Here is a 54032-nt window from a genome sequence, read left to right as displayed (position 1 = left end):
TTGCGGTCGAGGCCGATCCCATTGGTCGTCATCGACACCGGCAGGCCGGGCACGGCTGTCGTCGTCTGGCGCACGATCTCGACCAGATCAGGTCGCGTAAGCGGCTCGCCGCCGGTAAAGCGCACCTCACGGACTCCGAGATCGTGGACGGCTATGGTGACCAGACGCGCGATCTCTTCCGGAGTCAGCAACTCCCCGCGAGGGACGATGGGCAGGCCTTCCGCCGGCATGCAGTATGTGCAACGCAGCGAGCAGGCGCTTGTGATCGATACGCGCAGGTCTCGCGCGGTGCGCCCGAACCTGTCCACGAGAAACGGTGTCTCGGGTCGGCCGACCGTCGAGCGCGCGCGATGGCGAACGGTCGGCATGCCGAGCGCAACAGGGCACATGGTCACAGACTTCTTCTCGATGCTTGCGGGGGGGCGAGGTCGCCCGGTGGGGCGTCCTGTTCCACAGTGTGGTCGGCACAGTGGCCCGTTTTCACCCCGGGGACTCATCACCTGCAGTCATGGGCAAGTTCCGCGCAGGACCAGGCGATCAGCGAGAGAGCTCCCGCAATATCGTCGGTGGTGTACAGCCAGAGAAGACGGAAGGGGCGATGTATGTCGTTCACTACTCGCGGATTCGCGGGACGCCGGCGTGGACCCGATGATCAGCTCCCTCCGGGACAGACGCTGTTCGACAACTGGCCGGTGCTCACCGCCGGTCCCACCCCCTATGTCGATACCGAGACGTGGGATTTCGCCATCCTCGATGAGACCGGTACCGAGCATCACTGGAACTGGGAGCAGTTCCTGGCGCTCGGTGCCGAGGACATCACGGTCGACATCCACTGCGTCACGCACTGGTCCAAGCTCGACATGGCCTGGCGCGGGGTGAGCCTGGACAAGCTGTTCGAGAACGTCGAGACATCCCATGACTACGTCATGGCGCACTCCTACGGCGGCTACACCACGAATGTGCCGCTTGAGGATCTCCTGGATGGCAAGGCCTGGATCGCGACCGAGGCCGAAGGCGCACCGCTCGACGCAGAACACGGCGGGCCGGCACGTCTCCTGATCCCGCATCTGTACTTCTGGAAGAGCGCGAAGTGGGTCCGGGCATTGACGATGATGCCGACGAACGACCCTGGGTTCTGGGAGCAGAGCGGCTATCACATCTACGGTGATCCGTGGAAGGAAGAACGCTACTGGTGATGGAGCAGACCCGGCTCGCTCCGCTTCGCCCCCGCGTGAGGCCGTCGTGGTTCGTCGCCACGGTTTCGGAGGTGCGTCCAGAGACGCCGACTGCGGTTCGGCTGGTGCTCGATGTCCCGGGGTGGCCGGGGAGCGAGGCGGGCAGCCATCTCGATCTGCGACTGACCGCTCCGGACGGCTATCAGGCGACACGTTCGTATTCGATCGCATCCTCCGAGACGGGCGGAACGATCGTCCTCGCGGTCGATGAGCTGCCCGATGGCGAGGTGTCTCCGTTCCTCGTCCGTGAACTGCGCGTCGGTGACCAGCTCGAGGTCCACGGACCGCTGGGATCGTTCTTCCTCTGGCGCCCGGGACAGAGCCAGCGCCCCGTGCAGCTCATCGCCGGCGGGTCAGGTGTCGTGCCCCTCTACGCGATGGCGGCGTCTCATGCGGCCGCATCCGATCCCGTTCCGTTCCGGCTGCTGTACTCGGTGCGCACCCCGGAGGACGTCTACTTCCACCAGGAGCTCCTCGAGCTGTCGGACGGGTCGTTCGCCATCGACCTCGTGTACACGCGACGAGCGCCAGCCGGATGGCGGGAGCCGGTCGGACGGCTCACAGAATCGGCTGTCGCGGCGCGGACGCTCCCTCCGGAAGACCGCCCACGCATTTTCGTGTGCGGTTCGACAGGCTTCGTCGAAGCCGTCGCGCCCTGGCTCGTGAAGCTCGGCCATGCGCCGCAAGACATCCTCACCGAACGATTCGGAGGCCTATGATGACCAGCCACCTCGACGGGAACATCCTCGCCGGACCTCTCGCCCAGTTCCTCGTGCCCGATGCAACGATGATCGAAGGACGGTGCGGAGGTTGCGGGCGTATCGCGCCCCTTGGCGAGGCAGTCGTGTATCCGGACGCCCCGGGGCTGGTCGTGCGCTGCAAGACGTGCAGCCACGTGCTGGCGACGATCATCGACGCCGGTGAACGCCTCTTCCTCAGCTTCGCGGGGATGACTGCGTTCGCGATGAGGCGGGATCAGGCTGAGGAGTCGGTCTCAGTCGCGTAGGCCCCGAGTTGTGCGATAGCCATGTCGAGAGCGGCACGCATCGGATAAACATCTCGACTCGCCTTCGCCAGAAGATAACCTCCCTGCAGTGCCGATAGCAGCCCACTGGCAAGCGCTCGCGAGTCCGCATCGCTGCGCAACACGCCGCGTGTCTTCAGCCTCTCCACGGCATCGATCAGCATCTCCAGCCACTCATCGAAGTGGGCAGCGATCGCCCGGCGGGCATCCTCGTTGTGGTCTGCGATCTCGTTCGCCAGAGACCCGAGCGGGCACCCGTACGCGCCGTTGCGTAGCGCGTTGCGTTCGACGAGCTCATCCCGCCACAGCTCGAACCCACGTAGGGATTCCACCCGTCGAAGGCGCCGGCGCTGCTGCGTCAGGACGTCCTCCGCCCGGGTCTCGATGACTTCCTTCACGAGTGCGTCCTTGTCGGCGAAGTGCTGATAAACCTGAGACTTCGATGTCGCGCTGGCGGCTCGGACGTCGGCAAGGGTCGTCGCCGCAACGCCTCGCTCATACATCAGCTGGTTCGCTGCGTCGACGATACGCGCCCTCGTTGCCGCCCCTTTCGGCGTCAACCGGCGCGCACTCGTTCCGTCGGCAGTCACGCCTCCAGGGTAGTCTCCTCCGTCCGCAGGACTCGAAGTCGTCCGTCACGCGATGCCAGCCCGGCCGGCCCAGTGAAGTCCAGCGGAGCGGGACGCTCGCATCTCACACCTTCACAATAATGGATCTCGAAGTCCTTATCCAAGTCGACCCGAAACACCTAAGGCGATCCGAGCGCCCTGCTTTTCAGACCTATGACACCTCTCATCGATCGACGTCCGGCTCATACTTTGGTCTGGCGAGTCCTTTTCTGTCGTCGTAGGCTAGTGGTCATGATGTGCGGGAAGCCACGCGGCTCACGGATCTTCCGTGTGCGCGAGAACGTCCGAGCCGAGGGCTCGGTGCGGCTGCCCACGCGCGCCCGTCGAGAACGTTGCGCGCTCCGCAGGAGAGGGGCGTTCGGTGGACCTGCCTGTCAAGCTCGGTGACGCGCAAGAGTTTCTGATGCTCGTTCCCTCGCCTCTTGCGGAGCGGGTGGCTGAGGACGAGCGCCTGGTCGTGGCGGCCTATCGGTTTCGTAGGGGCCTGGGCATCCGGGCTCGACGGGCGTTGGCCTCACGCATCGAGCATGAGGTGACCGCCGCGCTGCACATCGTTCGGCCCGGAACGGTGGTGGTGGCGTTCGACGGTGCCGGCACGATGTCTCGAGCCCGAGTACACAGGTTGGCGACGGGCGTAGTCGGTGAGGTGAGCAGGAGCGCCACCAATCTCGTCGGCGCGGACACGACCGTGATTGGAGTCGTGGTGATGTCACCGGCCGAGCGAGATCTCGCCGCCGCGTGCGTGCGGCATGTCGCAGAGCAGCCACCGCACCGGGGCGACGGGCTCGTCTTTCACGCCAGCGACCTCCGCCGGGCGAACATCTATGAGCTGATCGAGGAAGCAGTCCTGTGATGACGGTCAGCTCTCCCCGTGGTCGCAGCGAGGACCACCTGTTAGTCATCTACCAGCGTCGGAACGCCTCGGTCCTGTCGCTGCAGGGGCGGGACGCTGAGCTGACCCCCGGGAGCATCGTCGTTGTCCCCCGCTCGACGGTGGAGAGCGCGATGCCCACCGAGGATGCCGATCGCATGATCGTCGAGGTGCCGTTGGGTGTGGTGGGGTTGACGGCGGATCAGGTCGCTGAGGTCTCGGGTGTCGACCTGCAGGAGCGGACCTCGCTGGCGGCGCTGCTGCGGTCCGTGCTCGGGGGCGTGATGGACTCCGAACTCAGCCTTCGCGACGAGGTCGACGTGTTCGCACCCGTCGCCGACCTGCTGAAAGTCACCCTGCTCAGCGCCCTCACTCCCGACCGCGCCACGACCCGGTATCCGCTGGCCGAGCAGATCGTCACCTACGTGCTCGACAACCTCACCGACCCCGGCCTCGGAGCCGCCAGGATCGCGAAGGACCTGCACGTGTCCGAGCGTCTGCTCTACGCAGAGATGTCCCGCGCGGACATCAGGCTCGCGCAGCTGATCCAATCCCAGCGCCTGCGCCGCGTCCGCGACGCCCTGACCGCACCGGCCACCATCGACGTCCCCATCGGCGTCCTCGCCCAACAGCACGGATTCGTCTCCGCCAGCCACTTCAGCCGCATCTTCCGCGAAGAATTCGGCACCACACCCCGCCAATGGCGCAACAACACCACGCCACCGGCACCGTGAGATCACCGCTCGCGTGTCAGGCCTCCGTTGCGACCTTCCCGCGCGATCAGGTCACGGGACGCGCTGTCGTCGGCGCGGATCTGATGGGCGGTCTCGAGCACTTCGTCGATGTCGCTGTCGGGGATGACGACGGCTCCCGATGAGTCGCAGAAGATGTACTGGCCCGGATAGATGCCCACTCCTTCGATGACGACGGGGATATTTGCCTGAAACGGCGTGACCACTGCTCCACCCCAGGCGACGGCCTCTCCCGAGCACCATGCGGCGAACGGTTCCGCGGCCAGTTCGTCGAAGTCGCGAAGGCGTCCGTCAGTTAGGACGCCGGCGAGGCCGACGTTGGTCGCACGGGAGAGCTTCGTTCCACCGGCGAGAGACGTCGAGCTGTGGCCGTTGCTGGCCATCACGAGGACCGTATTGCCGGGATTAGCTGCTGATCCGTCGACGGCCTGGTGGAACAGCCGTCCGAAGGTGTATTCCTCCGGGTCAAGTATGGCGTGGCAGGTCGGGAAGAAGGAGATCGTCGCGACGCGCCCGAACAGGATGCGTTCGGGTGTCGGGCTGACGAGCCCGGTGATATGGGCGCGGTGACGGTGCTTCCGGCCGAGCGCATCGGTCAGGTCTGCGCATGTGAGGACTGCGGCTGACGCTGCGCGACGTCGCTCCACCGCGTTGTCTTCATCTTCGTTCACGGTCGTTCCGCATCATTCCTCCGTCACTGATGACGTGGGGGCGCGCCACCGGCTCAGCGGTGGCACGCCCCCACGTGGACATGGTCAGACGGAAGCCTCGGTCGCCTGGATGCGGCGGGGCAGGACCCAGCCGGCACGAGGGTAGTGGCAGTTGTAGCCGTTCGGATACCGCTGGAGGTAGTCCTGGTGCTCAGGCTCGGCCTCCCAGAACGGGCCGGCGGGCTCGATCGTGGTGACAGCCGATCCTGGCCACAGGCCGGAGGCATCGACGTCGGCGATCGTCTCCTTGGCGACCTGCTCCTGCTCGGGGGTGAGCGGGAAGATCGCCGACCGGTAGCTGGTGCCGATGTCGTTGCCCTGACGGTTCAGGGTCGACGGGTCGTGGATCTGGAAGAAGAACGCCAGGATGTCCCGGTACGTCGTCTTCGATGGGTCGAAGACGATCTCCACGGCCTCGGCGTGGCCGGGGTGGTTGCGGTAGGTGGCGTGATCGTTCTGCCCGCCGGTGTATCCGGCGCGGGTGCTGATCACGCCCGGCTGCTTGCGGATGAGCTCGTCCACGCCCCAGAAGCAGCCGCCGGCCAGGACGGCCGTCTCGGTGCCGGGTGTGCGGGTGACCTCTCCGGTGTCGTGAATTCCACTGGTCATGATGCGTGCTCCTTCGTGGTCGTGGTGGTGGTCTCGAACAGTGAGCGGAACTCTCCATACCCCTCGGCCTCCAGGTCGGAGACGGGGATGAACCGCAGCGCGGCGGAGTTCATGCAGTAGCGCAGGCCGCCGGCGTTCGCGGGGCCGTCGTCGAAGACGTGCCCGAGGTGGCTGTCCGCCCCGGTAGAGCGGACCTCGGTGCGGGGCATCCAGAGGGATCGGTCCGTCTTCGTGTGGACGGCGTCAGCGACGACCGGCTTGGTGAAGCTGGGCCATCCGGTTCCGCTGTCGTACTTGTCGGTGGATGAGAACAGGGGCTGTCCGGAGACGACGTCCACGTACAGGCCGTCCTCGTGGTTGTCCCAGTACTCGTTGCGGAAGGCCGGCTCGGTGCCGTCCTTCTGGGTGACGCGGTACTGCTGGTCGTTGAGGCGGCTCAGGGCCTCAGAAGTCTTGCTGTAGTCGTGCGACACGATGTCCTCCTTGTTCGGCGCCGCTGGCTGCGGCGTCACTGTTGATAACGCCGGGGTGACGCGGTTTGGTCCCGTGAGCCTGGGAGTGGGCTGTGACTTCGAGAATCCTCCTGTTGTTGTTCCGGGCTATGAGGTACGGCCTTCGGTGAAGCCCCATGTCGTACCTGACTCGCTGTCGTTGAGCACGATCCCGGCGGCGTCGAGTTCGTCACGGATACGGTCTGCGGTGCGGAAGTCTCCGGCCGCACGTGCCTGGGCTCGCTGGTTGAGCGCCTGTGCGACCAGGGCCTCCACTGCGCGCTCGGCGTGCGGGGGTGTGGCCGTTGATTCGTCCCACGGGCTGTCGCGCGGGTTGATGCCGAGGACGCCAGTCATGGCGAGCACCGCATCCAGCGTGTCGGCACCGGCCCGCGCGTCGTGCTGGGCGAGGGCGGTGTTACCCCGCCTGACCTCGTCATGGAGGACCGCGAGTGCCGTGGGGATGTTGAGGTCCTCATCCAAGGCGTTTCGGAATGCGACCGGCAGCATCTCCGCGTCCGCCGTCCGCCTGGAGTGGTTGGTGCTCCGGGTGATGAAGTCTTCGATCCTGCGCATCGCCGCCGTGGCTGCTCGCAGGGCCGAGTCGGTCAGTTCCAGGTTCGACCGATAGTGGGCCGATCCGAGGTAGTAGCGCAGGTCGAGAGGACGCATGTGCTGCAGTAGATCGTCGAGGGGTGTCGCATTGCCGAGGGACTTGCTGATCTTGTCGCCGCTGGACGTGACCCAGCCATTGTGCATCCAGTAGCGCGCGAATCCGTATCCGGCGGCACGGGACTGCGCCTGTTCGTTCTCATGATGAGGAAAGCGCAGGTCGAGCCCGCCACCGTGGATATCGAAGCTCTCTCCCAGGTAGCGGAGAATCATCGTCGAGCAGCTCAGATGCCATCCAGGGCGTCCCGGCCCGTAAGGCGAAGCCCATGCTGCGCCCGCGGTACTCGCCGTTCCTGTCGCCGCATCCGAGAGAACCGACTTCCAGAGCGCGAAGTCGCGAGGGTCACGTTTCTCCGTCGCCTGATCGGTATGTTCGTCTCCGCGGAGAGTCCCGGTCTCCTGTGAGGTCAGAGACCCGTAGTCGGGCCATGATGAGACGTCGAAGTAGACGTCCCCCGCTTCCCCTCCCGCTCGGTACGCGTGGCCTCGGGCGATCAGCCGGTCAATGAAGGTAAGCATCTCGGCCGTGTGCCCTGTCGCGCGCGGCTCGATCGACGGCGGCAAGATGCCGATCATGCGATACGCGTCGGCGAACGCCCTCTCATGACGAGCCGCCCACGCCCACCATGGAACGCCCGCCGCCTGGCTCGCGACAAGGATCTTGTCGTCCAGGTCGGTGATGTTTCGCACCAGAGTCACGTCGAGATCGTGGCCGATCTGGAGCCATCGTCGCAGCTGGTCGAAGACCACTGCCGAGCGGAGATGACCGACGTGCGGCGGAGCCTGAACAGTCGGACCGCACAGATAGATGCCGACGTGGCCCGGTCGCAGGGGCGCGAACGTGCGCAGCGATGACGTTCCACTATCGAAGAGCCGTAACGTCATCGATCAGCCCATCTCACGGGTGCGCTGCTCTCGGAGCGCACGGAGGTGGACAGCGGCCCAGGAGCGGAAGGGGCGCCAGCGTTCCGCGACCTCCTCGAGCACCGAGTCGGGCCCGTACTGGTAGGAGATCTCGGCGTAGAGGCGGCGTTCCGCGCGCGGAAGGATGTCCTGGGCGTTGGCGCCGCGGATAAGGATGAGGTCCGTGGCGAACGGGCCGATGCCTGTCACCGCGAGCAGGTCGCGGCGAGCCGATTCTTCGGGCATTGCTCGGAGCCAAGGACCGTTGAGCAGTCCGGTGAGTGCGGCCTCTGCGACAGCCCGGAGATACTCTGGCTTCCGACCGGGTAGGTCTAGTTCTCCGGCGTCGATGGCGCGGATGAGCGCATCGGGCGCGGGAAAGGCCCCGTCGTTGCCGTGCGCGACGATAAGGTCGCGGCGGAGTCGGGCAGCGACTGGGACGCGAGTGCGCTGCGACAAGACACACCAGGCAGCGGCTTCGTACGGAGAATGGAAGCCGCACGGGCGATATCCGGGGAGAGCCCTTTGGGCGGTGGCGATGATCGGGTCGCGATCGCCGACGGCCGGCCATCCCCGCGCGTCCACATCGAGAGAGAGGAAGCGCCGCACCTGCTCAGCGGCTGCGGCCAGATCGCCCGGGCCGGACAAACCTATCTGGGCGCACTCCCGGCTCTGGGTGACCTGGGCGGACACAGACGTCCAGTCATGCTCGCTCACAAAGCGTGCGGAGAGGACGTCCGGATCACCGCCGGCCTCGATCGCGGTAGGGGTGAACTCTTCCCAGAACCGCTTGCTGGTGCGCAACGACCAAGGCCCGAGCACTGGGACCGAGAGGGTGTGCTGCGCCATGGTGGTGTTAGGCGCGGGCGTGAATGGTGACGACGTAGCCGTCGGGGTCTCGGAAAGAGAACTGCAGTCCGAACGGCCCCTCGAACGGTTCCTGCACGATCGGCACTCCCGCGTCGACGAGTCGTGCATGCACGCCTTCCGCGTCATCGTTGTGGAACCAGACGCCGATGCCGGCGCCGAGCTGAGGGATCGCGTCGAGATCCACGCCCGGGAACGGGTCGCGGATGGCGAACGCGGCACCTCCTGCGGAGAAGACGGTCGCTGCCGGGTTCGAGTCTGGGAGCCGCGTGAGTCCGACGAGCTTGTCGTAGAACTCCGCGGGGACGGCGCGGTCCCGCACCTGGAAAGAGACGAAGTCCGGGCCGGTGGTTGTTGCTGCCATGAGCAGGCTCCTGTTCTGTTCAATAACGCCAGTGTCAATATCCTGACACTCAGTGGAGTGTGTGTCAAACTATTGACATGGATGCATTGGACCGGAGCCCGGAGTCGCTGGGGGTGCTGATCAAGGAGACGCAGTCGCTCCTGAACCAGCGAATGGACGATCGGCTTCGCCCGCTCTCGCTGAGCGTGCCGCAGTACGCGTGCTTGACCGCCTTGCAGGACACGCCAGGTATCACGAGCTCCGAACTCGCCCGGCGCGCGTTCGTGTCTCGCCAGTCGATGAACGTGCTGCTGCAGGGACTGGAGAAGCGGGGACTGGTGACCCGCTCGAGTGATCCTGGGCCCAGGCGAGAACGGAGCGTGGTGCTGAACGACGCCGCAGAGCTCCTCCTCGAACGCGCGCATGAGGAAGTCTCCTCGGCTGTTCAACGCATGACCATGGAGGTCGAACCGGTGGAGCGCGCCCGTCTTTACGAGCTTCTGGCCCGTTGCCGAGACGCCCTGCTCATTCCTTGACGGCATTCTCAGGCCCGGGGAACTGGTACCGGCCGACGGCGGTGTAGGAGCCGCGGCGGAAGCGGAGACCAGCGATTCGCTCGTCTTCGACGAGCCAGCGCAGTTCGTAGCACGCTCGGTAGTCTGGCGGCCAGAAGGAGCAGAACTGCCCCCCTGCATCCACGTACCACTCCCCCAAGGTGGGTCTTCCGTCCTCGACGTACACGGTCTTGCCGTTCTCGGCGAATGCCTGCGTCGCCCCGTCCTCGTACAGGATCGATGCGGCCGTCAGCGCGCGAGGGATATCCGATGCTCGAACTTCCTCCGCGTCGATGACGGTGAGGTCAGACAGAGGCTCGTTCATCCGTACGTCTCCTCTGGTCTGATCTGCTGCGAGAGTTCCAGTCGGCTCTCGTCCTGGGTCTCCTCGAGGCGTGGTGTGGTGTTGTTGCGCCATTGGCGGGGGGTTGTGCCGAATTCTTCGCGGAAGATGCGGCTGAAGTGGCTGGCTGAGACGAATCCGTGCTGTTGAGCGAGGACGCCGATGGGGACGTCGATGGTGGCCGGTGCGGTCAGGGCGTCGCGGACGCGGCGCAGGCGCTGGGATTGGATCAGCTGCGCGAGCCTGATGTCCGCGCGGGACATCTCTGCGTAGAGCAGACGCTCGGACACGTGCAGGTCCTTCGCGATCCTGGCGGCTCCGAGGCCGGGGTCGGTGAGGTTGTCGAGCACGTAGGTGACGATCTGCTCGGCCAGCGGATACCGGGTCGTGGCGCGGTCGGGAGTGAGGGCGCTGAGCAGGGTGACTTTCAGCAGGTCGGCGACGGGTGCGAACACGTCGACCTCGTCGCGAAGGCTGAGTTCGGAGTCCATCACGCCCCCGAGCACGGACCGCAGCAGCGCCGCCAGCGAGGTTCGTTCCTGCAGGTCCACACCCGAGACCTCAGCGACCTGATCCGCCGTCAACCCCACCACACCCAACGGCAGTCGGAAGAAGTCCCCGATGACTCCTTCGTCGAAGGCGTGGACGTAGGGGCTCGTGCTCGGGTAAACGACGATGCTGCCCGGGGTCATCACGGTCTGGTCATCACCACGGCGCAACATCGACCGGTTGCCGCGCTGGAAAACCACGAACAAGGACTCGTCGTCGTCCGACATGATCATCCGCTGAGGACGCATAGCGAGGGCCGCCAGCGAGGGCACCGTCTTGACGGACAACGCTCTCAGCTGCCCAATGTCTTGGTACGACACGCTCACATGCGCCTCGCGGCCCTGCGGGTCGAGAGTCAGGTCTGTCTGAACGAGGTTCTCGCAGAGCATCGTACGGATCGTCTCCACGCGGTCACGTGGATCGACGCTGCGCGAGTCCCATGTCTGCTGCATCATTACAGCCTCCGCCGTTCTCCCGGGCTTCCCCGGTCTGATTCCAGACTATTGCCGGTCATAGTCGCCCTCGTCAATGACGACATGGATAGCTGCCTCCTCGGCGGAGGCGGCGCCGTTATCGATGCCGATGTCGGAGGCCCAGAAGTCGGAGGATGGGTCTGGGTTGCCGGGTTCGGTCCAGATCAGCCGTCCAGCGCGTACCGATCCGACCTGGTCGTCAAGGATCTCGCCGTCCGTGCCGATGATGTCGCCGATCCCGTCGCCCATCGGCTCTTCGGGTTCGTGCTCCGGCACCTCACGCGCCAAGCGAGCCGCCAGCGGTTCTCGAGTACGTGCTTCGCGTGCGGTGAATCCCCACGACAGTTCGGATGACCGCCGCTCCGGTGGAGAGTATCCCGGGCCGTCGTCATCAGAGTCTTCGCCGAGAAGATCCGAGTCGAGGCTCTCATCCGGCGGAAGCAGATCGAACTCGATGTCCTGCCCGCTGACCGATCCATCAGTCATGATGGGTTCCCTTTCTTTCCCCCGGCGCCTGGTCTATCGGCGTCACGTGCAGGCTCTTCGTCACCGGGTGATATCACCGGTACGGCGCCCTGCGCGAGCTTCAGCCGCGTCCACACGTTCATGTTGATGACGACGGCTGCGATCTCCGCGATCTCACGCTCATCGAAGAACACCGTCAGTCCTTGATGCATTTCATCGAAGTGCTCGTGCTCGTAACGTGTCAGCGCTTCGCAGTACGCCAGTGCAAGTGCTTCGGAACCGGAGAACATCGTGCTCTGCCGCCAGCTCGCCAGGTGCGCGACCATCGCCGCGCCGATGCCTACCTCCACGGCGATACGCGTGTGCAGGATCAGGCAGTACGAGCACGGATTGATCTGAGCAACCCGCAATCGGAGAAGAGCAGCTAGGCGATCACCGATCGACAACTTTGCCGTGTACCCGAACCCCGCAGCCATCTGCTTCGCAAGCTCATGGAAGTCAGAGAGATCCGGATCAAAGCGCACATTCTCGAAATCGATCTGCTCTGATATCACGATCTCTCCTCACCGTAGGGCACGGTTCGCTGGCTTGCCGGAGTTCCGACGCCTCCTCCGACGGTAGATCCGCTTCTCTGCCCCGTGTGGCCTGCCCCTGCAGAGAGCTGTCTTCTCCCTGCAACCGCCCGCCCCGCTTTCGAACGCGGCAGGTCGCGGACATTACGCTGCACAGCCAGGCCACCTGGACAGCACCCGGCTCCGTATCGTGACCCGAAGGGGCGTGCTGCCCGCCGTGAAGAGAGAGAAGACGATGCCGACCTCGAGAGTGATCCTCGCCAGCGGCTGCTTCTGGGGAGCCCAGGAGCTCTTCCGCTCACTCCCGGGCGTCGTGAGCACCCGCGTCGGATACTCCGGCGACGACGACACCCCCAACGCGACCTACCGGGATCACGGGGATCACGCAGAAGCCCTCGAAGTGATCTATGACCCCTCGATCATCCGATTCCAGATACTGCTGGAGTTCTTCTTTCAGATTCACGATCCCACCACTCGGAACCGTCAGGGAAACGACATCGGGCGCAGTTACCGATCAGCGATCTTCACGACGACCGAGGGACAGAGGAAGGTCGCCTTCCACGTGATCGAAGCGATCAACGCTTCCGGCCGCTGGCCAGGAAAAGTCGTGACAGAGGTGGGCGAAGCCGGCTCGTTCTGGGAGGCCGAACCCGAACACCAGGACTACCTGCAAAAGCACCCCAATGGCTACTCGTGCCATTTCATCCGACCCGACTGGGTACTACCGGGCCGCTGACCGAGATCTCGCGATAGGAGAGACATGAAACATCCCGACGGAATGATCGGCTTGACCGCGACCGACGCCGACACTGACCTCCCGGCTGCATCCTCGGACGCAGCCGAAGACTTCGTCATCACTGAGAACGTCGAGTCCGAGCTGTACGAAGCGACCGTGAACGGCAAGCTCGCCGCCGGCCTGCTCTACAGCAGAACCGGCGACCGGGTGCTTCTGCTCGCGACGTCCGTGTTCCCCGAGTTCCGCGGAAAGGGAGTCGCGGCGCGACTCCTTGGAGGCGTCCTCGACCGTCTCCGCGAGGACAAGAAGACCGCGACGGTCTCGTGCCCCTTCGCCGCCGCGTACATCCGCGCTCATCCGGAGTATGCGGACGTCGTCGACACGCGATTCCCCGGCAACCCCCACGGACACCACCACTGATCATCATGCGCACAAGAGGAGAACCCACATGGCAACCGTCGAACTGACCGAGGACAACTTCGAGGTCACGATCAATCAGAACGACATCGTCCTCGTCGACTTCTGGGCGGACTGGTGCGCACCATGCCATCAGTTTGCGCCGGTCTTCGAGAAGTCGTCGCAAGACAATCCGGACATCGTCCACGCGAAACTCGACACGGAGTCGGAGCAGCGCATCACCGCGGCGGCCCAAATCACCGCGATTCCCACTCTGCTCGCCTTCCGCCAGGGGTTGCTCGTCTTCAGCCAGGCCGGCGCCCTACCGCCCACTGCCCTGGCCGAAGTAGTAGAGAACGTCAGAGGACTCGACATGGACGAGGTCAGGAAGGACCTCGACTCCGATGGCGGCTCAGCCAAGGAGGATCGGTGATGACGACCTTGCATGAACCACGCCCCTACATGGACAAGGCCGTCCCAGAAGCATGGGAAGCCGCGTCTGCGTTCGCGACCGCTGTGTCTGAGGCCGCTTCGCAACGCGGACTCACTCCCGCCGAGAGCGAGTTGATCAAGGTTCGGGCGTCGCAGCTGAACGGATGCGTCTTCTGTCTCGATCTGCATTCGCGGCAGGCAAGGCGCGCAGGCGTTAATCAGCAACTACTCGACATCTTGCCCGCCTGGCGCGAGTCGCCCCTGTTCAGCGATCGAGAGCGCGCCTTGCTCGCGATCGCTGAAGCAGCCACCCGGCTCCCGCTCGACGCCGCCGTGAATGTCGAGCTCGCGCAGGCCCGAAGCACCCTCACCGAGGAGGTGTTCGCGGCCGCGGAGTGGGTCGCTGCGGCCATCAACATGTTCAATCGGATCTCGATCCTCAGCCAACACCGCGTGCGACCACGCGACTCGGAAGGCAAGCTGAGCTGACGGTGTGCCGTGCGCAGCGTGGCCGCTACGCCAGAGGACGCGTTCGAGGCCGCGCACGACTTGCCGCCCAATCAACCGATCAAGTTCACGCGCCCCTACCCAGCGGTTCAAGCGCCAGGCGATATCGCGGCCATAGAGATGGTGCGTACGGTCCCGTCAAGCCGTACCGTGTTCCGGCACGCGAAGATACTCAACGTCGTCGAGGGCTCTTGCGCCCTCGATACTGCTGAGAGCGTGCACGTCCTGCGTCCTGGCATGTCTCTTGCCCTCGGCACCGGCAAATGGTGTCGCTTGCGGCCATCCCCGTCCGTACGCATCTGGGCCATCTACGCCGACGAGCAGTTCTGGCGCACCCAGATGGCATGGTTCCTCCCCGACGCAGAACGAGTAATCGCAGGACTACATCCCCTCGAGTGGGACGGCCGCGCGATCGTCCTTGCACCAGGAATCGCTGCGCTGCGGCAGGTCGAGCCGATATGGCGACAGATGAGCATCCTGCGCAGCGGGACCCACTCGCCCGAAGTCGTCGCGACTCACACTCTCGAGCTTCTCGCGCGATGGATGAGGTTGATACTGCCGTATTTTCTGGATGAAGCGTCGGACACCACCACGGCGCCGTGGACACCTATCAATGGACGACTGACCGACACCGGATCTATTGGCTACGTCGGTCAGGCAATCCGGTTGCTTCGCGGGCGCATCGCAGAGCCGTGGACCGTTGGAGCGCTCTCACGAGAGCTCTCCCTCTCACGGACCCACCTCACCCGCATGTTCGTACAGCACGCCGGCGCCGCCCCGATGCGTCTACTCACTGAACTCCGGCTCACTGAATTCGCGCGGCTCATTGAAGAAACCGATATTTCCGTGATGCGTGCCGCGAGCGAAGTCGGGTGGAGTGACCCGCGCGTAGCATCCCACTGGTTTCATCGTCGCTACGGCATCACGCCGACACAGTACCGACGCACACCACACACGGTTCCTGAAGATCGACAAAGCCACGCTATCGCTGCCAACGACACCAGCCGGTAACCTCTGCGGACTCGTCGTATGAACCGCTCCACTCGACGCGTGTCCCACGTTTCACCGGCGACGTCGACAGGTCTTGGACTGCCGTGTAGAACACGTCAAATACGTCGGGTTCATCGCGGAGCCTGACGGCCACAGGCCCAGTCCGTTGTCCGTCTCTTCTTCCTGATCCGCCCGGCGCACCTCATGGTCGCAAGGGTCAACGGCTTGTGCCGTTGGCCTCGCCGGGAGGAGGTCATTGATGGCGACGGACGAGGAGGCGCGAGCGGCGCAGGATGCGCGGCTCCAACAGCTCCACGAGCGGCTAACGGCTGCAGTCGATCAGCTCGTCTCGGGTGAGGACTGGAAGCGTGCGCTGGAGTTCGCGGCCCGGTTCCGGGCGAAGTCGTTCAACAACACCCTGCTGATCTGGGCTCAACATCTCGATCTCTACGAGGCAGGTCGCACAAGCGCGCCAGAGCCGACCTTCGTGGCCGGTTACAAGCAATGGAAGGCGCTGGGTCGCTCGCCGCTCGCGGGCGGGTCGATGCAGATCTTCGCCCCGCTGATGGCGCGGTTCGCGTCCTCGACACCGCAGAACCCCGGATCATGGCGCCGCCTGGACAGGTACGAGAAGCCGAAGCCCGGAGAAACGGTCCGGTCGAAGATGGTCCGCGCGATTCCGGTGCGTGTCTGGGACGTCTCGATGACCGACGGCCCGCCGATCCCTGAACGCCCGGCGCCGACGCTGATGGAAGGCCAGGCACCGGACGGCTTATGGGAAGGGCTATCGGCACTGGTGGCGGCCGAGGGCTTCGCGGTGCTGCGGGTCGAGCACGAGGGGATGATCCACGGCGCGAACGGCCTGACCGACTTCCAGGCGCGCACGGTCGCGGTGCGGACGAACATGGACGAGGTCGCGCAGGTGAAGACTCTCGCGCACGAGCTCGCGCATGTGATGCTGCACGGCCCCGACAATCCGAATGCGACCGGGCATCGAGGCGTCGGCGAGGTCGAGGCCGAGTCCGTGGCGCTGATGATCGGTGCCGCGCATGGCATGGACACCACCGCCTACACGATCCCGTATGTCTCAGGCTGGGCGGGCACGGTGAAGGACAGGGACCCGGTCGAGGTCGTGCAGGCCACCGGCGAGCGAGTCCGCAAGGTCGCGGTGACGATTCTCGACGCGCTGCCCACCGTCCAGGTCGGCACCGGCGACCCGCCCGGCCTATCCCGTGAGCCGGCTGGGACTTCGCGTGTGGCTGGCTCAGAGCGGATCGCACCCCAGTCGGTGCCGGTCGAGTCGGCGCGTTCGCCACGTCCTGCGGGCGTGGCGGTGAGGAGCCTGTGATGAGCGTCGCCAGCGTCCTCGCCTCGGTGTCAGGCCTTCCATTGCCGCAGGCCGCCGCACGGCTCGCGGCTGCTGGGGTGCCGGTGTTCCCGTGCGTGCCGGGCGCGAAGAACCCGCTGTTGAAGCCCGACGAGGAGAACCCGCAGGCGCAGCCCGGCGGGTTCCACACGGCAACCACCGAGACCCGTCAGGTGGCGGCGTGGTGGCGGCGCTGGCCGTCGGCGAACATCGGCATCCCGACCGGCGCTGCCTCCGGGGTCGAGGTCGTCGATGTGGACCGCAAGCCCGGCGGTGACGGGTTCGCGGCGTTCGAGCGCGCCCGCCGTGCCGGCCTGGTGCCGGGGTGGCTGGCCGTGGTCAGGTCGGCGTCGGGCGGTGCGCACTTCTACTTCCCGGCCGACCCGGACCGGCCGCAGCGGTCGTGGCAGGCAGCGAAGGCGCATGTCGACTTCCGCGGCGACGGCGGCTACATCATCGTCCCGCCCTCGGCCGTGACCAGCTCCGGTACCTACGAGTTCGTCGCCGGCGCCGACCGTGTGCCAGGACCCGTGGATGCGGCTCGACTGCGGGGCTTCCTCGACCCGCGCCCGGAGCCTGCCCCGCACCAGGCGCGCGGCCCGATCCGCTCGCAGGACGCGGCGCGGCTGGCCGCATGGGTCGGGATGCGCGCCGAGGGCGAGCGCAACCGCGGCCTGTTCTGGGCATCGTGCCGTCTCGCGGAGGCGGGCCTGTCGCTGCCCGAGATGGTCGACGCGCTCGCCCCAGCGGGCGAACGGGTCGGCCTCCCGCAACGGGAGATCGAGACGACGATCCGCTCTGCGTACCGCGCCACGCACGCCCAGCCCGCGTCCGTCGTCGGGCAGAGCGATGCCTCGCGCCAGCCGGCGCGGCTCACGGGGCAGGTGCTCTCATGAGTTCCGCGGTGCGGACGCGGGGCGGGCGGGTCGCGGTCGTGACGGCCGTGGCCGGGACGGTGTTCATCGCGGCCGGCGCGTTCTGGCTCTCGTTCACCGCCCTCGCGGACCTCGCTCGCCGCTCGGGCGTGGATGCCGGGCAAGCGTGGGCGTGGCCGCTCATCGTCGACGGGATCATCGTCGTCGCCACGGTCGCTGTCGTCGCCCTCGGGGGCCAGCGGTCGGCTTGGTACCCGTGGCTGCTGCTCGCGGCCGGTGCGCTGGTGTCGGTGACGGCGAACGCGATCCACGCCGTCGTTGCGGCCGACGCCGACGTGCCGGGCGTGCTCGCCGCGTGCGTGGCGGCGGTGCCGCCGCTGGTGCTGCTGGCGATCACACACCTCACCGTGATCCTCACCCGCCCCCTTCCCGTGAGCATCGAGCCCGCCGAGGAGTCTGCGCCTGATGAGGACATGCCTGATGCTGCGCCGGCGCCGCCGACAGTCGTGCCTGTGCGCCAGGTAGGCCGGGAGCTCGCGGCGCGCCTGCGGGAGGAGGGCTGGTCGAACAAGTCCATCGCCCGGCGCCTGGGCGTGCACCCATCCACCGTGGGCCGCTGGTTCGCCCCGCCCGCAACGACGAGGAGTCAGGAGGAGACGCCATGAACGACGACCAGCACACGACCGCTCTCCACGAGCAGGTCGAGCGCGAGCCCGACCAGCGGGAGCGCGACGAGACGCCGCGGGAGCGCGAGACCTCGGCGCTCGCCCGGCACCGCGACCCGTCGCTGACCCAAGACGCCACGGAGGCGGCGAAGAAGCAACGGCCGGGCGTGGAGTGGGTGCGCCCGACCGACCTCATGGCCTCTCGCTCGGCCCGGATCGCTGGGCGGGGCATCGACTTCCAGGCCGAGCTCGCCCGCCGCTCCCGCCTTGTTCCCGGCCAGGCATACCGGGCGACGCGCACCGGGGCACGCACGGGTGTCCGGTTCGTGAGCGAGCGTGCCCGGAAGCTGCCGCCCGTGACGGCGTTCGGCCGCGGGTCCGGGGAGCACTACTCCTGGGTGTCGCGCTCCGGGATCGGGCTCGGGTAACCATGTTCGCCCCCGGCGCGACGGCGCGAAGCCAGGCCACTGGGGGCCGTGTGCGCACCTGCCTGTCAGGAGGTGCCGTCATGGAGACTGCCACGGCCCGCGACCGGCGGGCACGATTCGAGGACTCGGAGGCGCTGCGCGCCCTGCTCACCCGCCTCCACGAGGCGGGGCGCGGAGCGTGGCGCCATGACCCGGAGGCCGCTGCGCTCATGGAACATGCGGCGAGAAAGTACGCGGCGCTGGCCCGCAAGCACGGGCTGGACCCGTGGGAGGCGGCGTCTGCGGCATTCGAGGCGATGCGCGGTGCCGCGACCCGCCGGGCGGAGGACCCGTGGGCGGTGATCACGCGGGCGGTGCAGGTGACATGCACCGCGGAGGAGCGCGGCAACGGGCTGCTGTGCTCCGTCCACCAGGCCCGCCGGCCCCGCTACTCGGTGTTCCATGACGCGGAGCGGTTCAGCGATCGGGAGAACCCGCTGCCCGACTACCACCCCGCGTTCCGGTTCGATCCCTTCACCGACGGGGAGCCGGATGCCGATGGCGATGCGGTGCCGGAGCGGGCAGTGAATGTGACCGCCGCGATCGAGGACACCATCGCGTTCCTGAGCTGGGTCGGGTGGGAGCCTGCGACGGCGCGGGCTGCGGTCGAGTACATCACTACGCGGCTCGCGGAGTCGGTGTCGCGGGCGTCGGCGTTCGAGGTGCTGCGCCGTGACCGGCAGGCCCGCGCCCTCCTCGACCTCCCCAGCGCCTCCTGGACGGCGCTGCTGCGGGTCGTGCTCGGCGTTCCCGACCCGGCCCTCACGCACACGAACGCCGGCCGCGGAATGCTCCGCCGCCTGCTAATCGGCCAGCCGCTGCGAGCACTCCTCACAGACGACAACCTCGTGATCACCGCCGGACTCGCCGCACCCAGATTCGGTGCCGGGAGCGGCGGGTCATGAGCACGCCACTGGAAGGACGCATCGAGCTGGAGCGCGCGGTCGATTCGATCATCGTCGGCGCGCGGCACCGGCACGACCACGGCGACCTGACCCCATTGGTCGAGTCGATCCGTCGCCACGGGCTGCTGCAGCCGATCACGGTCACCCTCGACGGGCACCTGATCTGCGGAGCCCGCCGGCTCGCGGCGATCAAGCTGCTCGGCATCAAGACCGTCAACGTGTGGGTGCGGTCCGGGGTCTCCGACCGGCTCGGGCAGCTCCTGGCGGAGCAGGACGACAACCAGCTCCACAAGCCCCTCACCCAGCTCGAAGCTGCCGCCCTCTACCGCGAGCTGAAGGCCCTGCTGGCCGAGGACGCCGCCCGCCGACAGGAGGCCACCAGGTTCCAAACGTCCGCCGAAGATGCAGAAGACGGTGGTGCCAATTTGGCACCACCGCAGATCGAGCAGGGCAAGACCCGCGCGCAGGCCGCTCGGATGGTCACTGGCCGCGCCTCATACACGACGTTGGAGCGCATCGGCCGGCTGGAAGACCTCGCCGCGGACGAGTCCCAGCCCGAGGCGGTGCGGGCGCGCGCCGCGCAGGAGATCGAGCGGATCAAGACCGGCGGCAGCGTCTATCCGTCGCATCTGCGCGTGAACGCGGAGCTGTCGCTGGCGGAGCTCGATCAGCTCGCCGCCGACCTGGCACAGCCCGCCGGGCTGCGCGAGCGGGCCCGTACCGAAGCGGATGCGGTGCGGGCCGCGGAGCGGGAGGCGAAGGCCGCAGAGCTGGAGCAGTTGGCGCAGTCCGCGCTCGCCCGCGTCAAGGCAGCCAAGACCGGCAGGAAGGCGAAGCGGCCCGCACTGACGGCGGTGGAGCCGGGCCTCCCGGTGCCGTTCCCTCTGACCGTGTTCACCGCGACGTGGGACGACATGGCCTCGTGGTGGAAGCACTACGACCCCACCGAGGTCGGCCCGGCACTCACCACCGAGCAATGGGCACGGTTCGAGGAGACGATCGCCGGCACCGTCGCGTTCGCCGATGCCGCGCGCGTCGCCCGGGAGGGCCGGCCCGAGCAGACCGCCTGAACAGGGCGGTGGCGCGCACCTTCCTGGCAGCCACGCATCCCCTTGTTGCCGTCCGGGAAGGACCCCTGTTCATGGACCCCGCCGCCCCCGATGACCGTCGCCGTCGTCGCCTGCTGATCGCCGCCACTGCCGCAGGCCTCGCCCTGCTGATCCTCGTCGGCATCGGCATCTACGGACTCGTCCGCGGCCCCGCCGCCCCGGCCGACCCGGCACCGAGCGAACGACCCTCCACCACGACGCCAGTGACGCCCGGCCCGATGCCGGGCGGTGAGCTGGAGCCGCTGCCGCAAAGGCTCGGCCCGGAAGCGTTCGCCCGCGCGGTCGCGACCGCGCTGTTCACCTGGGACACCACGACCGGGCACACGCCTTCGGACTATGCGCAGGTGCTCGCGGATGCCGCCCACGGTTCCGAGGCGGATGCGTTCGTGGGCGACGTACGCGCCTACCTCCCGACGACGGAGGCGTGGGCGCAGCTGCGCCAGTACGCGACGCGCCAGTGGCTCACCATCGACGAGGTGTTCATCCCGGAGGCGTGGGAGACCGCCGTCGATCAAGCCGCCCCCGGCCAGATCCCGGCCGGGGCAATCGCCTACACCTTCGAGGGCACCCGGCACCGCGACGGCACCTGGGGCACGACGCCGGTAGAGGCGTCCCGCCCGGTCGCGTTCACCGTGTTCCTCGTCTGCACCCCGCCCACGCCCGGCCACGGCGCGGCATCAGGTTCGTGCGAGGTGCTGCGGCTGTCCGAGCTCGACACCCCGCTGCACTGAGCCGGGAGCGTCGCGATGAAGAAGCTCGCCGTCCTCGCCCTCACCCTGCTGCTCATCGGGCCCTCCACGGCCCTGCTGGGCGTCGCCGCCCTCGGCGGCACCTCCGCGACCGCCGCCGTCTGCACGCCCGGCTCACTCGCGGTCGGCCCGATCCCGGACTCGCTGACCGCCACCACCCGCAACGGGGAGACGGTCACGCTGGACCGGCAACAGCTCACGCACGCGGCGACGATCATCACGGTCGGCAGGCAGACCACCGGCGTCGGACGCGACGGGGTGCTCATCGCACTCATGGCCGCCCTCACCGAATCCACCCTGCGGATGCTTGCCAACACCAGCGCCTACCCCGAGTCCGCGGACTACCCGCACGACGGCAACGGGTCGGATCATGACTCGCTCGGCCTGTTCCAGATGCGGCCCGCCAGCGGCTGGGGCACCGTCGCCGAGCTCATGGACTCGACATACCAGGCCAGGGCGTTCTACGGCGGCGAGTCCGGCCCGAACTACCCGTCCCCGCGGGGGCTGCTCGACATCCCGGGCTGGCAGCAGCTCGACCCCGGAGAGGCCGCGCAGGCCGTCGAGGTCAGCGCCTACCCGGACAGGTATCAGAACTACCAGCCGGTGGCGCAGGCGATCCTCGACGCCCTCACCCGACCCGCGCCCTCCGGCAACGGCGGCGGGGATGAGACACCGGTCGTGCCCGAGACGACCAGGATCGTGCTCCCGCTTCCCGAGGGAACCTGGGTGCGGACGAGTCCGTTCGGGTGGCGCAATGACCCGATCACCGGGGAACGTCGCTTCCACGCCGGCTCGGACTTCGCTGCCCCCGATGGAACCCCGATCTATGCCGTCGCCGACGGCGTCGTGGTGCGCGCGAACTACACCGACGCAGGTGGCGGGGTCATCGTCATCGAGCACACCGTCGGCGGTGAGCGGGTCGCGTCGATGTATGTGCACATGTGGCAGCACGGCATCCACGTCGCCGAAGGCGACACCGTGACCGCCGGGCAGCACATCGGAGACGTCGGCTCCTCCGGGCACTCGACCGGCCCGCACCTCCACCTACAAGTCCACCCCGGCGGCGCAGGAGCGGACCCGGTGGACTCCGACGCCTGGCTCACCGAACACGGTGCCGAAGGGATTGCGGGCGGCGAAGCCGCCCCCGCCCTCTGCACCGCCGGGGGTGCGTGATGGACGTGTTCCCCGACTTCGGCGGCGTGGGCGGCGCCGCAGACCTTCGGTCCATCGTCGGCGCGCTGCTGATGTTCGTGCTCGTCACCGCGGTGCTCATGCTCATCGTCTGCGCCATCATCTGGGCGATCGCGTCCGCCAGCGGCAACTACCAGGCCGCCACCAAGGCGCGCACCGGCCTGCTCGTCGCGGTCGGCGCCGCCGCGCTATCCGGCGCCGGCGTTGCCTGGCTCAACTTCCTCCTGGACGTCGGCACCCGGCTCTGACCGCCCCCGCCTGCGCTGGGAGCGGGTGTGCACCTGACCGTCGAGAACCCCGTCTCGACCAGTCAAGGGAGCACAACCGTGATCGACATCGACCCCAACAGCTCGGGCCTTCCGGGCATCGAGCAGCTGCGCATCATCGTCGGCGCCGTCATGACGGTGGGCCTGATCCTCTCCGTCCTCGCGCTCATCGTCTCCGCGATCGTCTGGGGTCTCGGATCGAACAGCAGCAACCCCCACCTCGCCAGCCGCGGCAAGGTCGGCGTCCTCGTCTCCTGCGGGGCGGCGATCATCTGCGGCGCCGCGGTCACGCTGGTGAACTTCTTCTGGGGCGTCGGGCAGGCCGTCTAATGACGACCCGACATGACCTCCGACGGCGGGGGTGGGCGCGGTGAGCGTCTGCGACGTCCCGGTCATCTCCTCCGTCTGCGACGCCGTCGGCGAAGGCACCGCCTCCCTGATCGCGGCTCCGTTCGACTGGCTCGCGCAAGCGATGGCCGGGGCCGCCGCATGGCTGTTCGAGGCCGTCTGGTGGGTGTTCGACACCACGACCCTCGTCGACGTCACGAGCGCCGAGTACGTCGGCGTCTACAACGTCCTTTTCGGTGTCGCCGTGTTCGTGATGCTGATCTTCTTCTGCCTCCAGCTCATCACCGGCCTGGTCCACCGCGACCCCACCGCGCTCAGCCGTGCGGCGCTCGGCCTGGCGAAGTCCGTCCTCGGCAGCTTCTTGGTGATCACGCTGACGGCGCTGCTGTTGGAGGTGACCGATCAGCTCGCGGTCGGGATCGTGCAGGCTACCGGCAACACGATGGAAGGGATGGGGACCCAGATCGGGCTCCTCGCCGTCGCCCTCGGCGCCATCAACATCGGCGGCCCTGGCGTCGGGGCGATCCTCACGATCTTCCTCGCCGGCCTGGCCATATCGGCGGCGGCGATCGTGTGGTTCTCCCTGCTGATCCGCAAGGCGCTGCTGCTCGTGGCGATCGTATTCGGCCCGGTCGCCCTGGCCGGGGCCACGTGGGACGCGACCAAGGGCTGGTTCGCCAAGTGGGCGGCCTTCGTGATCGCCCTGATCTTCTCCAAGCTCGTCCTCGTCGTGATCTTCCTCGTCGCGATCGGGCAGGTCTCGGCCCCGATCGAGGCCGACCTGGCCTCCATCTCCGACCCCATCGCCGGCGTCGTGCTGATGTTCATCGCCGCGTTCGCGCCCTACATCACCTACAAGTTCCTGTCGTTCGTCGGCTTCGACATGTACCACGCGATGTCGTCCGAGCAAGAGGCGAAGTCCGCGCTGAACCGGCCCGTGCCGGTGCCATCTGCCCCGCAGGCCGACACAGCCAAGAAGGTCCTCGACGGCGGCACCGACACGGGCAGCAACCCGCCAAGCGGTGGAGGCGGCGCAGGCGGAGGCTCGACACCGCCCCCGCCTCCTCCCGGTGCGTCGGCTGCGGCCCCTGCCAGCGCGGGAGCGGGCACGGCGGGTACCGGCGCCGCTACATCCGGTGCCGGAGCAGGGGCTGGAGCTGCCGGCGCTGGCGCGGCTGGTCCCGGTGCGGCCGCGGGGCCCGTCGGTGCCGCGGTGGTCATCGGAGCCGCCGTGGTCAAGGCCGCAGCGGCCGCCGGCCCGAAGGCAGGCAAAGCCGTGGGCGGCGCGGCGGACAGCCAGGCCGGCGCGGCGGCCGAGCAGGCATCCCCGCCGCCGTCGCAGGGCACCCCGCCGCGTCCCGCACCGTCAACGCCGCCCTCTCCCGGGCCTGCAGAGTCCTCGCCCGCGCCTCGGCGCCGGCAGGACCCGCCGCCTCCGCCATCGTCCGCACCGGCCGGGAAGGAGTAACACCTGATGGTCACGAACTCGACTAGCGACTACCCGCTGGCACCGGTGCAGTTCTCCCGGCTCGCCAGGCGCGGCATCATGCTCGGCCTGTCCCTGCCGCAGCTCATCGTCCTGGGCGTCGCGGTGCTCACGGTCGTCTTCTCCCTCTACGCCGCCGGCGGGATGGGCTTCGCCTGGACCGCACCCGTCTGGGGCACCTGCGCCCTGCTCGCGGTGATCCCTGCCGGGGGCCGGAAGGTGATCGAGTGGGTGCCGGTCCTCGCCCGCTGGGCCGCCCGGACCTATCTCGGGCAGCTCGTCTACCGGCGCCGCGTCATCAAGCCCCGCCCCGCCGGGACGCTCTCCCTACCGGGCGATGCGGCGCCGCTGCGGGAGTGGGAGGACCCCGAGACCGGGGCTGCGATGATCCACGACCCGCACGCACAGACCCTCACCGCGATCCTAGGCGTCTCCCACCCCGCGTTCGTCTTGCTCGATCCGGGTGAGCAGCAGCGCCGGGTCTCCGGCTGGGGCCGCGTGCTGGCCGCCGCGTGCCGTTCCGGACGGATCGCCCGCATCCAGGTGTCCGAGCGGACCCTGCCGGATTCCGGGACGGGCCTGGCGGAGTGGTGGCGCACGCACGGCACCGACGACGGCTCCTGGGCCGCGACCACCTACGCCGAGCTCATCGACCGCGCCGGCCCCGCCGGAGAACGCCACGCGACGACCATCTCGCTCGCGCTCGACATGAAGGCCGCCGCCCGGCAGATCAGGACCAGCGGTGGCGGGATACGGGGTGCGGCCGCGGTGCTGCGGCAGGAGATGAGCACGCTGACGACGGCGTTGCGCGCGGCGGAGCTCACGTCGACCGGGTGGCTGGCGCCCGGCGAGGTCGCCGTCGTCCTGCGCTCGGCCTACGACCCCGCCGCCGCGCCCGCGCTGGAGCGGCACGGGGACCTCGGCCGTGACCTGGCGACGGCCGGCCCGGTCGCGGTCACGGAGACCTGGGACCGGCTGCGGTCGGACTCCGCGCACCATGCGGTGCTGTGGATCACCGAGTGGCCTCGCTCGCAGGTGTATCCCGGCTTCCTTGCCCCGCTCGTGCTGTCCAACGGCATCCTGCGCACCCTCGCCCTGCACTACACCCCGGTTCGCGCCGACCAAGCAGCGCGGGACCTGCGGAAGAAGAAGACCGAGCTCATCTCCGATGCCGCCCAGCGGCGCAAGATAGGGCAGATCGACGACGCGGCCAGCAGCGCCGAGCTGGACGACGTGCTCCAGCAGGAGGCGGACCTGACTGCCGGGCACGGCGTCCTGCGCGTCTCCGGCCTCGTCTCCGTGTCCGCGCCGACCGTGGACGAGCTCGACGCGGCGGTGGCGGCGGTCGAGCAGGCGGCGATCCAAGCGTCCTGCGAGACCAGGCGGCTCGTCGGTCAGCAGGCGCAGGCGTTCACCGCTGCCGCGCTGCCGTTGTGCCGGCCGGTCTGACTCGGCGCACCTGCTCACCAACCGTCACGCCTTCTTGTGAGGAGCCTTGATCATGCCGATCTTCGATGACCCGCTCGCGGACGCCGCTGAGGCGTCCGCCGCGCTGCGGGGCCTGGCCCACGCGACCCGGACGTTCGCGAGCCCCGCCGACACCTACCCGGTGATCGGAGAGCTGCTCGCCGGCGTCAGGTCGCTGCGGCAAGTGCTCGACCAGCTCGCCTCCGCCCATATCAACGCCCGCGCCAGGGCGCACGACGACGCCGGGAATCAAGCCGCTGGCGCAACCTCGGCTCTCGCGGCTGCCGACGAGCTGCACCAGGCCGGCACCCTGCTGGACACCGTGGAGTGGCGGCTGGACGCCGCCTCCCAGCACTCCGGCCGCATCGCCTGGCACCCAGCACCTGCCGTCGAGGACGGCCCGGCGAGGCGGTGGGTCAGCGTCGTGTTCCTGGAAGGCTCCGAGGCCGACGAGGTGCTGGAGCTGATCGACCGCGACGGGACGGATGCAGCGATCGAGCACCTGGCCGGGCACGACTACGGAGCGGAGACCACCCAGGCCGCGCTCGAGAACGGATACGTCTACGACGAGCCCCCGGCAGGTGCGCTCGACAAGGTGGCGACCAGAGACGTCTACACGCTCACCTACAACCCCTTCCTCGGGCACGTCTCGCTGCTGCGCGAGCACGACACTATGCGCGATCCGGCACTCCTCGGCGTCGACGCCCCGGCCTCCGCATCCGCATCGGAGTCGGGGCGGGAAGCGGAACGCGCCGCGCACAAGTCCACGCGTGCAGTCGGCGCCGCGGTCAGTCGGGGGCGAGACGGGGCCGACTGGTTCACCCGCCGCCCCGGCACCGCCTCCGCACACGGCCGGGGGCTGGCGCTGTGACCGGGCAGGACGACAGCCGCCTGCACACCGCTGTGCTCGTCGGGCCCGAAGGCGAGCGGCGCCGGGCACGCAAGGCCCGCCGGCAGGCGGCGGCGAAGGTCGAGACCGATGCCCGCCAGCATCGCAAGCTAGAAGCTCGGGCGAAGTGGGAGGCGGAGCAGGCTGAACGCCGCAGCACGAGCTACCTGCCCGCCGCCGGCGAGGCGGGACCTGCGGCGTTGCGGACGCCGGGCCGGTTCCGGCTCCCCAAGCACCAGGACACCTCCGCGACGCTCGCCGGCCAGTACCCCTTCCTGGCCGAAGCCGGCCTCGGCAGCCAGGGCGTCTTCGTCGGCCAGGACCTCTACAGCGGCGGATCGTTCGTGTTCGACCCCTGGGTGCTCTATCAGCGGGGGCTCATCACGGCGCCGAACGTCGTGCTCGCCGGCATCGTGGGGAGCGGCAAGTCGTCCCTGGCGAAGTCGCTGTACACGCGCAGCCTGCCGTTCGGACGCAGGGTCTACGTTCCCGGCGACCCGAAAGGGGAGCATACGAGTGTTGCGGAGGCGGTCGGCGGGCGGGCGATCATCCTTGGCCACGGCCTGCGCAACAGGCTCAACCCGCTCGATGAGGGCCACCGGCCGTCTGCGGTGTCGGATGCGGAGTGGGCGATGCAGGTCGCCTCCCGCCGCCGCGACCTCATCGGCGCCCTCGCAGAGACCGTGCTGGATCGGGCGCTGTCGCCGTTGGAGCACACCGCGATCGACCTCGCCCTTCAAGACGCTGTGAGGAGCGCCGAGGTCCCGATCCTGCCGATGGTCGTCGACCGCATCCTCAGCCCCAGCCGCGTCGACGACGAGGACGGCCGGCTCGCGGAAGATGGCCGGCTCGTCGGCCACGCGCTCCGTCGGCTCGTCGCTGGAGACCTCCAAGGCCTGTTCGACGGGCCCAGCACTGTGCGGTTCGACCCGTCGTTGCCGATGGTGTCGCTCGACCTGTCGCGGGTCGCGGAGAACAGCACGCTGATCTCGGTGCTGATGACCTGCTCGTCCGCATGGATGGAGTCCGCCCTGTCCGACCCGGCAGGCGGACAGCGATGGGTGATCTACGACGAGGCGTGGCGGCTCATGCAGTACCCGGCGCTGCTTCGCCGCATGGACGCCCAGTGGAGGCTGGCGCGGCACTTCGGGATCGCGAACATGCTCATCTTCCACAAGCTCTCCGACCTGGACAACGTCGGCGATGCCGGGACCGCGATGCGCGCCCTCGCCTCGTCGTTGCTGGCGAATGCGGAGACGCGGATCGTGTACCGGCAGGAGCCGGACCAGCTCGGCTCCACCGCCCTCGCGCTCGGGCTCACCGGCACCGAGCAGAAGCTACTCCCAGGGCTCGGAACCGGGCAGGGGCTCTGGCGGATCAAGGACCGCAGCTTCGTCGTCCAGCATCAGCTCCACCCCGCCGAGCTCGCCGCGTTCGACACCACCGGCCGTATGACGAGCGATTCCCATGAGTTCAGGAATCTCGACGTGCCTTCAGGAATCCCGAACGATCGGCAGGATTCCTGATGCCCCGGCCCCGCTACAAGCGATCCTGGGGCGAACCCGCATCTCGAGACGGGAGTGTCGAGCCCGTGCCGGTCGTGCTCCCGCTCGTCGCCATCGCCATCGCCGAGGACGGCCGCATGACCGTCACTGTCGACGGGGCGCCGTTCGAGCCAGAGCCGTTCGCGCCGCCGTGGCGGCGGGAGGACTTCGCCCGCGTCCTCGACCAGCTCACCGACCTGCGCCGCTCCCCGGTGCGGGTCGAGGTGCGCGAAGCGGAAGGAACCGTGTTCACCGACATCATCACCCCGAGCAGGCGCCGCCGCACCGAATCCGATCCAGAGCCGGCATCGGAGGAACCGGCCCGCCGACCGGCGACGGATCTCGTCGTGCTGCACGGGGAGGGGTTCGTGCCGGGTGAGGACGTCGCGATCGCCGTCGTCATCGCCCACGGCGACGCCGCCCCGGATGGCACCATGCGCGGCATCATCGAGGCGGCACAGCTCGCCGGGAGCCCGACCCGCGAGGTCATCCTGCTCGGCCGGGTCTCCGGCACCTTCACGATCGGGCACCCCGAATGAGCACGCCCCGGCCCGCGGGGGCGCTCGGGGACGAGCTGAGCAACCTCGGCATCGGCATCCTCATCGGTGCCGCGGTCCTCGCCGCCATCCTCCGCGGCGCCGGGTCTGTCGCCGCCTGGATCACCGGGACCGGCCAGCCCACCGGCGGGATCGAGGCGGGCCTGGGTGTGCTGCTACACTCCGGCGACCCCGCTGCCGCGCTCGACGCTCCTGGCCTGAACGTCGTCGCGTACTGGATCACCGCCGGTCTGCTGGTCCTCGGCGCCGGGGTGGCCGGCTGGTGGGCGTGGCGGTTCTTCCGCGAGCACGGCCGCCGCGTGAAGACGGACCCTTACCGCATCGCCGGGATCGCCACCCGCAGCGAAGTCGCCAAGGCCGCCTCAGAGGCGGCGCTGCTGCGCCGGGCCGGTCACCTGCGGCCCTCGCTCCACCAGCCGCGGCCGGAGGATGTCGGCTACCGGATCGGCGCCTCACATGGCACGAGCGTCTGGGCGTCCGTCGAGGACAGCATCCTGCTGATCGGCCCGCCCCGCTCCGGCAAGGGTGCCCACATCGTCATCAACGCCATCTTGGACGCCCCTGGCGCAGTCGTCACGACGAGCACCCGCCCGGACAACCTCACCGCGACCCTCCGCGCCCGGCAGAAGATCGGCCCGGTCGCGGTGTTCGACCCGCAGCACCTCGCCGAAGGCCTGCCCGCCGGGCTCAGGTGGTCACCCATCCGCGGGTGTGAGGACCCGCTGACGGCGATGATCCGGGCGACCGGCCTCGCCGCCGGCACCGGTCTCTCGGCCGGCGGGGTCGAGGGCGGCGGGTTCTGGGAGGGCAAGACGAGAACCGCGCTCCAAGCGCTACTCCACGCCGCCGCCCTCGACCACCGGCCACCCTCGGAACTGTTCCGCTGGACCCTCGACCCCTCCGCCGCCGCGGACGCGGTCGCGATCCTTACCGCGAACCCGCGAGCCGCGACTGGGTGGGCGGACTCGTTGCAGGCGATGATCGACTCCGACCCCAGAACCCGCGACTCCATCTGGCAAGGCGTCTCGCTTGCCCTGGCCGCGCTGGCAGACCCGCGCGTGCTCGACGCCGTATCGCCGCGCGAAGACGAGGACTTCGACCCCGAAGCGTTCCTCCGCGACCGAGGAACCCTTTACCTGCTCGCCACCGGAGCCGGCGCCAACAACTCCGCTGCGTTGGTGGCTGCGTTCGTGGAAGACGTCGTGGAAGCTGCCCGCCGCCTCGCCGCCACCAGCCCCGGCGCCCGCCTCGACCCGCCACTGCTGCTCGCGCTCGATGAGGTCGGCAACCTCGCCCCGCTGCCGTCGCTACCGACGCTCATGGCTGAGGGCGGCGGAACCGGGATCACGACGATGCCCGTCCTCCAAAGCCTCGCGCAGGCGCGGGAGAAGTGGTCGGAAAACGCGGCCGGCGCGATCTGGGACGCCTCCATCGTCAAGATCGTCCTGGGCGGAGCGTCGAACTCCAAGGACCTGCACGACCTCACCACGCTCATCGGCGAGCGCGACGAGGTGACCGACTCCACCACGGTCGGAGACCACGGCTCCCGCTCCGCGCAACGCTCCATCCGCCGCGTGCCGATCATGCCGCCCGACACGATCCGCACCCTCCCGTTCGGGACTGCACTGGTGCTGCTGCGCTCCGCACCACCCATCGTCACCCGGATGCGGACCTGGACCGACCGGCCCGACGCGAAACAGCTGCGCGACGACCGGGCCGACATCGAGGCGACGCTGCAGCACCGCTCGGAGGAGCCGCCGGGCGCACCTGCCTGACAGAGCGGCCCCATCGTGGGGTCGCCGCCGATGTCAGAAAGAGGGGCAGTCCAATGGCTCTCCACACGCAGGAATCCGTCTCGGGGTTCATCGCCTCCGACCCGCAGCTCACCTACACGGAGCGGGGCGATGCCCGGTTCTACGCCAAGATCGGGCAGGAGCACTATCGCAAGGAGCCGGACGGGTCGTTCACGCAGACGGAGACGACCTTCCACGACCTCGTGGCGTTCAAGAAGACCGCCGAGCGCGCCCACGACCGGCTCGCCAAGGGAGACAAGTTCGTCGCCGAGGGCTACACCCGCGAGTACGACCGCGCCACGCCGGAAGGCGAGGTGGTCAAGTCCGAGGAGTTCGTCGCGAAGAAGCTCGGCCACGACCTCGCCCGCACGAGCTACGAGGTCGACCGCACCCGCCGCCAGCCCGCCACGACGCAGGAGCCTGTGGGACAGGCGGCCGGCGCAGCTCATCGCGAGAGCTCGGGCACCGCCCCGGCGCTCGGGCTCTGAACGGCGGTGACCGCGATGAACCAGAACGACACCGCCCCCGAGACCGACGAGCCGGACCTGGACGAGGAGTCCGAGGAGTTCAACGGGCCGCTGATCCCGGAGCCTCCGCGCCCGATCAACTGGAACCTCCTGACCAGCGAGGAAGCGGAGGCCGAGTGGCTGGAGCTGAACCGCTGGGTCGACTGGCTGCGCCGCACCTACGGGCTGCCTGCTTCGGTGGTTCCGCCGTTCTGGCACCGCCACCCGGAGCTGTTGTGGGAGCTGAGTGCGCTGCATCTGCATTGGCTGTCCGCCTACGACCCGGAGCAGAACGGCTCCGCGCCGCTGGGCTGGCATCGCGACTTCGCCGACGCCCGCCAGCGGCTCCGTGACTGGGTCGCAGCTTCCGGAACCCGGCTCGACCGAGACCGCCCGACCCGGCAAACCACCTGGCCCGGGGAGGACCCGGCAGGCCCGGTCGAGGACACGATCATCGCTCACCGGGATCAGGACTTCGTGCAGTTCGTCCTCGACGATGTCGCCGCGCGCCGCCAGGCCGAGGACGACTTCTATGCCGGGCTCAACCCGAACACCGGAGAAGTCGCATGAGCGATACCGGCGGCACGATCGTGGTCTCCCCTCTCATGGACAGTCGCGAGATCGCCGCCTATCTCAAGGTGTCCGAGTCGACTTTGTCGAGGTGGCGTTCGGCTGGTCAGGGGCCGCCGTTCCTGCGGCTGGGCGGGATCGCCCGGTACCGCATCGACGCGGTCGACGCCTGGCTGGCGGGGCTGGAGCACAGCCATGCCCAGGAAGGCTGAGCCGCTCCCGCACGCGCAACCGAAGCCGGTGCCTCCGGTCGGCGTGAGGATCTCCACCGACCTGGAACGTCGCTCCTACGGCATCCGCGCCCGTGCCCGCTGGACGGACCCGATCAGCAAACGCCGCATCATCCGCTCCGAGATCGTCGCTGACGAGGCTGCAGCGCATGAGTTCTTCGACTCGCTGCGGCAGTCCTCGGCCAAGGGCATGGACGTGTCCATGACGCTCACCGAGTTCGTCACCACGATCGGCGACCGATGGGCGCGCGGCCTCGACCCCACCTCCACCGGGGAGACCTACGGGTACGGGCTCAAGCTCCGCGTGCTACCTGCCCTCGGGCACCTACCCGTCACGCAGATCACCGCCGGGATCATCGACCGCACCATCGATGCCTGGGAGAAACGGCATGGGGCGTCAACGATCAAGAACTCGATCGCACCTCTCGTGCGGGTCCTCGACGAAGCAGTGCGCGACGGGCTCATCCCGATCAACCCCGCGAAGAACCGTGCCAAGCGCAGCCTGAACCGCAATGCCTTCCGTCTCCAGCCTGCGGAGGATGCTTCCCCACGCGCCCATGCGATCCCGGACATGGGCACGCTGACGAAGCTCGCTGAAGCCTGCGGGAAGGTCCACCAGTCGTACTCCGACTTCGTCATGCTCGCCGCCCTCCTCGCAGCGCGCTCCTCCGAGGTCTCGGGCCTTCAGGCCGGTGACGTCCGGTTCGACAAGAACATCGTGGTGATCGCGCGGCAGACCTACCCCGGCAAAGGCGGGCTCATCACGAAGCAGACCAAAGGCCGCAGAGAACGCCGCGTCCCGATCCTCGACCCGCTCCGACCGGTTCTTGAGCGGCTCACGGAGGGGAAAGAGCCCGAGGATCGGCTGCTGGTCGGCCCGAAGGGCGGCGCTCTCACGACCGCGACCGTGCGGGACGCGACGAACTGGGACCAGATCGTCAGCGATCTCGGCCTGCCCGACCTTACCCGGCACGGCCTCCGGCACACCGGCGCGACGTGGATGGCGGACGCCGGCATCCCGCTGCACGTCCTTCAGGACATCCTCGGCCACGCCTCCGTCGAGACCACCCGCGGATACCTGCACCCCGACGACCGCCACCTCGCCTCCGCTGCGGAGCAGGCCAACGCCTTCCTTGCCCGATCCGCCAAGGCCAGCAGACCGAGCCGGCGCGGGGCCTCGAGGTCACTGTGACGGGGAGCCGGGAGCCACGACGGAGGCTCTGGTCCCCTTTTGGTCCCCTTATCCACAGGCAACGACCTCCAGAGAGCCAGATACGCCCTCCGACGTCTGTGAGCCGGCATCGATGCCTTGGCGAGGGGACCAGAGGGGGACCAACAAAAACCCGTCGCCAGACATGACGAAGCCCCGATGAAAATGGCTTCTCATCGGGGCTTTTCTGTCGGGATGACAGGATTTGAACCTGCGACCCCCTGACCCCCAGTCAGGTGCGCTACCAAGCTGCGCCACATCCCGTGGCATCGATTTTCAGTTATTTCGGGCCGACCGGAGGGGGTGAACCCCTTGACCCCCAGTCAAGTGCGCTACCAAGCTGCGCCACAGCCCGTTGTTCTGCGCTCTCGCGCAGGCAACTCCCCTATCTTAGCCGTATCCGCACCCCCTCCGCGAACCGAGGCGTTGCGAGTGTCGGATGCCCCGCGTAGCGTCGCGTCATGGCGACGATCACGACCGAGCTGGCGACGATGGCGCGCTGGGACGATGTCCAGCACGCGCTCACGGGTGGCGGAGACGGCGCCAGTTGCCAGTGCATCTGGCCGGTGCTGAGCAATAAGGACTGGAACGCGACCACGACGCCGCAGCGCACCGAGATGTTCCGCACCGAGATCGACGAGGGGCCACCTCCAGGGATCGTCGCCTACGTCGATCGCGAGGCTGCCGGTTGGATCCGTATCGGCCCCCGCACGCGCCAAGCCCGGGTTCCTCGCACGCGTATCATCGCTGCGGCGAGCACCGAGCCGTTCGAAGACGAGTCGGTCTGGGCGGTGACGTGCTTCGTGGTGCGCCGAGAGCACCGTGGCAGCGGGCTCAACCTCGAGCTCTTGCGCGCGGCCGTGGAGTACGCCCGAGAATCCGGGGCGCGCCTCATCGAGGGGTATCCCGTCGACACCCGCGGTGAGAAGCAGCGCTCCAACGACCTCTTCCACGGCACTCTCGGAACATTCCTCGCGGCCGGCTTCATGGAACGGGCCGAGCTCAAGCCGGGCCGCACGCTCGTGGCACTCTCCTTCGATGACGACGGATGATCGCAACCGATGAGAAGCCGCTAGCGTGAAGTCATGAGCAACGAGACTCCGACCATCGACGATCCCGAGCTCGGCACGTTCACGCGCGCACGCTCGGAGCTCACCGATGGGACGGTGCTGACACACGATTGGTTCGTCGGCTCGATCTCGGTCCACGGCACCGACCTCGAGCTGATGATGGAAGGCTCGGCCCCTGACGAGGTCGAACCTCTGCTCCCCCGACTGCGGGACACGGTGAAGCGACTCGACATCGTGCGACGCATCGCCACGGATGCCGTCGTCACGAAGTTCAGCGCGGGCGAACCGGGAAGTCTCGAGCTCGACGAGGCCAGCACAGACCTCGCCGTCGAGGCCATCGAAGCGGCCGCCGACGGCACGGTCGTTCTCCATCTGACCGACGGCTGCGGCGAGCACTTCCCCGAGGGATACTGGCCGGCTGTGCATCTCGGTGTCGACGACAGCGTCGTCGAGGTCACCGTCGAATCGTGAACAGCAGCGCCATGAGGGACGGGTCGCAGGCCCCGTCGGTGCCGCGACACGACGACGAGCTCCAGCGGCGCCGCGTGCTCTTCGCCTCCGCGTTCCTCCCCTACACCGTCGTGTCTCTCCTCCACGTCGTCCTGCTGGCGGTCGACAGCCCGCTCGCCGCGCCTACCAAACTGCTCCTGATGCCGCTGCTGGCTGTTCCGGTCGTGGTCTCTGCGCGACGCCTCGTTCCGCGCTCCGCGCTGATCCTGCTGCTTGCCGCCGTGTTCTTCTCCTGGCTCGGCGACGGAGCCGGGACATTCCTCCCCGGCGGCCCCGAACTGCCCCTGATGCTGCTGTTCTTCGGCATCGCCCACGTGGCCTACATCCTGCTCTTCGCACGTCACCTGTCGACCCGGCGCATGCCCTGGTGGGCTCTCGTGTACGCCGGCTGGTGGGTCGCCATGATCGCCGTGCTCGGTCCGCACACCGGTGGCCTTCTCGTCGCCGTCGCTCTCTACGGACTGGTGCTCGCGGGGACCGCCGCCTTCTCCGCGCGCTGCCATCCCGTCATCGCCGTCGGAGGGTCGTTCTTCCTCGCGAGCGACACGATCCTCGCTTTCCGACTCTTCCTCCCCGATTCCCTGCCGCCCTGGAGCAGCCCCGCCGTGATGCTCACCTACACGATCGGGCAGGGACTGATCGTCGCCGGCGCTCTCGTGGCACTGAGGAAGAGCAGTTCCTGATGGATGCCGCACGCATCGACAGCTGGCTCTGGGCTATCCGTGTCTACAAGACGCGCTCGGCGGCGACGACGGCATGCCGCGCGGGGCATGTACGCGTGAACGGAGACAGGGTGAAGGCCGCGCAGCAGATCCGGGTGGGCGACGAGGTCCGCATCAGGATCGCCGGGTTCGATCGAATCCTCTTCGTCCGCCAGCTGCTCGTCAAGCGTGTCGGCGCTCCCGTCGCCGCTCTCGCCTACGACGACCGGACGCCCGAACGAGAGCCTCAGGCAGCACTGGGCGTGCGCGACCGCGGAGCGGGGCGACCGACCAAACGCGAACGACGCGACATCGATCGGTTGCGCGGCCGCAACGATCATCTCCCGAGCTGATATCTCGGCATGCATCGTGGCCGCACCTTCTCGCTTTCGAAGCTTTGTTCTAAACTGAGTGCATGGCGAACGATAAGAAACCCGACCTCGACCTCGATCTCGAAGAACGTCGTCGAGTTCTCGACGCCTGGGTCGCGACCCGTCGCCGCATCGCCGCACTCGAGGCCGAGGCAGCCGAGTTGCTCACGGAGCAGATCGCCATCCACGATGCCGATGTCGCCTCGAGCCCGTTCCACCGCGATGCGATCTACCGGTCGATGGTCGCGGAGTTCTCGGCTGCCGGCCGTCTGCCGAAGGGGTCCATGGAGTTCGCCTTCGCAGACGCCCAGGCACTGGTCGGTCATCTCCCCGCGACCCGCGCTTCGTTCTCGCGCGGCACTGTCAGCGCTGGACACGTTCGCGAGATCGCCAGGGCCAGCGCCATCGTGGCCGAGGCCATCCGCAACCGCAAGATCGATCCGGCAGTCATGGAGCTGTTCGAGACGGCGGTGCTGGTGGTCGCCGAGCAGGACACCGCAGCGCGCACCAAGGCGCACGCTCGACAGGTCGTCGCCGCCCTCGTCGGCGAGACGCTCGTCGACAGACACCGACGTGTGGCCGAGGAACGGTGCGTGACGGTGAAGTCGCTCGACGACGGGCTCGCGCTGCTCACCGCCGTGCTGCCCGAGTGGATCGCCACCGCCATCGCCGACCGACTGAATCAGATGACACGAGCGGTCGTACGCGCCCGCGATGACCGCGATGTCGTTCCTCCGCCCTGGTGGTTCGACGACGGGCGTGAGGGCATCAGCCCCGAGGACATCTCCCTCGACGATCCGGTGTTCGACCTCCTCGATGACCGTGTGATCCGTGGCATCGACGAGAGCACGTTCACGACCGACCCCGACGTCGTGCGCTTCCCGGCGGACACCCGTACGTGGGCACAGACCCAGGCCGACCTCTTCGCTGATCTGCTCCTCACGGCAGACCCGAGCGCCGCACACGGGGACGGCCTCGACGGCATCCAGGCCCGCGTGCAGGTGACGATCGCGGCCAGCACCCTCACCGGCGCTGACGACGACCCGGCGGAGCTCGACGGGCACGGAGCGCTGCACCCCGACGTCGCGCGCGAGCTCGCAGCGCGCAACACGGGCTGGAGCCGCCTGTTCCTCGACCCGTCCGGCATGGTCGTGGAGACCGACACCTATACGCCGACCGAGGGCATGCGGCGTTTCCTCCGCGCGCGCGACCGACACTGCCGGTTCCCGGGATGCCGGATGCCGGTGCACCGCTGCGAGATCGACCACAACCACGATCATGCGAAGGGCGGCACGACCGCGCTCGACAATCTCGCGCACTTCTGCCGGAATCACCACACGCTCAAGCACCCGGACATTCCGGAGGCGCATCGGTGGACCGCTCAGCAGGAGAAAGACGGCAGCGTCACCTGGCACAGCCCACTGGGCCGGGACTACGCCGATTCGCCCCCTCGAAGGGTGATGTTCGTCTGACGCCGGGCTGCCGGGTCGACGGTGACCGGACCGCGACGCAGGGACTCGACGTCAGCCCTGCGCGTCGAGCAACTCGAGCAGCCATCCCGCCGACCTGATGTGCGCGGCGCCCGCGTAATCGGCCCGTTCCCGAAGGCCGCGGTCGCTGGTGACGGCGACGACGGATTCCTCGCGCGCGACCCGACGCTCGATCTCAGCGACGATCGCGTCGTCGCCCTCCGCCTCGGCACGTACCAGGCGGACGGGTCCCGGTTCGTCGGGGATGCCTCGCGCCTGTCCCTCGACCACCAGCGAGACCTCGGGGAACCACACATCTCCCCCGAGCTCCAGCTCCTCGGCGGGAACAGCCAAGCGTTCGAGACGGCTGCGAAGTCGAGCCGCCGCTCCGGCACGGTCCTTCCACCAGCCGTCCGGGACCGAACCGACGACGTTCGCCGCATCCACCACGATCGCAGGACGCGTCCCGAGCAGCGCCCGCAGCGCAGGCCACGACGCCCCGAACCCCGGGTGCAAAGGGCGGGCGTCGACCTCATCCACCGGCACCCATTCCAGGGCGACGCTCTCGGGGTCGCTGATCACCGGCTCGAACGGCACCTGCACGTCGGCGATGACGGTCGTGTACGACCAGATCCCGAGGTCGAGCACGCTCGTGAACCGGGCGCGCACAGCACCGTCGGGCACGCCGGCCTCTTCCTGGGCTTCGCGGACGGCTCCGTCGATCGCGCTCTCCCCCTCGTGCAGCGCCCCGCCGGGAAGCCCCCACGTCCCCCCGAAGTGGCTCCAGGAGACGCGGTGCTGCAGCAGGATCCCGCGCGCGGGATCGTAGGCGAGAAGACCGGCGGCGCCGAAGCGCCCCCAGTACTTCTCCCCCGACTCCGAGATCACCCAGGCATCGCCGGGATTCCGCGGCCCCTCGGGGCGACGCGGCTCACCGGAAGCAGGAGGTACGACAGTCACACACTCAGCCTTTCACAGCATCGGGGCGACGGCACCACGGCGCGACATGCGCCGGAACAGATCAGCGCTGACGCTTCTCGCGCACGCGCATGTTGATCACGATCGGCGTGCCCTCGAACGAGTAGAGCTCGCGCAGACGCCGCTGGATGAACCGGCGGTACCCGGGGTCGAGGAAACCGGTCGTGAACAGCACGAACGTCGGCGGGCGCGTCGATGCCTGCGTACCGAACAGGATGCGCGGCTGCTTGCCTCCACGCAGCGGGTGCGGGTGCTCGGCCACGAGTTCCGCGAGGAACGCGTTGAACTTGCCCGTCGGAATACGACGGTCCCAGTTCTCCAGCGCGGTCTCCAAGGCGGGAACGAGCTTGTCGAGGTGACGCCCGGTCTTCGCGGAGATGTTCACGCGCGGGGCCCAGGCGACGTGTGCGAGGTCCTGCTCGATCTCCCGCTCGAGGTAGCGACGGCGATCGGCGTTCTCGAGGTCGTCGTCGTTGAGGCGGTCCCACTTGTTGAACGCGAGGACCAGTGCACGACCCGACTCCAGCACCAGGTCGATGATGCGCACGTCCTGCTCGCTGATCGACTCGGAGACGTCGAGCACGACGACGGCGACCTCCGCCTTCTCCAGCGCAGCGGAGGTGCGCAGCGACGCATAGAAGTCCGCGCCCTGCGCCATGTGCACGCGACGACGGATGCCGGCGGTGTCGACCAGACGCCACATCTTGCCGCCCAGCTCCACGACCTCGTCGACCGGATCGCGCGTGGTGCCGGCGAGATCGTTGACGACCACGCGCTCCTCGCCGGCCGCCTTGTTCAGCAGCGACGACTTGCCGACGTTCGGGCGACCGAGGATGGCGACCCGGCGGGGTCCGCCGATCTCCTGCTTGGCGACCGCCGAGACCTCGGGAAGCTTCTTCATCACGGCGTCGAGCAGATCGGCGACACCGCGTCCGTGGATGGCGGACACCGGGTGCGGTTCGCCGAGACCGAGGCTCCACAGAGCTGCGGTCTCCGGCTCCTGCCGGGCGTCATCGATCTTGTTGGCGACCAGGAACACGGGCTTGCCGCTCTTGCGCAGCAGCTTCACCACGTGCTCATCGGTGGAGGTCGCACCCACCATGGCGTCGACGACGAACAGCACCAGGTCGGCGAGGTCGATCGCCACCTCCGCCTGCATCGCGACAGAGCGGTCGATGCCGCGGGCGTCCGGCTCCCACCCGCCGGTGTCGACGAGCGAGAAGCGACGGTCTCCCCACTCCGCCTTGTACGTCACGCGGTCGCGGGTCACACCGGGGGTGTCCTCCACGACGGCCTCACGGCGACCGAGGATGCGGTTCACGAGCGCGGACTTGCCCACGTTCGGCCGTCCGACGATCGCCACCACGGGAAGTGCGGGACTGTAGTGGATGCCGTCCTCGCCGAGCGTGATGCCCGCGAGGAGCTCCGCGTCCTCGTCGTCGAGCTCGTAGTCGGAGAGGCCGGCGCGGAGGGTCTCCGCACGCTGCTCGGCGAGATGCTCGTCGAGCTGGTCCATCTTCTCGGCGAGCTGGTCGGGGCCGCCTTCGTATTCGTCGTCAGCCACGGGGTGCTCCTTGGATTCGTTCGATCACCGTGAGGACGGCGTCGATGGTCTGGGGGAAATCGAGCTCCGTCGAATCGACGACCTCGACGCCTTCTGCAGCGTTCAGGAAGTCGACGACGGCACTGTCTGAGGCATCGCGCTTGTGCAATGCCGCGGCGACAGCAGCCGCATTCTCGCCGGCGAGTTCACCGGCACGTCGCGCAGCCCGCACTTCGGGGGCTGCGGTGAGAAGGATCCGTACAGGGGCGTCCGGTGCCACCACGGTCGTGATGTCACGTCCCTCCACCACGACGGCGGGATACGACGACTCGGCTACCAGCCGGCGGAAGAGCTCGTTGACCTGTGCTCGCACCTCGGGCACGCGCGCCACGCCGCTCACCGCTCCGGAGACTCGCGGGTCGCGGATGGCCTCGGTGACCTCCACGTCTCCGACGAGCACCGTGCGGTCGTCGGGGTCGAGGCCCAGTCGCACGGGGAAGTCGGTCGCCGCAGCGAGGACGGCCTCGGAGTCGTCCGTGTCGGCCCCGCGGTCGAGCACATGCCAAGCGAGCGCACGGTAGGCGGACCCGGTGTCGAGGTACCCGAAGCCGAGCTTGCGCGCCACAGCCTTGGAAACGCTGGACTTGCCGGAGCCGGCGGGGCCGTCGATCGCGATGAACTTTTGTGCGTCGGTCACGTGCGCCTCCGCGGCGGAGAATGAGATGTCAGTCATTGGTGCTCCCCGCGATACGCCAGCCGCGTTCCTGGAGCCCGGTGATCGCGCCGTGCAGAGCCGCCGGGTCGACGCTGATCTCGGCGAGGCCGAACTGCGCTCCCGGCGAATGCTCGAGGCGCAGGTCCTCGACGTTGACTCCGAGTTCACCCAGCTCGCCGAAGAGCCGCCCGAGTTGCCCGGCGGTGTCGTCGATCATGACGACGAGGGTGTCGAAGCGCTGGTTCTGTCCATGCTTGCCGGGAAGACGCTCGACCCCGTCGTTGCCCTGGCGGATGGTCTCGGCTACCGTGCGGCGGGCGCCGGGGGCGGCCGGATCGCGCAGGGCGTCGGAGATCTCACCGAGGTCGGAAGCGAGGGCATCGAGGATCTCGACCACCGGTTCGGCGTTCGCCCCGAGGATCTGCACCCAGAGTTCCGGTGCCGACGCAGCGATGCGCGTCGTGTCGCGGACGCCCTGGCCCGCGAGACGGAGCGCCCCTTCCTCGGCCTCTGCGAGGCGACCGGCGAGCAGACTCGCCACCACCTGCGGCACATGCGAGATCAGCGCGACAGAACGGTCGTGCTCCTCCGGGGTCATCTCGAGCGGCGTCGCTCCCACATCGAGGGCGAGGGCCTCGACGAGCGCGAGATCGGAAGCTTTCGTCTCCGCGTCTCGGCACACGACCCAGGGGCGTCCGATGAAGAGGTCAGCGCGAGCAGAGATCGCCCCACCGCGCTCACGGCCGGCGAGGGGATGCGAGCCGATGTAGCGGGCGAGGTCCACGCCGCGCGTCTGAAGAGTGCGGAACGGCTCGAGCTTCACACTGGCGACATCGGTGACCACCGCCTGCGGGAACCGCTCGAGCTCGGCCTGGATCACGTCTGCCGTGACATCGGGCGGAACGGCGACCACCACGAGAGAGGGGGCGTCGTCCTCCGCCGCGATCCGGCCGGCGCCGTAGTCGACCGCGAGGCGCAGTTGGGCCGGCGAGGCGTCGGACAGCACCACGTCGACGCCCTTCGCACGGAGGGCATGACCGATGCTCGCGCCGAGGAGGCCCGCGCCGACGATGCGGACGGTCCCGGAGAGACGCGGCGCGACGAAGCCCGCTCTCCGCCCCGCGGGCGCACTCGTCGTATCGGTCATTCGCTCTCCTGCTCGCCTGGCGCCTCGGCGACACCGGAATCACGGCGCGACAGGGTCAAAAGCGCGCCGAGTTCGATTTTACTCAGTTCCCGCGTCTTTCCGGCCGGGAGGGTTCCCAGGTGGAGCGGACCGAACTGTCGACGGACCAGTTCCGTGACCGGGTGGCCGACGGCCGCGAGCATCCGACGGACGATGCGGTTGCGACCGGAGTGCAGTGTCAACTCCACCAGGCTCGACCCTCGTGAGGTGTCCAGGAGCCGCGCCTTGTCGGCGGCGATCGGTCCGTCCTCCAGTTCGATGCCCTTGGTGAGCTTCGAGATCGTCTGTGGCAGCACCGTTCCCTCGACCTTCGCGATGTACACCTTGGTCACGCCGAACGACGGGTGCGCCAGCACATGAGCGAGCGCGCCGTCGTTGGTCAGGATGAGCAGACCGCTCGTCTCGGCATCCAGCCGTCCGACGTTGTACAGCCGCTCCTCGTAGTCGGCGGTGAACCGGCGCAGATCGGGGCGGCCATTCTCGTCCTTCATGCTGCTCACGACACCGGTGGGCTTGTTGAGCATGACGTAGCGCTTCGAGACGTCGAGCTGCACGGCGGTGCCGTCAACGTCGACGAGGTCGTTCTCCGGGTCGATCCGTCTCCCGAGTTCGGAGACCACGATGCCGTTGACGCGGATGCGGCCTTCGGTGATGTACTGCTCGACCACGCGGCGTGAAGCGACTCCTGCAGCGGCGAGCACCTTCTGCAGGCGCACGCCTTCGGGTGCAGCCCCGGAATCGTTCGAGGCGGTGTTCGAGGCTGCGTTCGAGGCGGTGTTCGAGGCGTCGTGGCCGGTCATCGGATGGTCCCTTCGTCGAATCCGTCTGCGCCATCGTCGAGCAGCGGGGAGATCGGGGGCAGCTCGTCGAGGGAGTTGATGCCCAGATGCTGGAGGAGCGCGTCGGTGGTGCCGTAGTTGATCGCACCGGTCTCGGAGTCTGCGAACAATTCGGTGATCAGTCCACGAGCGACGAGCGTACGGACGACGGAGTCCACGTTCACCGCGCGGATGGAGGCGACCTGGCTGCGCGTGACCGGCTGCTTGTAGGCGATGACGGCAAGGGTCTCCAGGGCGGCCTGCGAGAGACGTGCGGGAGCCTGACCGCCGATGAATGCCGCCACCACGTCGTCGAGCTCTTCCCTGACGTAGAGACGCCACCCGCCGCCGACCTCCCGAAGCTCGAAACCGCGTCGCGGTCCCTTCCCGCGCCCGTCGTAGTCCTCGACCAGCATCTCCAGGGTCTGGCGCACGGCAGGAACCGGCGAGCCGACCGCGGCGGCCAGGGCGATGAGACCGATCGGCTCATCCACGATGAAGAGGATCGCCTCGATCCGCTCGGTCAGAGGAATCTCCTCGGCACCGGCCAGGTCGGCGTTCGTCTCGTCCGTCACATCATCGGTCATAGTCGGCTCCCAGGGTCGCCAGCGTCTCATCCGACCAGGAGTCGGCTGCCCAGCGCAGCGTCAGCTCGCCGAGCGGTTCCAGTTGTTCGAACGACAGCGCCGCGTGCCGGTAGAGCTCCAGCACCGAGATGAACCGTGCCACGACGATGCCCGGCTCGGTCACGCCGGCCACGAGTTCGCGGAAACTCACCGACTCGGTGCCGCGCAGCAGCGTCACCACGATCGCCGCCTGCTCTCGGATGCTGACCAGGGGCGCGTGCAGGTGATCGAGCCCGACGTGCGGGATCTCCTTCGGGGCGAAGGCCAGGAGGGCGAGAGCGGCGAAGTCGTCGACGCTCAAGGACCACACGAGCTCCGGCGTCTGACGTCGGTGCTTCTCCTCCAGACGGACAGCGCGCACGTGACGACGGTCCTCGCGCTGCAGACAGCGGGCGAACCAGGTCGAGACCTCCTTGAAGGCCCGATACTGCAGCAGGCGTGCGAACAACAGGTCGCGCGCCTCGAGCAGAGCCACCGCCTCGGCATCGACCAGCTCGCCCTGAGGGAGAAGACCGGCGACCTTCATGTCGAGCAAGGTCGCGGCCACGACCAGGAACTCGGACGCCTGATCGAGGTCCTCGTCGTCGTCGAGTTGGCCGAGGTACGCGATGAACTCGTTGGTGACCGCGCTCAGCGATACCTCGGTGATGTCCATCTCGTGCTTCGAGATGAGGTTCAGCAACAGGTCGAAGGGGCCGTCGAAGTTCGACAGCGAGACCGTGAAGCCGCTGGCTTCGGCGGACGCTCCTTCGTCTGCGCTCTCCTGGAGCGACGGGTCGACGGGTGCTTCGTCAGGCGACGGCGCCACGGGCGACCAGCTCCCGCGCCAGCCGCAGATACGCCTGAGCGGCGGCATGCTCGGGGGCGAACTCGGTGATCGGCACGCCCGACACGGAGGCGTCAGGGAACTTCACGGTGCGGCCGATCACGGTTTCCAGCACATCGTCGCCGAATGCCTCGACCACACGTTCGAGCACCTCACGGGAGTGCAGCGTGCGCGGGTCGTACATCGTCGCCAGCAGGCCGTCCATCGTGATCGAAGGGTTGAGCCGGTCGCGGACCTTGTCGATCGTCTCGATCAGCAGCGCGACCCCGCGCAAGGCGAAGAACTCGCACTCGAGCGGGATGATCACGCCGTGGGCCGCCGTCAGCGCGTTCACGGTGAGGATGCCGAGCGAAGGCTGGCAGTCGATCAGGATGACGTCGTACTCCCCCGCCACCTGGCGCAGGACGCGGGCGAGGATCGTCTCTCGCGCGACCTCGTTGACGAGGTGCACCTCGGCAGCGGAGAGATCGATGTTCGCCGGCATGACATCGAGGCCCTCGACACTCGAGTGCACGATCGCATCGTGGGCGTCGCGCTTGGTGTCCAACAGCAAGTCGTAGATCGTCGGCACGTCGTGGGTGGGGATACCGAGGCCCGCAGAGAGCGCACCCTGGGGATCGAAGTCGACCGCCAGCACCTTCCGGCCGTATTCGGCCAGCGACGCGGCGAGGTTGATCGACGTGGTCGTCTTGCCGACGCCGCCCTTCTGGTTGCACAGCGCGATGATGCGTGCAGGGCCGTGGGACTTCAGCGGCTCGGGGATCGGGAAGCCGTGATACGGACGGCCGGTGGGTCCCATGGGGGTCTCGTCGGCCTTCTGCGCCTTCGCCCTGGACTTCGCCACTTTCTCAGCCACCCGTTCTCCTGCTCCGTCGTGCTTGGTCGATTGTACCGGCCGTGCGGTTCTCCGGCCGCCTCGGCACGCGGCAGAGCGATCGGCGAGCGGCAGAGCGATCGGCGCGCGGCAGAGCGACCGGGCCGGTGCGGCACCCCTCATCGGGCGCGCGGGTGCGACGTCGCGTAGATGTCGCGGAGCGCGTCGACGGAGACGTGGGTGTAAATCTGCGTCGTCGCGACCGACGAATGCCCGAGGAGCTCCTGGACCACGCGCACATCCGCCCCACCCTGCAGGAGATGCGTCGCGAACGAGTGCCGCAGGGTGTGCGGGGAGACGTCGACCGTGATCTCCGCTCTCTCGGCGGCAGCGCGGATGACGAGCCAGGCGCTCTGGCGTGAGAGCGGGGCGCCCCGAGCGCCGAGGAACAGTCGGGCAGAGGCACGTCCCTTGGCCGCCAGTCCCGGACGCACGCGCGTCAGGTACGCGTCCACGGCGGCGCGCGCGTAGGAGCCCACCGGCACGATGCGCTCCTTGGCCCCCTTCCCCCGCAGTCGCAGCACGTCGCCGTGTGCCAGGTCGTCCACGTCGAGGTCGATGGCCTCCGACACCCGGGCTCCGGTCGCATACAGGAGTTCGAGCAGCGCGCGATCGCGGATGCCGAGCGGGTCCTCGGGCGATGGCGCGGCGAGAAGGCGCTCGACCTGCTCGATGGTCAGGGCTTTGGGGAGCCGTCGCGGCGCCTTGGGCGGGCGGAGCCGGCCGCTGGGGTCGTCAGCCTCGATGCCCTCGCGTGCCAGGAAGCGGTGCCAGCCCCGGACCGACGACTGCAGGCGCGCGAGGCTCGTCGAGGCGGGCGGCGGCTGGGCAGATGCCCGCTCCGCGATGAACCGGTCGATCACGGCAGGGGTCACTTCAGCCGTGTCGGCGATCCCTTCTGCGACCAACCACTCCTGATAGACGCCGAGGTCACGCCGGTACGCCGCGACCGTGTGGGCACTCAGGCCCCGCTCGACCGTGACATGACGCAGGTAGGCGTCCAGGGCGCGCTCGAGCTGCATCGTCAGTCCCGGTCGCGCAGCCTCTGCGATGCCGCGAGCACCCCGATGGCGAGGATGCCGTTGCGCATCCGCCCCTCGAGCACCGCCGAGACGGCGTCCGAAAGCGGCACCCACGCCACCCGGATGTCCGCCTCCTCGTCCTCCCGGTCGTGTGCCGCGTCAGCCGAGGAGACCCCGGTCGCGAGGAACACGTGGATGATCTCGTCGTTCCCGCCCGGAGTCGTCCAGGAGGAGACCAGGGGTTCCCAGCGCTCGGCAACGAGGTCGGCCTCTTCGGCGAGCTCCCGCCGGGCTGCGGCAAGAGGCTCCTCCCCCTCCACATCCAGCAGTCCTGCAGGGAGCTCCCAATCCCGATGCCGAATCGGGTGACGGTACTGCTGGATCAGCAGGACGCGCCCCTCATCGTCCAGGGCGACGATCGCCACCGCGCCGGTGTGATCGACGTACTGTCGGACGATCTCACCGTCTCCGTAGCGCACACGGTCGGAGCGGACGTCCCAGACCCTGCCGCGGTATACGAGATCGCTGTGAAGGACCTCCGGTTCGAACGGCTCGTCGCGGAGGTCCTGCGGCGACTCAGTCATCCGCGCTGACGTCGAACAGCTCGCTCGCGCGGTTCCGCTCGATCGCTGCGCCGACCAGTCCGCGGAACAGCGGGTGCGGAGCGGTCGGACGCGAGCGCAGCTCGGGGTGCGCCTGAGTGGCGATGTAGTACGGGTGCACGTCGCGGGGAAGCTCGACGTACTCGACGAGGTCGAGCTCCGGGTTGAGACCGGAGAACACCAGTCCGGCCTCCGAGAGACGGTCACGATAGGCGTTGTTCACCTCGTAGCGGTGACGGTGGCGCTCGGAGGCTTCGGGCGCACCGTACAGTTCACGGGCGAGCGATCCTTCGGCGAGGGCGGCCTGGTACAGACCGAGGCGCATGGTGCCCCCGAGGTCGCCTCCGTCCAGGATGTCGACCTGCTCGGCCATCGTGGCGATGACGGGCTCCGCCGTCTCCGGGTCGAACTCGCTCGAGGATGCACCTTCGATGCCGGCGACGTCGCGTGCGTACTCGATGACCATGCACTGCAGGCCGAGGCACAGGCCGAGCGTCGGGATGCCCTGCTCACGCGCGAACTTCAGCGCGCCGAGCTTGCCCTCGATGCCGCGGATGCCGAAGCCTCCCGGCACGCAGATGCCGTCGAGCTGGGCCAGCTGCTCCCTGGCGCCCTCCGGGGTCTCGCAGAGGTCGGAGGGGATCCAGCGGATGTTGACCTTGGTCTCCTGTGCGAAGCCTCCGGCCTTGAGAGCCTCGGTCACCGAGAGATAGGCATCGGGGAGGTCGATGTACTTGCCCACCAGGCCGATCGTCACCTCGTGCTTGGGGTTGTGCACCGCGTGCAGCACCTTGTTCCAGCGTGTCCAGTCGACGTCGGCCGCCTTCTGGTCGAGGCCGAGGCGGCGCACGATGTACGAGTCGAGTCCCTGCTCGTTCAGCGTCGAGGGGATGTCGTAGATGCTCGGCAGGTCGACGGTGTTGATGACGCCCTCGACATCGACGTCGCACATCAGCGCGATCTTGTTGCGGTTGCTCGCGCTGACCGGGCGGTCGCTGCGGAGCACCAGGGCGTCCGGCTGGATGCCGACCTGGCGCAGGGCCGCCACGGAATGCTGCGTCGGCTTGGTCTTCTGCTCCCCCGAGGCGCCCATGAAGGGCACGAGCGACACGTGCACGAAGAACACGCTGTCGCGGCCGAGCTCGTGACGCAGCTGGCGCGCGGACTCGAGGAACGGCTGCGACTCGATGTCGCCGACGGTGCCGCCGACCTCGGTGATGATCACGTCGGGACGCGGGTCTTCCGACGCCTGCAGGCGCATCCGGCGCTTGATCTCGTCCGTGATGTGCGGAATGACCTGCACCGTGTCGCCGAGGTACTCGCCGCGACGCTCGCGGGCGATCACCTGCGAGTAGATCTGGCCAGTGGTGACGTTGGCCGCCTCCGACAGGTTGATGTCGAGGAAGCGCTCGTAGTGGCCGATGTCGAGATCGGTCTCGGCGCCGTCGTCCGTCACGAACACCTCGCCATGCTGGAACGGGTTCATCGTGCCCGGATCGACGTTCAGGTACGGGTCGAGCTTCTGCATCACGACGCGCAGGCCGCGGGCCGTGAGGAGGTTTCCGAGGCTGGCCGCCGTCAGTCCCTTGCCCAAAGACGAAACGACACCACCAGTCACGAAGATGTGCTTGGTCGTGTCGTTCTTGGGTCCCGCAGAAGAAGAGTTCATCACGGGCTTCGATCCTATCAGGCGGTGGGCACTCGGAGGCTGAGAAGTTCACGCGCGTGGGTCAGAGCGGCGTCGGAATCGGTGAGCCCCGACAGCAGACGTGCCATCTCGGCTTCGCGCTCCTCCCCCTCCAGACGCCGCACGCTGGAAGCCGTGACCGCGCCGTCATTGGCCTTCACGACCGACAGGTGGTTGTTGGCGAAAGCTGCGACCTGCGCGAGATGTGTGACCGCGATGACCTGCGACTTCTCGGCGAGTCGGGCGAGTCGGCGTCCGACCTCGATGGCCGCAGCGCCGCCGATGCCCGCGTCGACCTCGTCGAACACGAACGTCGGAACCGGGTCGGTCGCGGCGATCACGACCTCGATGGCCAGCATGACACGGGAGAGCTCGCCACCAGAGGCTCCCTTCGAGACCGATCGCGGCTCGGCGCCGGGGTGGGGCGCGAGGAGGATCGCGACATCATCTCGGCCGTGGGCGCTCTCGGTGCCCTCGGAGACCGCGACTTCGAGGCGGGCGTCCGGCATGGCGAGAGCGTGGAGCTCCTCCGTCACAGCGGCGCCCAGACGAGAAGCCGCCTCGGTGCGCACCGCAGTCAGTGCATCGGCGTGCGCGTCGAGCTCGACCCTGGCCGCATCGCGCTCGGCGATCAGCCTTTCGATGCGGTCACCGTCGTCGTCGAGCTCGGCCAGCCGCGCGGATCCGGTCTGCCAGAGAGTCAGAGCCTCATCGAGCGAGCCGTGGGCACGGATCAGGGTCCCGAGCGCCGCACGCCGCTCTTCGACCGCCGCGAGCTCATGCGGACCGGTCTCGTCGAGGTCGGCGAGATAGGCGGAGAGAAGCCCCGCCGTGTCGGCGATCCGGTAGCCGATGTCGGCGAGGTTCTCCCCGATCTCGGTCAACTTGGCATCAGAGGCTCGTTCGAGCACGCGACGTGCCTCCGCGACGAGCGCCGCGGCATCGGGCTCGCCGTCTTCGCTCGACAGCGCGGCGTGGGCGAGAGATGCTGCGAGACGCAGCTCCTCGGCGTTGGCGAGACGCTCGGAGCGCTCGGTGAGCTCCTGGTCCTCCCCCGGCTCCGGCGCGGTCGCCTCGATCAGTGCGATGGCCTCCCGCAGTCGCGTGGCTTCTTCGGCCCGCCGATCCCGGTTCTCGGTGATCTCCGAGATCTCGGCGTCGAGCGCACGCCAACGAGCGAAAGCGGCCGCATAGGTGTTCACGGCTTCCGCGATCGGAGCACCACCGAAACGATCGAGCGCATCGCGCTGGGCGGTCGCTGATCGCAGCCGCAGCTGCTCGGACTGGCCGTGGACCACGACAAGCTCTTCCGCGAGCGAAGAGAGTACTCCCGCCGGAGCGGCGCGGCCACCCACACTCGCGCGGGAGCGCCCTTCCGCGCTCAGCGTGCGCGACACGTAGAGTTCGGCGCTGCCGCCACCCGCGGGCTCCAGCTCTCCGCCGGCGTCGGCGACGATCTCTGCGACGCTGCCCTCTTCGGGGACGATCCACACGCCGGCGACCGATGCCTGCGACGCACCGGCGCGCACCGCCCCGGAATCGGCGCGCTGGCCGAGGAGCAGCCCGAGTCCGGTGACGACCATGGTCTTGCCCGCACCGGTCTCACCCGTGACCGCGGTGAAGCCGGGGCCCAGCGGCAGAACGGCATCGGCGATGACGCCGAGCCCCTGCATCCGCATCTCCTCGATCATGACGACCTCTCGCTCACGACGTCGCTTCCGTCGCCTGGCCACGCCACCCGGCGACGGGCAGCTGGAACTTGCGCACGAGACGGTCCGTGAAGGCCGTGGGGTGCAGGCGCGCGAGCCGCACGGGACGTGAAGAACGACGCACCACCACACGAGCGCCCGGCGGCAGTTCGTGCGAACGGCGTCCGTCGCACCACAGGATGCCGGAGCCGTCCGTGCGCTCGAGCATCTCGATCGCGACCGACGCGTCCGGGCTGACCACCAACGGCTTGGCGAACAGCGCGTGCGCAGACAGCGGCACCACGGCGATTGCCTCCACACTGGGCCAGATCACGGGGCCTCCCGCCGAGAAGTTGTAGGCGGTCGATCCGGTCGGAGTGGACACGACCATGCCATCGCAGCCGAAGCTCGACAGGGGGCGTCCATCGATCTCCAGCACGATCTCGATCATCCGCTCACGGCTGGCCTTCTCGACCGTCGCCTCGTTGAGCGCCCAGGTCTCGTAGACGACCGTGCCATCGACATCTTTGACCCGCACCGACAGCGCGAGCCGTTCTTCGACCTCGTAGTCGCGATCGATCACACGGCGCACCGCTTTGTCCATGTCATCGCGGTCGATCTCCGCGAGGAAGCCCACATGCCCCATGTTGATGCCGAGCACGGGTGCGCCGCTGTCCCGCACCAGTTCCGCGGCTCGCAGGATCGTCCCGTCCCCGCCCAGCACGATCGCCAGCTCGAGGTCGGCCGGGTCGACGGAACGCCCGAGCACGTCGGTGTCGACGAAGAACGGGTCGACGGCCGCGAGGTCCTCGTGATCGTCGACGGCCAGAACGGGTCGCGCTCCGGCCTCTCGAAGAGCGTCGATCACCCGACGGGCGGCCTCGACGGTGTCGACACGGCCCGCGTGAGCGACGACCAGGATGCAGCGCTCGTTCATCGTCCTCCTGCCAGTCGGTTGATGGTGTCCAGCCATTCTGTCGGATTGCTGCCCCGCCCCGGGGCGAGGTGCACGAGATACTCCGCGTTCCCGTGCGTACCGAGAATCGGGGAGGGAAGGATCCCGAGCATGCCGAGTCCCAGATCCCACGCGCTCCACACCGTTCTGGCGACGGCGTCGGCGCGCGTTGCGGGGTCGGTGACCAGACCGCCGCGGACGGCTGTGCGCCCGACTTCGAACTGGGGTTTCACGAGCAGGAGGATGTCGGAGTCCGGCACTGCCACGGCGGCGACGGCCGGAAGCACGAGTTCGAGGGAGATGAACGAGAGGTCGCCGACGATGAGATCGGGTGCCGCCGTCTCGCCGGTCGCCGCGGTGAGGTTCTCGCGTGTCATGTGACGGACGTTGTAGCCCTCGACGGCGATGACGCCGGGGTCGGCGGCGATGGACGGAGCGAGTTGCCCGTGCCCGACGTCGACAGCGAGGACCGTGCGCGCGCCGCGTTCGCGCAGCACCTGCGTGAATCCGCCGGTGGATGCGCCCATGTCGAGCGCGAGACGCCCCTGCACCGGGACGGCGAAGCCGTCGAGACCCGCGATGAGCTTGTGCGCGGCCCTGCCGACGTAGTGGTCGGCTCCGGCGATCGTGATCTCGGCCCCCTCGCCGACCGACGTCGACGCCTTCACGACCGGTCGGCCATCGACACTGACGAGCCCCTCTGAGATGAGGGTCGCCGCGTGGGTGCGCGAACGGGCGAGTCCTCGGGAGGCGAGGGCGGCGTCGAGTCGCGTCATCGGGATCCCGACGTCTCCCGCTGCTCGACCTTCGCACCGGTCTCGAGGCGACGGGAGAGCTCGTCGTGCAGCGCAGAATACGCGTCGGCACGGGCGGGAAGCGGCTGACCCTCGATCAGGCGCAGCCGACTCCACAGACCATCGGTCGGTGCGCTCGTCGTCTCATCGCTCACGGTTCTACTGTACGCGGCCCCTCCGACGCAGGAGGGCGCCACGCGACGGCGTCAGGGGCGGTGGAACGGATCCTCGTAGAGACGCTCGGGAACCCGCAGCACGAACACGGGCGTTCCCGAAGCCCAGATGGCGGCAGCGCCCGCCCGCAGGAGATCGATCTGCTCTGCGGACTCCGCCACGATCTCGACATCGGCACCGGTGACACGCACGGCGGCGCCGTTGACACGGAAGACGCCGTCCTGCTGAGTCACTTCAGGGTACGGAAGATGCAGCTCGCGCAGGTCGCCGAGGATGTACGTAGGACGCGACCCCTCCGGTGCCGCCAGCACATGCTTCGGCCGATCGATGCCCGTGAGCACCAGAGCGGAGTCGATGCCCGCCCGGCTGGCGCCCATGATGTCGGTGTCCAGACGGTCACCGATGAAAAGCGCCTTCGTCGCACCGAAGCGTGCGAGCGCCTCCTGGAAGATCGGCTCCTCCGGCTTCCCCGCGACGGTCGCGAGCCGGCCGATCGCGGTGTGGACAGCGGAGACGAGCGTTCCGTTCCCCGGCGCGACGCCACGCTCCCGAGGAATCGTCCAGTCCGTATTGGTGGCGATCCACGGGATCCCGCCCTCGTCCTCCGGGAGCTTCAATGCGAAGGCCGCCTCAGCGAGATCGGTCCAGGCGACCTCGGGCGCGAAGCCCTGCACCACGGCGCTGGGTGCATCGTCCGCGCTGCGGGTGACCGTGTAACCCGCCTTCTGCACCTCGTCGACGAGCCCGTCACCGCCGATGACCAGGATCGTCGCCGGTGCGGGCACGATCTGGGCCATCAGACGCATCGCGGCCTGCGGGCTGGTGACGACATCCGTCGCCTCGACGTGGAGCCCGAGGCTGCTCAAGTGCTCAGCCACGGACGCGTCGGTCCGCGCAGCGTTGTTGGTGATGTATCCGAGCCGAGCGGACTTCGCCGCCTCGTTGAGACTCTCGACCGCGAACGGCAGTGCCCCGGGACCGGCATAGACCACCCCGTCGAGGTCGGCGAGGACAGTGTCGACACCGTCGAGCGGAGTAGGTGCCGACCGCTTCCGAGAGAACAGCGCCACTACGCCTCCGGCTCCGACTCGTCGTCCTCGTCCGCGTCCTGATCTTCGTCCTGATCCTCGCCGAGCAGCTCGCGCACCTCGTCTTCGACCGAGGGCTCTTCCTCGTCTGATGCGTCGGACTCAGATGAATCGGACTCAGCCGCATCGGACTCAGCTGCATCGGAGTCAGCTGCTTCAGACTCAGCCGCTTCAGACTCAGCTGCATCGGCGTCCGCCTGGGACGCCGCGGCCGAGGCGTCGTCCTCGCCGGGGAACTCGCCCTCGATGAGGCTGTCCTCGATGAAGATCTCTTCGTCGCCCGCTTCGTCGATCCCGAGTGCTTCCGCGGCGACCTCGGCACGGTGCGCCCAGAACTCCGCCTCGTCGGTGCGCCCGAGGTCTTCGAGCACGGCGGCACGGGCAGCGAACAGAGCGGGGCTCCATTCGAACGCGCGATCGGGGTCGAGCTCGGGGATCTCCAGCTCACCGAGCGCGAGCTCGAGATCGCCCTGATCCAGCCGGGCTCCCGACATGGCGATGGCGAGTGCGACGCGGACAGGCGTTTCGAGGGCGGAGCGATCCACTGCACGCCCGGTCTCGAGCGCCCGGTCAGAGCGACCGATACCCCGCTCACTGTCAACCATCAGAGCGATCTGATCGTCCTTACCGGAGATGCGACGGTAGGTGCGCAGTTCGCGCAGCGCGAGAGCGAAGTCCTCCGTGGCGTACGCAGTGATGCCGAGGGTCTCCCGGACGATCGCGATGCGACCGGCGCGTCGGGAGGCGGCCAGTGCGTGCTGGTGGGCGAGCGCAGGATCCTCATCGATGAGCCGTGACGCCATCGCGAGGTGACGGGCGACGTGCTCGGCATTCTCCTTGCTCAGCGTCTTGAGCTCGTTGCGCGCCGCCCCGTTGAGGTCACGCGCGGTGACATCGTCGGGGATGTGGGGCTCATCGAACCGCGGACGCTCGTTGGCGGCCTGCGCCGGCCGCTCCCGACCCGCTCCCCCGCGCTGCGGGAAGGAACGCCCAGCGGAGCGGTCGCCGCCCTCGCGGTT

The 54032-nt window shown here is 68.5% G+C and carries 65 protein-coding genes and 2 tRNA genes (1 of these 67 running past the window's edge); 36 read left to right on the top strand and 31 right to left on the bottom strand.

The features are described 5' to 3' along the window. Nucleotides 1–389 carry the start of a GTP 3',8-cyclase MoaA gene (moaA, locus tag MOX01_RS08190; RefSeq protein ID WP_141369645.1) on the bottom strand. It extends 670 nt beyond the left edge of the window, so 389 of the gene's 1059 nt are visible here — the first part of the coding sequence; it begins with the start codon at nt 387–389; its stop codon lies off the left edge, out of view. Nucleotides 390–602: 213 nt separating this feature from the next. Here moaA and MOX01_RS08185 point away from each other — a divergent pair, with 213 nt between their 5' ends. From MOX01_RS08185 to MOX01_RS08175, 3 genes are read left to right on the top strand one after another with little or no spacing between them, the layout of a single operon-like run. Continuing rightward, complete coding sequence (locus MOX01_RS08185) at nt 603–1196, top strand: molybdopterin-dependent oxidoreductase (RefSeq protein WP_067115756.1); 594 nt, start codon at nt 603–605, stop codon at nt 1194–1196. Then, nucleotides 1196–1954 carry a ferredoxin reductase gene (locus MOX01_RS08180; protein ID WP_024357643.1) on the top strand — a complete coding sequence of 253 codons (759 nt, stop codon included), beginning with the start codon at nt 1196–1198 and terminating at the stop codon, nt 1952–1954. The genes MOX01_RS08185 and MOX01_RS08180 overlap by 1 nt, the downstream gene beginning before the upstream one ends. Further along, entirely contained in the window at nt 1954–2241 is a 288-nt protein-coding gene (locus tag MOX01_RS08175) for a DUF6510 family protein (RefSeq protein ID WP_024357642.1), read from the top strand. Before MOX01_RS08180 ends, MOX01_RS08175 begins: the two co-directional genes overlap by 1 nt. On the opposite strand, the gene MOX01_RS08170 is transcribed toward MOX01_RS08175, so the two are convergent. Beyond that, nucleotides 2211–2849 carry a TetR/AcrR family transcriptional regulator gene (locus tag MOX01_RS08170; protein WP_029746983.1) on the bottom strand — a complete coding sequence of 213 codons (639 nt, stop codon included), beginning with the start codon at nt 2847–2849 and terminating at the stop codon, nt 2211–2213. The genes MOX01_RS08175 and MOX01_RS08170 overlap by 31 nt on opposite strands. Nucleotides 2850–3249: 400 nt before the next feature. Between MOX01_RS08170 and MOX01_RS08165 the strand changes: the two genes are divergently transcribed. Then, the gene (locus MOX01_RS08165; protein ID WP_024357640.1) at nt 3250–3741 is read left to right on the top strand and encodes a hypothetical protein; all 492 of its coding nucleotides are present in this window, start codon (nt 3250–3252) and stop codon (nt 3739–3741) included. Next, nucleotides 3741–4493, top strand: a complete 753-nt coding sequence (locus MOX01_RS08160) for a helix-turn-helix domain-containing protein (RefSeq protein WP_067115754.1) — start codon at nt 3741–3743, stop codon at nt 4491–4493. Before MOX01_RS08165 ends, MOX01_RS08160 begins: the two co-directional genes overlap by 1 nt. A 2-nt stretch (nt 4494–4495) precedes the next feature. Here MOX01_RS08160 and MOX01_RS08155 read toward each other — a convergent pair whose 3' ends face one another. From MOX01_RS08155 to MOX01_RS08130, 6 genes are all read right to left on the bottom strand, one after another. Next, a complete protein-coding gene (locus tag MOX01_RS08155) occupies nt 4496–5182 on the bottom strand; it encodes an RraA family protein (protein ID WP_230977926.1) in 687 nt (228 codons plus the stop codon). A gap of 84 nt (nt 5183–5266) precedes the next feature. Further along, complete coding sequence (gene msrA, locus MOX01_RS08150; protein WP_020625394.1) at nt 5267–5830, bottom strand: peptide-methionine (S)-S-oxide reductase MsrA; 564 nt, start codon at nt 5828–5830, stop codon at nt 5267–5269. Next, on the bottom strand, nt 5827–6303 hold the full coding sequence (gene msrB / locus MOX01_RS08145; protein ID WP_020625393.1) for a peptide-methionine (R)-S-oxide reductase MsrB: 477 nt from the start codon (nt 6301–6303) through the stop codon (nt 5827–5829). The genes msrA (MOX01_RS08150) and msrB overlap by 4 nt, the downstream gene beginning before the upstream one ends. 126 nt (nt 6304–6429) lie before the next feature. Then, on the bottom strand, nt 6430–7878 hold the full coding sequence (cysS, locus tag MOX01_RS08140) for a cysteine--tRNA ligase (RefSeq protein WP_067115747.1): 1449 nt from the start codon (nt 7876–7878) through the stop codon (nt 6430–6432). Nucleotides 7879–7881: 3 nt separating this feature from the next. Beyond that, entirely contained in the window at nt 7882–8142 is a 261-nt protein-coding gene (locus MOX01_RS19295) for a DNA glycosylase family protein (RefSeq protein ID WP_211368754.1), read from the bottom strand. Between the two features lie 610 nt (nt 8143–8752). Next, entirely contained in the window at nt 8753–9127 is a 375-nt protein-coding gene (locus MOX01_RS08130) for a VOC family protein (protein ID WP_141369230.1), read from the bottom strand. A 113-nt stretch (nt 9128–9240) separates the two neighbouring features. Between MOX01_RS08130 and MOX01_RS08125 the strand changes: the two genes are divergently transcribed. Then, the gene (locus MOX01_RS08125) at nt 9241–9642 is read left to right on the top strand and encodes a MarR family winged helix-turn-helix transcriptional regulator (protein ID WP_211368756.1); all 402 of its coding nucleotides are present in this window, start codon (nt 9241–9243) and stop codon (nt 9640–9642) included. On the opposite strand, the gene MOX01_RS08120 is transcribed toward MOX01_RS08125, so the two are convergent. The 4 genes from MOX01_RS08120 to MOX01_RS08105 all read right to left on the bottom strand — a co-directional run bounded on the left by MOX01_RS08120 (nt 9632) and on the right by MOX01_RS08105 (nt 12044). Continuing rightward, nucleotides 9632–9985, bottom strand: a complete 354-nt coding sequence (locus MOX01_RS08120; protein ID WP_067115735.1) for a hypothetical protein — start codon at nt 9983–9985, stop codon at nt 9632–9634. The genes MOX01_RS08125 and MOX01_RS08120 overlap by 11 nt on opposite strands. After that, nucleotides 9982–11007, bottom strand: coding sequence for a helix-turn-helix domain-containing protein (locus MOX01_RS08115; RefSeq protein WP_067115732.1), 1026 nt, complete (start codon nt 11005–11007; stop codon nt 9982–9984). Before MOX01_RS08115 ends, MOX01_RS08120 begins: the two co-directional genes overlap by 4 nt. 45 nt (nt 11008–11052) lie before the next feature. Next, nucleotides 11053–11313 carry a DUF5709 domain-containing protein gene (locus MOX01_RS19290; RefSeq protein WP_218028589.1) on the bottom strand — a complete coding sequence of 87 codons (261 nt, stop codon included), beginning with the start codon at nt 11311–11313 and terminating at the stop codon, nt 11053–11055. A 194-nt stretch (nt 11314–11507) separates the two neighbouring features. Next, nucleotides 11508–12044: a carboxymuconolactone decarboxylase family protein gene (locus tag MOX01_RS08105; RefSeq protein WP_067115726.1), complete on the bottom strand. Its 537-nt coding sequence runs from the start codon at nt 12042–12044 to the stop codon at nt 11508–11510. 253 nt (nt 12045–12297) lie between these two features. Here MOX01_RS08105 and msrA (MOX01_RS08100) point away from each other — a divergent pair, with 253 nt between their 5' ends. From msrA (MOX01_RS08100) to MOX01_RS07980, 25 genes are all read left to right on the top strand, one after another. Continuing rightward, nucleotides 12298–12798 carry a peptide-methionine (S)-S-oxide reductase MsrA gene (gene msrA / locus MOX01_RS08100; RefSeq protein WP_067115864.1) on the top strand — a complete coding sequence of 167 codons (501 nt, stop codon included), beginning with the start codon at nt 12298–12300 and terminating at the stop codon, nt 12796–12798. A 24-nt stretch (nt 12799–12822) separates the two neighbouring features. Continuing rightward, nucleotides 12823–13218: a GNAT family N-acetyltransferase gene (locus MOX01_RS08095; RefSeq protein WP_082914216.1), complete on the top strand. Its 396-nt coding sequence runs from the start codon at nt 12823–12825 to the stop codon at nt 13216–13218. Between the two features lie 28 nt (nt 13219–13246). Next, a complete protein-coding gene (trxA, locus tag MOX01_RS08090; protein ID WP_067115723.1) occupies nt 13247–13627 on the top strand; it encodes a thioredoxin in 381 nt (126 codons plus the stop codon). After that, nucleotides 13627–14115 carry a carboxymuconolactone decarboxylase family protein gene (locus MOX01_RS08085; RefSeq protein ID WP_067115721.1) on the top strand — a complete coding sequence of 163 codons (489 nt, stop codon included), beginning with the start codon at nt 13627–13629 and terminating at the stop codon, nt 14113–14115. Before trxA ends, MOX01_RS08085 begins: the two co-directional genes overlap by 1 nt. 9 nt (nt 14116–14124) lie before the next feature. Beyond that, on the top strand, nt 14125–15144 hold the full coding sequence (locus MOX01_RS08080) for an AraC family transcriptional regulator (RefSeq protein WP_082914215.1): 1020 nt from the start codon (nt 14125–14127) through the stop codon (nt 15142–15144). Between the two features lie 238 nt (nt 15145–15382). Beyond that, nucleotides 15383–16471, top strand: a complete 1089-nt coding sequence (locus MOX01_RS08075) for an ImmA/IrrE family metallo-endopeptidase (RefSeq protein ID WP_067115718.1) — start codon at nt 15383–15385, stop codon at nt 16469–16471. Further along, a complete protein-coding gene (locus tag MOX01_RS08070; RefSeq protein WP_067115715.1) occupies nt 16471–17385 on the top strand; it encodes a bifunctional DNA primase/polymerase in 915 nt (304 codons plus the stop codon). The genes MOX01_RS08075 and MOX01_RS08070 overlap by 1 nt, the downstream gene beginning before the upstream one ends. Then, nucleotides 17382–18029, top strand: coding sequence for a DUF2637 domain-containing protein (locus tag MOX01_RS08065; protein ID WP_067115712.1), 648 nt, complete (start codon nt 17382–17384; stop codon nt 18027–18029). Before MOX01_RS08070 ends, MOX01_RS08065 begins: the two co-directional genes overlap by 4 nt. Beyond that, entirely contained in the window at nt 18026–18457 is a 432-nt protein-coding gene (locus MOX01_RS08060; protein ID WP_067115709.1) for a hypothetical protein, read from the top strand. The genes MOX01_RS08065 and MOX01_RS08060 overlap by 4 nt, the downstream gene beginning before the upstream one ends. An 80-nt stretch (nt 18458–18537) precedes the next feature. Then, nucleotides 18538–19401 carry a serine/threonine-protein kinase gene (locus MOX01_RS08055; protein ID WP_024357599.1) on the top strand — a complete coding sequence of 288 codons (864 nt, stop codon included), beginning with the start codon at nt 18538–18540 and terminating at the stop codon, nt 19399–19401. After that, nucleotides 19398–20471, top strand: a complete 1074-nt coding sequence (locus MOX01_RS08050) for a ParB N-terminal domain-containing protein (RefSeq protein WP_067115706.1) — start codon at nt 19398–19400, stop codon at nt 20469–20471. Before MOX01_RS08055 ends, MOX01_RS08050 begins: the two co-directional genes overlap by 4 nt. A 71-nt stretch (nt 20472–20542) precedes the next feature. Then, entirely contained in the window at nt 20543–21241 is a 699-nt protein-coding gene (locus tag MOX01_RS08045; RefSeq protein ID WP_067115703.1) for a hypothetical protein, read from the top strand. Nucleotides 21242–21256: 15 nt separating this feature from the next. Further along, nucleotides 21257–22432, top strand: coding sequence for a M23 family metallopeptidase (locus MOX01_RS08040; protein WP_024357602.1), 1176 nt, complete (start codon nt 21257–21259; stop codon nt 22430–22432). Next, a complete protein-coding gene (locus MOX01_RS08035; protein ID WP_024357603.1) occupies nt 22432–22698 on the top strand; it encodes a DUF6112 family protein in 267 nt (88 codons plus the stop codon). The genes MOX01_RS08040 and MOX01_RS08035 overlap by 1 nt, the downstream gene beginning before the upstream one ends. Nucleotides 22699–22776: 78 nt before the next feature. Beyond that, the gene (locus MOX01_RS08030; protein ID WP_020627604.1) at nt 22777–23046 is read left to right on the top strand and encodes a DUF6112 family protein; all 270 of its coding nucleotides are present in this window, start codon (nt 22777–22779) and stop codon (nt 23044–23046) included. 40 nt (nt 23047–23086) lie between these two features. Continuing rightward, nucleotides 23087–24532, top strand: a complete 1446-nt coding sequence (locus MOX01_RS08025) for a TrbL/VirB6 family protein (RefSeq protein WP_024357604.1) — start codon at nt 23087–23089, stop codon at nt 24530–24532. Between the two features lie 6 nt (nt 24533–24538). Then, a complete protein-coding gene (locus MOX01_RS08020; RefSeq protein ID WP_024357605.1) occupies nt 24539–25999 on the top strand; it encodes an SCO6880 family protein in 1461 nt (486 codons plus the stop codon). Between the two features lie 52 nt (nt 26000–26051). Further along, nucleotides 26052–26888 carry a hypothetical protein gene (locus tag MOX01_RS08015; RefSeq protein ID WP_024357606.1) on the top strand — a complete coding sequence of 279 codons (837 nt, stop codon included), beginning with the start codon at nt 26052–26054 and terminating at the stop codon, nt 26886–26888. After that, on the top strand, nt 26885–28432 hold the full coding sequence (locus MOX01_RS08010) for a putative type IV secretion/conjugal transfer ATPase (RefSeq protein WP_024357607.1): 1548 nt from the start codon (nt 26885–26887) through the stop codon (nt 28430–28432). The genes MOX01_RS08015 and MOX01_RS08010 overlap by 4 nt, the downstream gene beginning before the upstream one ends. Beyond that, on the top strand, nt 28432–28989 hold the full coding sequence (locus MOX01_RS08005) for a hypothetical protein (protein WP_024357608.1): 558 nt from the start codon (nt 28432–28434) through the stop codon (nt 28987–28989). The genes MOX01_RS08010 and MOX01_RS08005 overlap by 1 nt, the downstream gene beginning before the upstream one ends. Continuing rightward, entirely contained in the window at nt 28986–30782 is a 1797-nt protein-coding gene (locus MOX01_RS08000) for a type IV secretory system conjugative DNA transfer family protein (protein WP_067115700.1), read from the top strand. Before MOX01_RS08005 ends, MOX01_RS08000 begins: the two co-directional genes overlap by 4 nt. A gap of 53 nt (nt 30783–30835) precedes the next feature. Then, nucleotides 30836–31288 (top strand): single-stranded DNA-binding protein, encoded by a 453-nt coding sequence (locus MOX01_RS07995; RefSeq protein ID WP_067115697.1) that lies wholly within the window; start codon nt 30836–30838, stop codon nt 31286–31288. 15 nt (nt 31289–31303) lie between these two features. Next, entirely contained in the window at nt 31304–31876 is a 573-nt protein-coding gene (locus MOX01_RS07990; protein ID WP_141369226.1) for a hypothetical protein, read from the top strand. Next, on the top strand, nt 31873–32088 hold the full coding sequence (locus MOX01_RS07985) for a helix-turn-helix transcriptional regulator (RefSeq protein WP_067115694.1): 216 nt from the start codon (nt 31873–31875) through the stop codon (nt 32086–32088). The genes MOX01_RS07990 and MOX01_RS07985 overlap by 4 nt, the downstream gene beginning before the upstream one ends. Then, nucleotides 32072–33298, top strand: coding sequence for a tyrosine-type recombinase/integrase (locus MOX01_RS07980; protein ID WP_067115691.1), 1227 nt, complete (start codon nt 32072–32074; stop codon nt 33296–33298). Before MOX01_RS07985 ends, MOX01_RS07980 begins: the two co-directional genes overlap by 17 nt. Before the next feature lie 208 nt (nt 33299–33506). On the opposite strand, the gene MOX01_RS07975 is transcribed toward MOX01_RS07980, so the two are convergent. Beyond that, a tRNA-Pro gene (locus MOX01_RS07975) sits at nt 33507–33580 on the bottom strand. A 21-nt stretch (nt 33581–33601) separates the two neighbouring features. Beyond that, nucleotides 33602–33671: transfer RNA gene (locus MOX01_RS07970), tRNA-Pro, on the bottom strand. A 106-nt stretch (nt 33672–33777) separates the two neighbouring features. On the opposite strand from MOX01_RS07970, the gene MOX01_RS07965 reads away from it, so the two are divergent. The 5 genes from MOX01_RS07965 to MOX01_RS07945 all read left to right on the top strand — a co-directional run bounded on the left by MOX01_RS07965 (nt 33778) and on the right by MOX01_RS07945 (nt 37440). Beyond that, complete coding sequence (locus MOX01_RS07965) at nt 33778–34368, top strand: GNAT family N-acetyltransferase (RefSeq protein ID WP_061017973.1); 591 nt, start codon at nt 33778–33780, stop codon at nt 34366–34368. A gap of 33 nt (nt 34369–34401) precedes the next feature. Then, entirely contained in the window at nt 34402–34857 is a 456-nt protein-coding gene (locus MOX01_RS07960; protein WP_058633023.1) for a hypothetical protein, read from the top strand. Continuing rightward, nucleotides 34854–35579, top strand: a complete 726-nt coding sequence (locus MOX01_RS07955; protein ID WP_230977927.1) for a lysoplasmalogenase — start codon at nt 34854–34856, stop codon at nt 35577–35579. Before MOX01_RS07960 ends, MOX01_RS07955 begins: the two co-directional genes overlap by 4 nt. Continuing rightward, nucleotides 35579–35950: an RNA-binding S4 domain-containing protein gene (locus MOX01_RS07950; RefSeq protein WP_174799764.1), complete on the top strand. Its 372-nt coding sequence runs from the start codon at nt 35579–35581 to the stop codon at nt 35948–35950. The genes MOX01_RS07955 and MOX01_RS07950 overlap by 1 nt, the downstream gene beginning before the upstream one ends. 62 nt (nt 35951–36012) lie before the next feature. Continuing rightward, the gene (locus MOX01_RS07945) at nt 36013–37440 is read left to right on the top strand and encodes an HNH endonuclease signature motif containing protein (RefSeq protein ID WP_141369225.1); all 1428 of its coding nucleotides are present in this window, start codon (nt 36013–36015) and stop codon (nt 37438–37440) included. A gap of 51 nt (nt 37441–37491) precedes the next feature. On the opposite strand, the gene MOX01_RS07940 is transcribed toward MOX01_RS07945, so the two are convergent. The 17 genes from MOX01_RS07940 to MOX01_RS07865 form a co-directional block, all read right to left on the bottom strand. After that, complete coding sequence (locus MOX01_RS07940; RefSeq protein ID WP_141369223.1) at nt 37492–38397, bottom strand: NUDIX domain-containing protein; 906 nt, start codon at nt 38395–38397, stop codon at nt 37492–37494. Nucleotides 38398–38458: 61 nt separating this feature from the next. Beyond that, nucleotides 38459–39931 carry a ribosome biogenesis GTPase Der gene (gene der / locus MOX01_RS07935; protein WP_218867908.1) on the bottom strand — a complete coding sequence of 491 codons (1473 nt, stop codon included), beginning with the start codon at nt 39929–39931 and terminating at the stop codon, nt 38459–38461. Nucleotides 39932–39971: 40 nt separating this feature from the next. Continuing rightward, complete coding sequence (gene cmk / locus MOX01_RS07930; protein WP_113681019.1) at nt 39972–40691, bottom strand: (d)CMP kinase; 720 nt, start codon at nt 40689–40691, stop codon at nt 39972–39974. Then, nucleotides 40684–41820: a prephenate dehydrogenase gene (locus tag MOX01_RS07925; RefSeq protein ID WP_141369221.1), complete on the bottom strand. Its 1137-nt coding sequence runs from the start codon at nt 41818–41820 to the stop codon at nt 40684–40686. The genes cmk and MOX01_RS07925 overlap by 8 nt, the downstream gene beginning before the upstream one ends. Then, entirely contained in the window at nt 41817–42659 is an 843-nt protein-coding gene (locus MOX01_RS07920; RefSeq protein WP_230977928.1) for a pseudouridine synthase, read from the bottom strand. The genes MOX01_RS07925 and MOX01_RS07920 overlap by 4 nt, the downstream gene beginning before the upstream one ends. Beyond that, nucleotides 42656–43264, bottom strand: a complete 609-nt coding sequence (gene scpB, locus MOX01_RS07915; protein ID WP_141369219.1) for an SMC-Scp complex subunit ScpB — start codon at nt 43262–43264, stop codon at nt 42656–42658. The genes MOX01_RS07920 and scpB overlap by 4 nt, the downstream gene beginning before the upstream one ends. Next, entirely contained in the window at nt 43254–44111 is an 858-nt protein-coding gene (locus tag MOX01_RS07910) for a segregation and condensation protein A (RefSeq protein WP_046749373.1), read from the bottom strand. Before MOX01_RS07910 ends, scpB begins: the two co-directional genes overlap by 11 nt. Next, a complete protein-coding gene (locus tag MOX01_RS07905) occupies nt 44095–44928 on the bottom strand; it encodes a ParA family protein (RefSeq protein ID WP_168441067.1) in 834 nt (277 codons plus the stop codon). The genes MOX01_RS07910 and MOX01_RS07905 overlap by 17 nt, the downstream gene beginning before the upstream one ends. Nucleotides 44929–45122: 194 nt before the next feature. Then, on the bottom strand, nt 45123–46025 hold the full coding sequence (gene xerD, locus MOX01_RS07900) for a site-specific tyrosine recombinase XerD (protein WP_046749374.1): 903 nt from the start codon (nt 46023–46025) through the stop codon (nt 45123–45125). 2 nt (nt 46026–46027) lie between these two features. Then, nucleotides 46028–46609 (bottom strand): NUDIX domain-containing protein, encoded by a 582-nt coding sequence (locus tag MOX01_RS07895; RefSeq protein ID WP_046749375.1) that lies wholly within the window; start codon nt 46607–46609, stop codon nt 46028–46030. After that, on the bottom strand, nt 46602–48296 hold the full coding sequence (pyrG, locus tag MOX01_RS07890) for a CTP synthase (protein ID WP_046749376.1): 1695 nt from the start codon (nt 48294–48296) through the stop codon (nt 46602–46604). Before pyrG ends, MOX01_RS07895 begins: the two co-directional genes overlap by 8 nt. 17 nt (nt 48297–48313) lie before the next feature. Further along, nucleotides 48314–50005 carry a DNA repair protein RecN gene (recN, locus tag MOX01_RS07885; protein ID WP_058633031.1) on the bottom strand — a complete coding sequence of 564 codons (1692 nt, stop codon included), beginning with the start codon at nt 50003–50005 and terminating at the stop codon, nt 48314–48316. A 13-nt stretch (nt 50006–50018) separates the two neighbouring features. Then, nucleotides 50019–50939, bottom strand: a complete 921-nt coding sequence (locus MOX01_RS07880; protein WP_046749378.1) for an NAD kinase — start codon at nt 50937–50939, stop codon at nt 50019–50021. Continuing rightward, entirely contained in the window at nt 50936–51733 is a 798-nt protein-coding gene (locus tag MOX01_RS07875) for a TlyA family RNA methyltransferase (protein ID WP_141369217.1), read from the bottom strand. The genes MOX01_RS07880 and MOX01_RS07875 overlap by 4 nt, the downstream gene beginning before the upstream one ends. Beyond that, entirely contained in the window at nt 51730–51906 is a 177-nt protein-coding gene (locus tag MOX01_RS19130; protein ID WP_164734087.1) for a hypothetical protein, read from the bottom strand. Before MOX01_RS19130 ends, MOX01_RS07875 begins: the two co-directional genes overlap by 4 nt. 51 nt (nt 51907–51957) lie before the next feature. Then, the gene (locus MOX01_RS07870; RefSeq protein ID WP_061016417.1) at nt 51958–52995 is read right to left on the bottom strand and encodes an HAD-IIA family hydrolase; all 1038 of its coding nucleotides are present in this window, start codon (nt 52993–52995) and stop codon (nt 51958–51960) included. Beyond that, nucleotides 52995–54032: hypothetical protein (locus tag MOX01_RS07865; protein WP_230979366.1), on the bottom strand; the 1038-nt coding region annotated here is incomplete at its 5' end. The genes MOX01_RS07865 and MOX01_RS07870, both read right to left, overlap by 1 nt.

Origin of the sequence: Microbacterium oxydans, from assembly GCF_006540085.1 — a bacterium.
Classification (GTDB): domain Bacteria; phylum Actinomycetota; class Actinomycetes; order Actinomycetales; family Microbacteriaceae; genus Microbacterium; species Microbacterium oxydans.
This window is presented reverse-complemented; position numbering and strand designations above follow the sequence as displayed.

Coding starts and splice junctions, on each gene's coding strand:
- msrA (WP_067115864.1), top strand. CDS start 12,298: ATGCCGACCTCGAGAGTGATCCTCGCCAGCGGCTGCTTCTGGGGAGCC.
- MOX01_RS07990 (WP_141369226.1), top strand. CDS start 31,304: ATGAACCAGAACGACACCGCCCCCGAGACCGACGAGCCGGACCTGGAC.
- MOX01_RS08050 (WP_067115706.1), top strand. CDS start 19,398: ATGAGCACGCCACTGGAAGGACGCATCGAGCTGGAGCGCGCGGTCGAT.
- MOX01_RS08065 (WP_067115712.1), top strand. CDS start 17,382: ATGAGTTCCGCGGTGCGGACGCGGGGCGGGCGGGTCGCGGTCGTGACG.
- MOX01_RS07965 (WP_061017973.1), top strand. CDS start 33,778: ATGGCGACGATCACGACCGAGCTGGCGACGATGGCGCGCTGGGACGAT.
- MOX01_RS07950 (WP_174799764.1), top strand. CDS start 35,579: ATGGATGCCGCACGCATCGACAGCTGGCTCTGGGCTATCCGTGTCTAC.
- MOX01_RS19295 (WP_211368754.1), bottom strand. CDS start 8,142: ATGCCCGAAGAATCGGCTCGCCGCGACCTGCTCGCGGTGACAGGCATC.
- MOX01_RS08055 (WP_024357599.1), top strand. CDS start 18,538: ATGGAGACTGCCACGGCCCGCGACCGGCGGGCACGATTCGAGGACTCG.
- MOX01_RS07995 (WP_067115697.1), top strand. CDS start 30,836: ATGGCTCTCCACACGCAGGAATCCGTCTCGGGGTTCATCGCCTCCGAC.
- MOX01_RS07880 (WP_046749378.1), bottom strand. CDS start 50,939: ATGAACGAGCGCTGCATCCTGGTCGTCGCTCACGCGGGCCGTGTCGAC.
- MOX01_RS07980 (WP_067115691.1), top strand. CDS start 32,072: ATGCCCAGGAAGGCTGAGCCGCTCCCGCACGCGCAACCGAAGCCGGTG.
- MOX01_RS08075 (WP_067115718.1), top strand. CDS start 15,383: ATGGCGACGGACGAGGAGGCGCGAGCGGCGCAGGATGCGCGGCTCCAA.
- recN (WP_058633031.1), bottom strand. CDS start 50,005: ATGATCGAGGAGATGCGGATGCAGGGGCTCGGCGTCATCGCCGATGCC.
- MOX01_RS08040 (WP_024357602.1), top strand. CDS start 21,257: ATGAAGAAGCTCGCCGTCCTCGCCCTCACCCTGCTGCTCATCGGGCCC.
- MOX01_RS08060 (WP_067115709.1), top strand. CDS start 18,026: ATGAACGACGACCAGCACACGACCGCTCTCCACGAGCAGGTCGAGCGC.
- cysS (WP_067115747.1), bottom strand. CDS start 7,878: ATGACGTTACGGCTCTTCGATAGTGGAACGTCATCGCTGCGCACGTTC.
- MOX01_RS08000 (WP_067115700.1), top strand. CDS start 28,986: ATGAGCACGCCCCGGCCCGCGGGGGCGCTCGGGGACGAGCTGAGCAAC.
- MOX01_RS07905 (WP_168441067.1), bottom strand. CDS start 44,928: ATGGGACCCACCGGCCGTCCGTATCACGGCTTCCCGATCCCCGAGCCG.
- MOX01_RS08005 (WP_024357608.1), top strand. CDS start 28,432: ATGCCCCGGCCCCGCTACAAGCGATCCTGGGGCGAACCCGCATCTCGA.
- MOX01_RS08160 (WP_067115754.1), top strand. CDS start 3,741: ATGACGGTCAGCTCTCCCCGTGGTCGCAGCGAGGACCACCTGTTAGTC.
- MOX01_RS08015 (WP_024357606.1), top strand. CDS start 26,052: ATGCCGATCTTCGATGACCCGCTCGCGGACGCCGCTGAGGCGTCCGCC.
- MOX01_RS08045 (WP_067115703.1), top strand. CDS start 20,543: ATGGACCCCGCCGCCCCCGATGACCGTCGCCGTCGTCGCCTGCTGATC.
- MOX01_RS08120 (WP_067115735.1), bottom strand. CDS start 9,985: ATGAACGAGCCTCTGTCTGACCTCACCGTCATCGACGCGGAGGAAGTT.
- MOX01_RS07925 (WP_141369221.1), bottom strand. CDS start 41,820: ATGACCGATACGACGAGTGCGCCCGCGGGGCGGAGAGCGGGCTTCGTC.
- MOX01_RS08180 (WP_024357643.1), top strand. CDS start 1,196: ATGGAGCAGACCCGGCTCGCTCCGCTTCGCCCCCGCGTGAGGCCGTCG.
- der (WP_218867908.1), bottom strand. CDS start 39,931: ATGGACCAGCTCGACGAGCATCTCGCCGAGCAGCGTGCGGAGACCCTC.
- cmk (WP_113681019.1), bottom strand. CDS start 40,691: ATGACTGACATCTCATTCTCCGCCGCGGAGGCGCACGTGACCGACGCA.
- MOX01_RS08130 (WP_141369230.1), bottom strand. CDS start 9,127: ATGGCAGCAACAACCACCGGCCCGGACTTCGTCTCTTTCCAGGTGCGG.
- xerD (WP_046749374.1), bottom strand. CDS start 46,025: ATGCAGCTCGAGCGCGCCCTGGACGCCTACCTGCGTCATGTCACGGTC.
- scpB (WP_141369219.1), bottom strand. CDS start 43,264: ATGACCGATGATGTGACGGACGAGACGAACGCCGACCTGGCCGGTGCC.
- MOX01_RS08020 (WP_024357605.1), top strand. CDS start 24,539: ATGGTCACGAACTCGACTAGCGACTACCCGCTGGCACCGGTGCAGTTC.
- MOX01_RS08070 (WP_067115715.1), top strand. CDS start 16,471: ATGAGCGTCGCCAGCGTCCTCGCCTCGGTGTCAGGCCTTCCATTGCCG.
- MOX01_RS08035 (WP_024357603.1), top strand. CDS start 22,432: ATGGACGTGTTCCCCGACTTCGGCGGCGTGGGCGGCGCCGCAGACCTT.
- MOX01_RS08115 (WP_067115732.1), bottom strand. CDS start 11,007: ATGATGCAGCAGACATGGGACTCGCGCAGCGTCGATCCACGTGACCGC.
- MOX01_RS08095 (WP_082914216.1), top strand. CDS start 12,823: ATGAAACATCCCGACGGAATGATCGGCTTGACCGCGACCGACGCCGAC.
- MOX01_RS08085 (WP_067115721.1), top strand. CDS start 13,627: ATGACGACCTTGCATGAACCACGCCCCTACATGGACAAGGCCGTCCCA.
- MOX01_RS07985 (WP_067115694.1), top strand. CDS start 31,873: ATGAGCGATACCGGCGGCACGATCGTGGTCTCCCCTCTCATGGACAGT.
- MOX01_RS07875 (WP_141369217.1), bottom strand. CDS start 51,733: ATGACGCGACTCGACGCCGCCCTCGCCTCCCGAGGACTCGCCCGTTCG.
- MOX01_RS08185 (WP_067115756.1), top strand. CDS start 603: ATGTCGTTCACTACTCGCGGATTCGCGGGACGCCGGCGTGGACCCGAT.
- MOX01_RS07920 (WP_230977928.1), bottom strand. CDS start 42,659: ATGACCGGCCACGACGCCTCGAACACCGCCTCGAACGCAGCCTCGAAC.
- pyrG (WP_046749376.1), bottom strand. CDS start 48,296: ATGAACTCTTCTTCTGCGGGACCCAAGAACGACACGACCAAGCACATC.
- MOX01_RS07945 (WP_141369225.1), top strand. CDS start 36,013: ATGGCGAACGATAAGAAACCCGACCTCGACCTCGATCTCGAAGAACGT.
- MOX01_RS08175 (WP_024357642.1), top strand. CDS start 1,954: ATGACCAGCCACCTCGACGGGAACATCCTCGCCGGACCTCTCGCCCAG.
- trxA (WP_067115723.1), top strand. CDS start 13,247: ATGGCAACCGTCGAACTGACCGAGGACAACTTCGAGGTCACGATCAAT.
- MOX01_RS07960 (WP_058633023.1), top strand. CDS start 34,402: ATGAGCAACGAGACTCCGACCATCGACGATCCCGAGCTCGGCACGTTC.
- msrA (WP_020625394.1), bottom strand. CDS start 5,830: ATGACCAGTGGAATTCACGACACCGGAGAGGTCACCCGCACACCCGGC.
- MOX01_RS07895 (WP_046749375.1), bottom strand. CDS start 46,609: ATGACTGAGTCGCCGCAGGACCTCCGCGACGAGCCGTTCGAACCGGAG.